Source organism: Actinomadura sp. WAC 06369 (genome assembly GCF_003947565.1).
GTDB classification, from domain to species: Bacteria; Actinomycetota; Actinomycetes; order Streptosporangiales; family Streptosporangiaceae; genus Spirillospora; species Spirillospora rifamycini.
The window spans coordinates 1-52,778 of the sequence record NZ_QHJN01000033.1; the positions used below are offsets into that span (position 1 = coordinate 1).

The window sequence follows — 52,778 nt, forward strand, 5'->3', positions numbered from 1 at the left end:
GGGCGTGGGGGCGCAGGCTCACGTGGGGTTCGATCGACAGGACGCCGTCGTAGCCGTGGTCGAACAGGATGCGGAGGCACTCGGCGACGCCGGCGTCGCCCTCGCCGGGCGGGACGTAGGCGACGTCGCCGTCCGGGCCTCGCGTCGCGTCCTTCACGTGGACGTGCGCGACGTGCGGGACGATCGCGCGCAGCAGCGGCGGCGCGGGGTAGCCGTGCGGGACGCCGTTGCCGGTGTCGAACAGGAGGCGCAGGGCGGGGCTGCCGATGCCGGTGACGAGGTCGAGCATGCGGTCGGCGCGGGCGCCCGCCCAGCCGGCGCAGTTCTCGTGGGCGAGGACGAGGCCGCGGTCCTCGGCGCGGCGCGCGAGCTCGCGGAGCCGGGCGCGGACGCGGCGGCCCCATTCGGGCGCGTCCAGCCCGCCGGACGGGTACGACATGATCCGCACGAGCCGGGTGTCCAGGAGGGCGCACCGGACGGCGAGGGCGTCGAGTTCGCGGGTGTCGAGGGAGAAGTCGCCCGTGACCGGCCGCGACCAGTCGCCGATCTTGGAGGCGACGCCGGCGACCGCGACGCCGGCGGCCCGCAGCCGGTCGGCGGCGCGGCGGACGCCGTCCTCGGGGAGCCGGGCGAGGGGGACGCCGTCGAGGGTCCGCAGCTCCAGGCGGCGCCAGCCGAGGCCGGCGACGGCGGCGAGCTGGCCGCCGAGGCCGGGGGCGGCCTCGTCGCCGATGCCGGCGAGCCGGGCGTCAGCCGACACCGCGCACCTCCGGCACGGCGGTGCAGCGGCGCTTGGCCTCGGTGAGCAGCCGGACGGCGTCGACCTGGAGCGGCAGGGTCCCGTGCGGAGTCGCGGACGCGAAGCGCTCGTAGGCGGTGCGCAGGAAGGCGGGGAAGGCGTCGTCGTCGAAGGCGGTCCAGGACGTCTCGCCGCCGGGGCGCACGGTGCGGAGCTGGGCGGTGTGGTCGGCGTCGCTGCACGGGTAGTGGCCGACGAGGACGCCCGCGTCGAACTCGAGGGTGATGCGGCGTTCGCGGACGGGCGACATGAGGTCGGAGTCGATCTCGGTGCGGACGCCCGAGCGGTGCTCCAGCCGGAGCCGGGCGCGGCCGAGGCGGGGGACGCGGCGGTCGCCGATGACGAGGTCGTCCAGCGCGGCGCCGGCGACGCGGGCGCCGCCGGCGAGGTCGAGCGCGACGGCGAGGGCGTGCGGGACCTCGACGTCGAACGCGGTCGGGTGGGCGCGGGGGCCGCCGCCGGGGGCGAACCGCGGCTTGTTCTGCACGATGCGGACGCGGCGCAGGGCGCCGAACCGCCCGCCGGCGACGGCGGCGCGGAGCCGGCGGGTGAGGGCGCTGTCGAGCCAGTGGGTGGCGACGGTGATGTCGAGGTCGCGGCGGCGCCGGACGCGGGCGATCGCGGCGAGCCCGATCAGGTCCACGGCCAGGGGTTTCTCCACGATGATCGTGCGGTAGCCGAGGCCGGCGAGCCGGTCGAGCATCGCCGCCCGGACGTGCGGGGGCGTGCAGAGGTGCACGACCGTCCGCGCCGGGGGGTGCCGCCGGGCGGCTTCCTCCAGGGTGGCGGCGGTCACCGCGCGGTCGGCGCCCACCGGCGGACGGAACGGGTCGAACGCGACGATCGGCGCCGGGGCCAGCAGTCCGGGCGCGGCGGCGCGGACCTTGTCCAGCGACGGCAGGTGCAACCGGTGCCCGGCCCGGCCCATTCCGATGATGAGCGTGTGCAACATTGCAGGTCAGTGCCCTTTCCGGTGCGTTCGGGGGTCGCCTGAAGGGCGGTGGAAGGACGTGCGTCCCGGCACCGGGGCACAAGCTAATTCACGGACTGTAAACAGTCAACGACTCTTTGTTAAAGCCTGTAGACGATCAACGGTTCACCCTCTGACCTGCGATTGTTACGACAAGTGACAAAACAATTGCCAGGTGCCATGAATCGGGCGGCCCGGGGCATCACCATCGCCGTTCCCTCCGACCACGACAAAGGAGCACCATGCCCCGACCCGCACGCGCCGCCGCCGCCACCGCCCTGGCGGCCGGTCTGCTCACCGCGGCGCCCCCCGCGAGCGCCGCCCCCGCACAGCCCGAGGGGACGGTCGTCGTCTTCGTCACCGAGGGCGCGGAAATCTCATGGGCGGGCACTGAACTGCGGGAATACCCCGCGTCGTCCTCGTGCCGAGCGTTCCCGGCGGGCGCGCACGTCGTCGCCAATCACAGTGACGGGCGGCTGCTGTTCTTCACCGACCCGTGGTGCGCGGCGCCCGTCCCGCCGCCGTTCAATTTCATTCCGCCAGGTCACGGGGCCCATGTGTCCCCGACCGGCAGTTTCCGGGTCGGCTGATCCCGGGCCGGAACGCGCGGCCCCGCCCGTTCCCGGGCGGGGCCGCTCCGCGGCGTGCCCCGCGATGAGTTCGGCGGGCGCCCCCGGTCGGTACCTGGAGCCGACCGAGGAGGAACCGATGATCGACCTGACGCCCGCCGTCCGCGAGCTGGCCGCGCTCCTGGACCGCGTCCCCGACGACCGGCTCGCCGCCCCGACGCCCTGCGCGGGCTTCGACGTCGCCGCCCTCATCGACCACGTCGACGAGGCCGCGCGCGGCTTCACCGCGATGGCGGGGCGGGAGCCCGCGGCGACGGGCGGCGCCGACCGGCGGAAGGCGGCCGCGGAGCACCTGCGGGACCTCGCCGAAGCCTGGGCCGACCCGGCGGCCTGGCGGGGGGACGGCGACGCGGGCGGCGGCCTGGTGCTGCCGAACGAGACCTGGGGTCTGGTGGCGCTGACCGAGGCGGTCGTCCACGGGTGGGATCTCGCCACGGCGCTCGGCGAACCGTTCGACCTGCCCGGCGAGACGCTGCGGGCCTGCTTCGCGCACGTGGCGGCGTTCGTCCCGAACGCTCCCCTGCCGGAGCTGTGGGGCCCCGCCGTGGAGGTGCCCGAGGACGCCCCGCTGATCGACCGGATCGTCGCCGTCACCGGCCGCACGCCCTGAGGCGCGCCGTCCGCCCGAGGGGGCGGGGAACCGTGTCAGCGATCTTGCCGTCTGTTCGGTGACACGGAAAATCTGCGGGAAGGTGGGCATGAGCGTGTGGACGGCGATCCGCGCCGGCGCCGCCGCGGCGGCGGCCGCGGCGGTCCTGGTCGGCTGCGGTGCGTGGGGAGCGATGGAGACGGGCGACGCCGCCCCGGACGGCCGGAAGATCATTGTGGACGTGCCGGACGGCGGCTTCGCCGAGCCGGCGCGGTGGCCGGAGGCGTGCTCCCTGCTCACCGAGGAGGAGCTGCGCGGCATCCTGCCGGATCTGAAGCGCGTCGCCATCCGGTCGGAAGCGGGCGTGGCGGACGTCCCCGCGGCGGCCGCGGGCGGCAGCACGCTGGACGGCCGGACGGTTCCGCGGGCCAAGTGCACCTACGACATGGTGCTTCCGCTCGGGGTGGAGGGGGCCCGCACGCGGCGGGAGCCGGACAACGGGACGGGCTCGTTCTCGATCCGGCTCCTCGCGGTCGGCGCTCCCGGCCGCATGGCGAACGTCTACGAGGCCGGCCGGGACCGGGACATCCGGCCCCTCCAGGGGGTTTCCGTGGACGACTGCTACCAGACCGGCGCGCTGATCGGCGCCAAGCACCTCATCTGCCACCGGGGGCCGCTGGTGTTCGAGGTGAAGGGCGGCGACTTCGACTATGTCCGGATCGACGGCGTGAGCCACCACGAGCAGGAGTTCCCCGAGGCGGTCCGGGACCACATCCTCATCCCCGTCGTCGAGACCATCGGCGCGGACGTCTGAGCGGGCCGGGCGCTCGCCGGACGTGCGACGGCCCCGTCCCTGCGGGGTGGGACGGGGCCGCGTGCCGCGCGAACCGGGCGACGGATGGCCGCGCGGGGTCCTCTAGTCCTGCGACGCCTGCTCGGCGCCCGCGCCGGTCAGGGAGCGGACCTCGATCTCGGCGTACTTCTCCGCGTTGTGCTCCTTGCTGAGGATGGTGCCGAGCCAGCCGCAGAAGAAGCCGATCGGGATGGAGACCAGGCCCGGGTTCTCCAGCGGGAACCAGTCGAAGTCGGCGCCGGTGAACAGGGCCTTCTCCGAGCCCGACACGACCGGCGAGAAGAACACCAGGAACAGCGCCGCCCCGAGCCCGCCGTAGATCGCGGAGACGGCGCCGGCGGTGTTGAACCGCTTCCAGAACAGGCTGTACAGGATCGCGGGGAGGTTGCCGGACGCGGCGACCGCGAAGGCGAGGGCGACGAGGAACGCGACGTTGAGGCGCTGGGCGAAGATCCCGAGGACGATCGCGACGGCGCCGATGACGAACGCGGAGATGCGGGCGACGCGGACCTCGTCCCGCTCGGTGGCCTTGCCCCGCTTGAACACGTGGGCGTACAGGTCGTGGGCGAAGGACGAGGACGACGCCAGCGTGAGGCCCGCGACGACGGCGAGGATCGTCGCGAACGCGACGGCCGCGATCACCGCGAGCAGGATGGTGCCGCCGACGTCCCCGAAGACGAGTTCGCCGACGCGTTCGGCGAGCTGGGGCGCGGCCGTGTTGCCGGCCGGGTTGGCGGCGCGGATCTCGTCGCTGCCGACGAGGGCGGCGGCGCCGAAGCCGAGGACGAGGGTGATCAGGTAGAACGCGCCGATGATGCCGATGCCCCACAGGACGGACTTGCGGGCGTCGCGGGACGTCGGGACGGTGTAGAAGCGGATCAGGATGTGCGGCAGCCCGGCGGTGCCGAGGACGAGCGCGAGGCCGAGGCTGACGAGGTCGAGCTTGCCGGCGAGGCCCTGCTCCTCGGTGCCGTAGCGCAGGCCGGGCTCGAGGAACGCCTCGCTCTTGCCGCTCTGGTCGGCGGCGTCCTGCATGAGGCCGAGCACGTTGAACCCGAACTCGCCGAGCACGAGCAGCGTGACGAGGGTGGCGCCGGTCATCAGCAGGACGGCCTTGACGATCTGCACCCAGGTGGTGCCCTTCATCCCGCCGAACACGACGTAGACGATCATCAGGACGCCGACGAGCGCGATCGTCGCGCCCTTGGCGAACTCGCTGGTGAAGCCGAACAGCAGCGCGACGAGGGCGCCCGCGCCGACCATCTGCGCGAGCAGGTAGAAGATCGACACGACGATGGTGGAGACGCCGGCGGCGGTGCGGACGGGCCGGGGGCTCATCCGGAACGCGAGGACGTCGGCCATCGTGAAGCGGCCCGAGTTGCGCAGCAGCTCGGCGACGAGCAGCAGCGCGACGAGCCAGGCGACGAGGAAGCCGATCGAGTAGAGGAAGCCGTCGTAGCCGTAGAGGGCGATGAGCCCGGCGATGCCGAGGAACGACGCGGCGGACATGTAGTCGCCGCCGATGGCGAGGCCGTTCTGGACGCCGGAGAAGGAGCGGCCGCCCGCGTAGTAGTCGGTGGCGTCCTTGGTGTTGCGGCTGGCCCAGACGGTGATCGCGAGGGTGGCGGCGACGAACGTCAGGAACAGCAGGATGGACAGGGTCTCGTGGCTCATCGGGCGTCCTCCGCCTTCCCGAGGTCGTCGTCGCGGCGCGCGGCGGTCGCCTCGGCCTCGACGCCGCCGCGCACCTTGTCGGCGAGCGGGTCGAGTTTGCGTTCGGCGTGCCGCGCGTAGAACCACGCGATCGCGAACGTCGAGACGAACTGCAGCAGGCCGAAGATCAGGGCGATGTTGGCGGAGCTGAACAGCTTGACGCCCATGAAGTCGCGCGCCCAGCCGGACAGCACGACGTACAGCAGGTACCAGGCGAGGAACGCGGCGGTCATGGGGAACGCGAAGCGGCGGAATCTGCGCTTCAGTTCCTGGAACTCGTCGCTGGCCTGGAACCGTTCATAGACGGTCCCGGTGGCGCGTTTTTCGTCGGACACGACCGCCCCTCCTGTGTTGTGACGCCGGTCACGCGCAGCGTAGGGAGCGTCCCGGCCGGGTGCGAGGGGGTGCGGGGCGGGGTGCGGCGGGGTGCCGCCCGTCCGCGACGATCTACATGCGCCGTCGGTGAGCGGACGGTTTCGCGCGACGAACGGTCGGGGGCCGCGGCGGGCGGTGACCGCAGGCGGCCACGGCGGCTTCTTGATTCCAGGCGTGATACGTAATTAATTACTTACATGACCCGGCCGGCCAGGTCGGGTCTCTTCGGGGGCCGCGTGTCGGGCGCGCCGGCCGGCCAGTGATCACTTCGGGGCGCCCGGGACCGCGCGGACCGCTCACCCCACCCCTCCGGAGGGATCATGAAGCCCCTCGCCCGGATCGGCGTCCCGCTGATCGCCGCCACCGCGACCGTCGGCCTGCTGGCCACCTCCGCATCCGCCGCGACCACCACCGTCCGCCGCGACGACTCCACCGGGGCCCCCTTCTCGGGCTCCTACCAGATCACCAACGTCGGCGCCCTGACCTTCACCGGCTCCGGCTTCACCGCCTCCTGCTCCAGCGCCGACCTGCGCGGGACGATCCAGTCGGGCGGCACCGGGACCCTCGACAGCGCCGCCGTGAGCGGCTGCACCAGCAGCCTCGGCAGCGCGACCGTGTCGTTCCTCAACCTGCCCTACGACGACGGCCGGCTCACCTACGGCCCCTCGGGCGGCTACGACGGTGCGCTCGTGTTCTCCGACACCGACCTGGCCATCCGGGCGTCCTTCGGGTTCGTCAGCTGCACGTACGGGCTGGACTCGGCCCACCCGGACCTCACCTTCGACGCGCGCAACCCCGACAACGCGAACAACGTCACCGGCGAGTTCGAGGGGGTCATGGACGGCGCCTCGCTCGGCCTGAAGTCCGGCAGCTTCCTCTGCCCGAGCGACGTCACGGCCGACGGCCTGGCGAAGGCCCTGGGCAAGGTCGCCGAGACCGACACCGCCTACACCCAGACCCTGTACGTCACGTCCTGACGCACAGGCCGATCCAGCGGTCCGGGCCGTCCTCGGGCGGCCCGGACCGTCCCGCCCATCCCACCCCCGCAGAAACGGCGACACTCCGTGAACACCTCCACGATCAAGGCGCTGGCGGCGACCGCCGCGGCGACCCTCGGACTGGCCCTGCTCGCCGCCGCGCCCGCCGCGTCGGCGGCGCCCGCGGCCCCCGCCGCGCCCGCGGCGGCGCCCGTCCCCGAGTTCGACCTGCGGAACGAGTGCCCGCCGCTGCCGCCCGAGGGCGACCCCGCCACCTGGAGCTGCATGGTGATGGCGGTGGCCGGCGGCTCGATGCGGCTCGGCGGCCTCACCCAGGAGATCACCGCGCCGATGAAGATCATCGCGCAGACCGGGCCGCCCGCGGACGGCGGTCCGCACGAGCTCAAGCAGGTGACGATGGCCGCCCCGCCGATGAAGGTCCCGGGCGGGGTGCTCGGGCTGGTGGGCCTGCCGACCGTCCCGTTCCTGGAGGACGTCCCGGGCTTCAAGGTCGAGGTCGAGGCGCGGTACGCGGGCGGGTTCGCGTTCGACCTGCCGAACGCGAGCGTCCACATGCGGGTCCGCGTCATCAACCTGCTGCTCGGCGACCGGTGCTTCCTCGGCGCCGAGGACGACCCGATCGAGTTCGACATGGTCGCCGACATGTCGACGCTCCGGCTGGTGGCGCCCGGCGACCCGGCCGACCCGCTCGGCAGCCCGATGATCATCGGGGTGAGCGCCGCGGACGACGCGTTCGCGGTGCCCGCGTCCGACTGCGGCCTCTGGTCGCCGCTCATCGACTGGCAGGCCGGACTGCCGTCGCCCTCGGGCGCGAACCGCGCCGAGTTCGAGACGTACATGGCGCTCGGCACCTACAGCGGCGGGCCCGGGGCCGCCGCGGGCCTCCAGCGGCTGCGCGGGCTCGCCGGCTGACCGGCGGGCGGCCCCCGTCCCGGGCGTCCGGGGACGGGGGCCGCCGCACGCCCGCCGCGGGCGCCTCACACCCGCTTCGGACGCCACGTGCCCCGGTCGACGTTCAGCGACTCGGGCGTGTGCAGCCGCACCATCATCCGCGCGGTCCCTGGCGGCACCCGCCGCGGCGTGCACCACGACACGACGATCATCACGGCGAACGCGATCGGGACGGTCCACGCGGCGGGCTCGGCGAGCAGCGCGCCCGCGAGTCCGGCCGGCGGGGCGGTGATCGTCCAGGCGACGGCCGCGCCGGCGAGCGTCCCGCCGGTGACGAGCCCCGCGAGGGCGCCGGGGACGGTGAGCCGCCGCCACCAGACGCCGAGGACGAGCAGCGGGCAGAACGTCGACGCGGCGACGGCGAACGCGAGCCCGACGACGTCGGCGACCGACAGCGAGCGCGCCGCGAACGCGAGCGCGAGCGGGACGGTGAGCGCGAGCAGCGTCCCGGCGCGGAACGAGCGGACGCCGCCCCGCAGGATGTCCTGCGCGAGGACCCCGGCGACCGACACGGTGATGCCCGACGACGTCGACAGGAACGCGGCGACCGCGCCGCCGGTGACCAGGGCGCCGAGGAGGTCGCCGCCGAGCCCGCCGACGAGCCGTCCGGGGAGGGTGAGGACGACCGCGTCGGTGCGGCCGGTCATGAGCAGTTCGGGCGTGTAGAGGCGGCCGAGCGCCCCGTACAGGGCGGGGAACAGGTAGAACGCGCCGAGGAGCGACAGCACCATGACGGTCGTGCGGCGCGCGGCGCGCCCGTCCGGGTTGGTGTAGAAGCGGACCAGGACGTGCGGTAGCCCCATCGTTCCGAGGAACGTCGCCAAGATGAGCGAGTACGTCGCGTAAAGGGAATGGTCGCCGCCCAGGGGGATCGACCATTCGCGGTCCGTCTTCACCGGGTCGCCCTGGACGTGCGGGACGCTCGCGCCGCCGGGGAACGTCACGCTCGTCCCCTGGTCGATGCGGTGCGGGCCCGGGGCGAGGTCGAGGGCCGCGCCGTCGACCGTCCGGCCGTCGACGCGCCCGTCCGCGGTCACCCGGACGGGCTCGGTGACGTCCACGGTGACGGCCAGGCCGACGGACACGGTGGTGCGCTCGGGGAACCGCGGCGGGAGGTTCGAGGACAGGCCGGGCGCGCCGTCGTACCGCCACGCCAGCAGCAGGAACACGATCGGCACGGCGAGCGCGGTCAGCTTCAGCCAGTACTGGAACGCCTGGACGAGCGTGATGCTCCGCATGCCGCCGACCAGCACGTTCACCGCGACGACGACGGCGATGAGGACGCCGCCCGTCCACACCGGCGCGCCCGCGACCGTGCGCAGCACGAGCCCGGCGCTCTGGAACTGCGGCAGCAGGTACAGCCAGCTGATCAGCACGACGAGGACGGACGCGGCGCGGCGCACCGCCATCGACTCCAGCCGCGCCTCGGCGAAGTCGGGCAGCGTGTAGGCGCCGGAGCGGCGCAGCGGCGCCGACACCAGGACGAGCAGGACGAGGTACCCGCCGGTCCAGCCGACGGGGAGCCACAGCATGTCGGCGCCGTGCGCGAGGATCAGCCCGGCGATGCCGAGGAACGACGCGGCCGACAGGTACTCGCCGCCGATCGCGGACGCGTTCCGCAGCGGCGTCACCGTCCGGGACGCGACGTAGAAGTCGGACGTCGTGCGGGAGATCCGCACCCCGAGCGTCCCGATCAGCACGGTGGCGAGCACCACCACGACGACCCCGGCGAGCCCGTACGCGGTGCTCATGCCGGGTGCGCGGGCGGACCGGGCGGGCCGGGCGTGCCGGACGGGCCGGGCGTGCCGGACGGGCCGGGCGTGCCGGACGGGCGGGGCGTGCCGGACGGGTCGGTGGCGAGCGGGTCGCGGGTGGCGGGGTCGCGGTCGACGAGCTCGGCGAAGTCGTCCTCGTTGCGCTCGGCGAGCCGGACGTACAGCCGGCCGAGGACGACGAAGCACGGGTAGATCGCCCCGGCGAGCACGACCCACGGCAGCGGCAGCCCGAGGACCTGCTGCTCGCGCGCCTGCGGGACCAGCGCGAACAGGGCGGGCAGGCCGAACACGACGATCGCGAGGACGGCGCACAGCCGGGCCGCGAGCCGGAACTGGGCGCGCACCAGCGAGCGCATGTACGCCTCGCCGAGCCCGGTCTGCTCGTCGATCTCGCGCGTCACCGGGTACCGGGGGCGGCGCGCGGCCCGGGCCCGCGACCCGGTCACCAGCACCCGCCCCGGCGCGGGCGGCGGGCCGCCCGACGGGCCGTCCGGCGGGCCGTCCGGCGGGGGGCCGCCGGGGGTCACGGCGCCCGCCTCGCCCGCCGGACGAGCAGGTCGCGCAGCTCGCGGACGTGCCGGCGGCTCACCGGCAGCTCGGCGTCGCCGACCATGACCGTGCAGCGCCCCGAGTCGAGCCGCAGCTCCTTGATCGCCGACAGCGACACGAGGTGGCTGCGGTGCACGCGGACGAACCCGGCGCCGCGCCAGCGCTCTTTCAGCGCGGCGAGCGGGATGCGGACGAGGTGGCTGCCGCCCTGCGTGTGCAGGCGCGCGTAGTCGCCCTGGGCCTCGACGTACAGCACCTCGCCCGGGGTGACGAACCGGGTCACGCCGCCCAGTTCGACCGGCATCGGCTCGGGCTCGCCGGGGTCCGCCGCGACGTCCTCGACGCCGTCCGCGCCCTCGCTGCCCTCGATGACCCGCCGGATCGCCTCGCGCAGCCGCTCGGGCCGGACCGGCTTCAGGATGTAGTCGGTCGCCTTGATCTCGAACGCGTCCACGGCGTGGTCGTCGTAGGCGGTGACGTAGACGATGTGCGGCGCCCGCGCGAACTGCGCGAGGACGCGGCCGAGGACGGTGCCGTCCAGTCCGGGCATGCGGATGTCGAGGAACACGGCCGCGATCGGCCGGTTCTCGGCGAGCGACCGGTCGAGCCGCCGCAGCGCGGCGGCGCCGTCCCGCGCGGTGTGGATCTCACCGATCCGCGGGTCGGAGCTGAGCAGGTGCACGAGGTCGTCCAGTGCCGGACCCTCGTCGTCCACCGCCAGGACACGCAGGCCCACAACACCGTCCCTTCCTGTGCCGTGCGCCACATTCCAGTCAAAGGACGTCCGCAAGTCAAGCGCACGGCGACGTCCGGCTCGCGGCGCCCCGCCCTCCACGACACCACATGTCAGGACGTGGACGCCGTCACGCCCGGCTTGTACTTGGGCACCCGGACGGTCACCTTCGTCCCGGCGCCCGGGCCGGTCTCGACGGCGAGGCCGTACTCGTCCCCGTACACCTGGCGGAGCCGGTCGTCGACGTTGGCGAGCCCGATCCCGGCGGCCTCGTCGGCGACGGGGCGGTCGCCGCCGGACAGCAGCTGCCGCACGTCCTCGGGGTCCATGCCGATGCCGTCGTCCTCGACGCTGATGACGCAGTCGGCGCCCGCGTCCTCGGCGACGATCGTGATGAGGCCGGGCTCGGAGCGGTCCTGGAGGCCGTGCCGGACGGCGTTCTCGACGAGCGGCTGGAGGCACAGGAACGGGACGGCGACGGGCAGCACCTCCGGCGCTATCCGGAGCCGGACGCGCAGGTGGTCCCCGAACCTGGCGCGCTGCAGCAGGAGGTACTGGTCGATGGAGTGCAGCTCCTCGGCGAGGGTGGTGAAGTCGCCGTGCCGCCGGAACGAGTACCGGGTGAAGTCGGCGAACTCCAGGAGCAGTTCCCGCGCGCGCTCCGGGTCGCTGCGGACGAACGACGCGATCGTCGTCAGCGAGTTGTAGATGAAGTGCGGGGAGATCTGGGCCCGCAGCGCCCGCATCTCCGCCTCCATCAGCCGCGTGCGGGAGCGGTCGAGCTCGGCGAGTTCGAGCTGGGCGTCCACCCACTGCGCGACCTCCTCGGCGGCGCGGATGAGCCCCGCCGGGACGTCCTCCCCGTACGCGGCGAGCGTCCCGATCACCCGGTCGTCGGTGGCGAGCGGCACGACGACCACGCGGCGGATCAGGCAGTCGAGCCGCTCGCAGGCGACGTCGTGCACCTGCGTGCGCCCGTTCCCGAGCGTCACCTCGGCGTGCCCGACGACCTCGCCCGCGTGGTGGTCGGGCTCGCCGTCCCACGCGAGCAGCCGCTCCCCGTCGGTGATCGCGAGCCCGGGGCAGCCGAGCAGCGCCCGCAGGTGCCGCGCGGCCTTCTGCGCGCCCTGCTCGGTGAGGCCCGCCCGGAACGCGGGCGCGGCCCGCGACGCGGTGTGCAGCGTCTCGAACGTCGCGCGCCGCGCGGGCCCGCCGAGGTCGCCGCCCGTCCCGCGGCGGCGCCGCCACAGCAGCGCCGGCACCCACGTCAGCAGCAGGGTCGCGACCATCGCGATGACCACGCTCATGGCGCCAACCTACGCCGCGAGCCCGCCGCGCGGGGCCCGTCGCGGTCAGCCGACGTCCGCCGCCGTGTCGGGCACGGCGGGCTCCGGCTCCGGTTCGCGGGCGGGCAGGACGCCCTCGTAGACGTCCATGACGCGGTGGACGAGCCGGTCCCACGTGCGGTCGTCGACGCGGCGCCGCGCCGCCACGGTGACGGCCCGCGCCAGCGCCCGCGACTCCAGCAGCTCGCGGAGCGCGGCGGCCAGCTCGTGCGGGTTCTCCGGGGAGACGAGCAGGCCGCCGCGGCGGTGCTCGACGAGCTCGGGGACGCCGCCCGTCCGGGTCGCCACGACCGGGACGCGCGCGTGCATCGCCTCCGGCAGCACCGACCCGGTCTCCTCGCGGCGGGACGGCAGCGCCAGGACGGTCAGCTCGCGCAGCACGCGCGGGACGTAGTCGTGCGGGACGAAGCCGAGGAAGTGGGTGCGGCCGTCGATGCCCAGCCGGGACGCGAGGCGCTGGAGCCTGGACCGCTCCGGGCCGTCGCCGACGATGACGAGGTGCGCGTCCGTCGCGTCCCGCAGCAGCGCGAACGCCCGCAGCAGCACGTCCACGCCCTTGCGGCGGGTCAGCCGCCCGACGTACCCGATGCGCGGCGTGGGGATCCGTTCGGGCATGACCGGTTCGCCCAGTTCGGGGGTGCCCAGTCCGGTGCGGAACTCGGCGCCGATGCCGGACGGCACGACGTGCAGGCGCTCGTCCGGGACGCCGTCGGCCGCGAGCGCGTCCCGGGTGCTCTCGGTCAGCGCGATCACCGCGTCCGCGCGGCCGAGCCCGTGCCGTTCGAGCCGGGTGCCGAGGGCGCGGAGCGGCCCGCCGTGCGCCCGGGCGTGGACGGTCACGACGAGCGGCGCCCCCGCGTGCGCGGCGACGTGCCGCGCGACCGGCAGGACCGCCGGGTCCTCGCCGAGGTGCACGTGCACGAGGTCGGTGCCGTCCCCCAGGCCCGGGGCGCGCAGCCACGCCGCCGCCGCGTACCCCTGCCGCAGCGCCGCGACGGGGAGGCCGAGCCGGACGACGCGTCCGTGCCGGCCGAGCCGGGCGAGCGCGGGCGCGTCCGGCGGCCGGGTGGTCACGACGGTCTGCCGCACGCCGAGGCCGTCCAGGGCCCGGCTCAGTTGCGCCGCGTGGTTCTGCATGCCTCCGATGGGGTCGAACCGGACGCCGCGCCCGAGCAGGGCGGAGGGCGGGGGTTCGAACACCGAGCACAGCCGCAGGACGTGCATGGCCACCTTCCCCTTCCGGTCTTCGCAGGTCAGCCGCCCGTGACCTTCCACCGGCTCCGCCCCTGAAACCCTCGCCCGCCCCGTCCGCCCGCCGCGGCGCCGTGTTCACGGGCGGCGGCAGCGGGCAACCCGTGGCTCATGGGCGGAACGATCGAAGCCGCACTGTGGGGGTTCGTCTCCGGTTCGGCGCTGCTGCTCGGCGCGCTGGTCGGTTACGGCGTCCGGGTGCCGCGATGGGGCGTCGCGTCGGTCATGGCCTTCGGCGCCGGCGTGCTGGTCTCGGCGGTGTCGTTCGAGCTGATGGCGGAGGCTTACGACCAAGGCGGGCTGCCACCGGCGGCGATCGGGGCGGCGGCGGGCGCCGCCGCGTACACGGCGGGGAACGTGCTGCTGGCGCGCCGGGGCGCCCGGCACCGCAAGCGGTCCGGGTACGTGCGGGAGCAGCCGTCCGAGCCTCAGGTGGCGGGGTCCGGCATGGCGCTGGCGCTGGGGGCGCTGCTGGACGGCGTCCCGGAGTCGGCCGTCATCGGGGTGAGCCTGCTGGACGGCGGCTCGGTGAGCATGGTGACGGTCGTGGCCGTGTTCATCAGCAACCTCCCGGAGGGGCTGTCCAGCTCGGCCGGGATGCGGCGCGCCGGGCGCGGGAAGGGCTACGTCTTCGGCGTGTGGGGGGCCATCGCCGCCGCGAGCACCGTGTCGGCCGTCCTCGGCTACACCGTGGTCGGCGGCCTCCCCGACGGGGTGGTCGCCGCGGTGACGGCCGTCGCCGCCGGGGCGATCCTGGCGATGATCGCCGACACCATGATCCCCGAGGCGGTCGAGCGGGCGCATCTGGCCATCGGCCTCATCCTGGTCGGCGGGTTCCTGGTGTCGTTCGCCCTGTCCAACGCCTGACCGGGCGCCGGCACGGTCAGCAGGCGCCGGCGGGCGCGTCGGCGGGCGCGTCGGCGGGCGCGTCGGCGGGCGGCGGCACCGTGGCCTGCCCGGACGGCGGCACGGTGGCGGGCCGCTCGCACGGCGGGCGGACCGACAGCATCACCACGGCCAGCAGCAGCACCGCGACGGCGAGCGCGACGGACAGGACGACGACCGCCGCACCGGCGGGCCGGCCCGCCGCCGCGGGCACCGCGCGGCCCCCCGCGTCCCCCGGGTCCCCGGCGTCCTCGGCGTCCTCGCAGGTGAACGCCGTGAGCCGGCGGGCCAGGGCCGGGTCGTCCCGGGCCAGGTCCGCGTCGATGCGCCGCAGCAGCAGTTCCTCCCGCCGGGACAGTTCCATGCCCGCACCCCCGCTCCCGCTCAGCGCTCGGACGGCGTCGGGGGCGGCGTCGCGGACGGTGACGGTGGCGGGGTGGCGAGTTCGGCTTCCTGCGGCGGTTCCTTTGGCGGGTAGTGCAGGTCGAAGGCGGGGCGCATGGAGCGGATGCGGGGCATCGACGTGAAGTTGTGGCGGGGCGGCGGGCAGGACGTCGCCCACTCCAGCGAGTTGCCGTGGCCCCACGGGTCGTCCACCCCGACGCGAGGCGCGCGCCGCCACGTCCGCCAGACGTTCCACAGGAACGCGAACGTGGACGCGCCGAGGACGAACGAGCCGATGGACGACACCGTGTTCAGCGTCGTGAACTCGTCGGCGTACGTCGCGTACCGGCGCGGGAGGCCCGCGGCGCCGAGCCAGTGCTGGACGAGGAACGTGGTGTGGAAGCCGAGGAACAGCGTCCAGAAGTGGATCTTCCCCCAGGTCTCGTCGAGGACCCGCCCGGTCATCTTCGGCCACCAGAAGTAGAAGCCGCCGAACATCGCGAAGACGACCGTGCCGAACAGCACGTAGTGCAGGTGCCCGACGACGAAGTAGCCGTCGGTGAGGTGGAAGTCCATCGGCGGGGACGCGAGGATCACCCCGGTCAGGCCGCCGAACAGGAACGTCGCGAGGAAGCCGAGCGCCCACAGCATCGGCGCCTCGAACGACAGCTGCCCCTTCCAGATCGTCCCGATCCAGTTGAAGAACTTGATCCCGGTCGGCACGGCGATCATGAAGGAGGTGATGGAGAAGAACGGCAGCAGGACGCCGCCGGTGGCGAACATGTGGTGCGCCCACACCGTCATGGACAGCCCGGTGATCGCGATCGTCGCCGCCACCATGCCCAGGTACGCGAACAGCGGCTTGCGCGCGAACACCGGGAGGATCTCGGTGACGATGCCGAAGAACGGCAGCGCCACGATGTAGACCTCGGGGTGCCCGAAGAACCAGAACAGGTGCTGCCACAGCAGCGCGCCGCCGTGCGACGGGTCGTAGACGTGCGTGCCGAGCTTGCGGTCGGCGAGCATCGCGAACAGCGCGGCCGTCAGCACCGGGAACGCGATCAGCACCATGACGCTGGTGAGCAGGACGTTCCAGGTGAAGATCGGCATGCGGAACATCACCATGCCGGGCGCCCGCATCGCGATGATCGTCGTGATGAGGTTGACCGACGTCAGGACCGTCCCGGCCCCGGACAGGATGAGCCCGGCGACCCACAGGTCGCCGCCCATGCCGGGCGAGTAGGAGTTGTCGGACAGCGGCTGGTAGGAGAACCACCCGAAGGGCGCGGGGCCGTTCGGCACGATGAAGCCGCCGAGGACGATCAGCGCGCCGAACAGGAACATGTAGTACGTGAGCGCGTTCAGCCTCGGGAACGCGACGTCCGGCGCGCCGATCTGCAGCGGCACCAGCACGTTCGCGAACCCGGCGAACAGCGGCGTCGCGAACAGCAGCATCATGATGGTGCCGTGCATGGTGAACAGCTGGTTGTAGCCCTGGCTGGTCACCAGCTGCATGCCGGGCCGGAGGAGTTCCGCGCGCATCAGCATCGCGAGGACGCCGGCGATGAGGAACATCGCGAACGACGTCCCGAGGTAGAGGTAGCCGACCATCTTGTGGTCGGTCGTCGCGAGGATGTGGCCGATCCTGGTGCCCATCCGGTGGGACGCCAGCGCCTCCTCGGTGCTCGCGTCCGCCCGGCCCTCGACGGCCGCCATCCGCTCCCCTCCTCCCGGCCCCCGATCCGACGCTCCCCGAGTGGGCAGTAACCCGGGGATCACCCTTCAAACGCGGGGAGGCCGAAGGATGGAACGTCCATGATCGAAGCCGGGAGGTGGGGCGGGTCAGCCGTTGTCGAGGACGACGGGGACGTTCCTCGTCTTGCCGACCGCCCACAGGGCCGGTGAGCCGGGGACGTTCGTCGCGGCGGTGATCTGGCCGTCGTCCGGCACGGGAACCTCGACCTCGGTCCAGGCGTCGCCGTCGAAGCGGTGCACGCCGCCCCAGTAGCCCTCGACGGCCCACATCGTCCCGTCCCCGGTGCGGATCAGCTCCCCGTCGGCGGGCGTCGCGGGACCCTCGCTCCAGGACTCGCCGTCCCAGCGGTAGAGGACGCGCTCGCGGTAGCCGGACCCGCCGGGCGCGGTGCCGGCCGCCCACACCTCGTCGTCCGAGACGGCCGTGACCCGGTACCAGTGGACGTCCTGGGGCAGTTCGGCGATCTCGCTCCACGCCCGCCCGTCCCAGCGGACGAGCCCCCAGGTCGTCGCGGCCCAGGCGGGGCCGCCGGGCAGGGCGGAGATCTCGGTGACGCCGATGCAGCAGCCGTCGTGCCCGCCCGCGTCGTACCGGGTCCACTCGCCGTCCTGCCACCGGAGGACGGTCTTCCCGCAGGAGAGCCAGGCGCCGGTGGCGTCGGCCTCGGGGTCCAGCGGGGCGCATCCGCCCGGGAGCGGGACGTTGTGCCAGCGGGAGCCGTCCCAGCGGGCGACGAACGGCTCGTGCTTCATGATGTCCTGGAACGCGTGCAGGGCCCCGACGGCCCAGACGTTCGTGGGCGAGCCGGCGTCGATGTCGGTGACCACGGCGTCCCCGCCGGTGCCGGGGATGTCGTAGTTCTGCCAGAACATCCCGTTCCAGCGGGTCACGACGGCCTTCGGCGGCAGCACGTCGATCGTCCCCGCGCCGAGCATGGGGATCGACCAGTCGATGCCCTGGTAGCCCTGGTACCCGGCCGCCCACACGTCGTTCGGGCCGGTGGCCGACACGGTCTCCAGCCCGCTGCGCGGCCACAGCAGCGGGGTCGGGGACGCGTGCAGCGGCGGCGGTCCGGCCGCCGCCGCGGGCGCGGCGAGCAGCCCGGCGGAGGCGAGGACGGCGGCGACCGCGGCCGCGAGGGTACGTGCGGGACGGACACGGGACGATCGCATCGGCCGGTTCCCTTCGCGTTCGGTAAGGATCTCGCCCGCGATTCAACCAAGCCAGTGAATACTGGCACAATAGCGCGTCCGCTTCGGGCCTCCGCCGCACGCCGCCCGCGAGCGCGCGCGGCGGCGCGCGGCGGCGGCCGAGACCGGTTCCGGACCTTGCGCCGGTTTTAGAACTGCCTTCTACTTTTTGGCGGAGTCGTCGGGGGGCCGCAGCATCCTTCGGAAGGAGCCCGATGAGGGACACAGGCACCGCACCGCCCGCACCAGCACCGCCCGCATCAGCACCGCCCGCACCCGCCCTGCTCGCGTCCGCGCTCGCCGCGTCCGCGCTCGTCACGGCCGGGCTGCTCGTCGCCGCCCCGGCCGCGAGCGCCGCGCCGTCCCGCCCGTCCGGTCCGGCGGACGTCGTCCGGACCGACGCGGGGGCGGTGCGCGGCGAGGTCCGCGACGGCCACCGGACGTTCGAGGGGATCCCGTTCGCGCAGCCGCCGACCGGCGACCTGCGCTGGCGGGCGCCGCGCCCCGCGAAGCCGTGGAAGGGCGTGTACGACGCGACGTTCCCGCGCGGCCAGTGCGCGCAGACCGCGCCCCCCTACGGCGGCGAGACCACCTACGAGGAAGACTGCCTGTACCTCAACGTCACCGCTCCGACCGGGAAGCCGCGCAAGAAGCTGCCGGTCATGGTGTGGGTGCACGGCGGCGGCAACACGACCGGGAACTCCGCGATGTACGACGCGTCGAAGCTGGCCGTGCGCGGCGACGTCGTCGTGGTGACCGTCAACTACCGGCTCGGCCCGCTGGGCTGGCTCGCGCACCCCGCCCTGGACGGACGGGGCCTCCAGTCGGGCAACTACGGGCTGCTCGACCAGCAGGCGGCGCTCCGCTGGGTGCAGCGCAACATCCGCGGGTTCGGCGGCGACCCGGGCAACGTGACGCTGTTCGGCGAGTCGGCCGGCGCGGCGGACACGTGCGCGAACCTCGCGTCGCCGACGGCCGCCGGGCTGTTCGACAAGGCCATCGCGCAGAGCTTCGGCTGCACCGCGACCGTCCACTCGGAGGAGAGCGCCGAGCAGGCGGGACGGACGTTCGCGGCGGCGCTCGGCTGCGCGGACGGCGGCGCGGCGGCCCGGTGCCTGCGGGACGTCCCGGCGCGGACGCTGCTGGAGGCGTTCGCCGAGCGGGAGTTCGACGTCGGGCCGGTCGCGGGCGGGGACCGGGTGCTGCCGCTGGCACCGGCCGAGGCCGTCGAGCGGGGCCGCGTCCACCGGGTGCCGGTCATGCACGGCAACACGATCGACGAGATGCGGCTGTACGTGGCCCTCGCCCACCCCCAGCCGATCACGCGGGAGCGGTTCGAGGCGATCGTCCGGTCGTCCTACGGGGCCGCGGCGGACGCCGTCCTCGCGCGGTACCCGGTGGACGACGACCCGAGGCTGACGCTCGCGCGGATCCAGACCGACTTCGGGGGCCCGCTGTCGACGTGCCTGCACCAGGACGCGTTCGCGGGCCTGCGGGACGCGCGCGTCCCCGTGTACGCGTACCAGTTCGCCGACCGGACGGCCCCGCCGCTGATCGACTTCCCGGGGTTCGAGGAGGGCGCCGGGCACGCGACCGAGCTGCCGTACCTGTTCCCGGGCGTGTTCGGCGGCGGGCTGGACCCGGCGCAGCGGGGGCTGTCGGACGCGATGGTCGGCTACTGGACGTCGTTCGCGCACCACGGGCGCCCGCGGGCGCACGGGGCGCCGCACTGGCCGCGGTTCCGCGGCGCCGGGGACGTCCTGTCGCTGGCTCCGGGCCCGGGCGGGATCCGGCCGGTCGACACGGCGGAGGCGAGCAACTGCGCGTTCTGGGCGTCGTTCTGACCCCCCAAATCCGGACGATCAGGGAGATCTTGCTGTGATCTTGACCTAGTCTGTCGAAATGCTCCCGTCTGTGGGTGAACCCCCCGCAACGACCAGACTGGGGTGGCTGGACGCGCTGCGCGGGCTGGCCGCCCTCGCGGTCGCGCTGCACCACGCGGGCTACGTCTACTTCCCGGACGTGCACGCGCGGATGGCCGGCTGGTTCGACCCCGGCACCTTCGGCGTCCTGGTGTTCTTCCTCGTCAGCGGCTACATCGTGCCCGCGTCGCTGGAGCGCCGGGGCAGCGTGCGCGGGTTCTGGATCGGCCGGTTCTTCCGCATCTACCCGCTGCTGGCCGTCGGGGGGCTGCTCGCCGTCACCCCGTTCCTGCTCGGGAGCCGGGGCCTGCGCGCGGGACTGGAGCAGTACGACCCCGTGACGGCCGTCGTGGCGCACGCGACGATGCTGCAGGACGTCCTGGGCGTCCCGAACGCGATCAACGTGCTGTGGACGCTGTCCTACGAGATGGTGTTCTACCTGCTGATCGTCGCGCTGTTCGTGACGGGCGGGCACCGCCGGTCGGCGCCCGTCGCGGCGGGCCTCGCCGCCGCCGCGCTGCTCGCGGGCGGGCTGCTGCCGACGACGCTGCTGTCGCGGTCGGCCGGGACGGGCCCGGTCGCCGCGGCGGCCGCGCTCGCGCTGCTCGCGGCGCTCGCGGCGGCGATGTCCGACCGGCGCGTGCCGCGGATCGCGGGCGGCGTCCTCGGCGGGGCCGTCGCCGCGCTGCTGGTCGTCCTGAACGGGCGGGTCGGGCCGTGGGAGGGCCTCGCGATGCTCGCCGTCATGTTCACCGGGACGGTCGTGTACCGGGCGGAGCACGGGCAGATCCGGCGCGGGACGGCCGCCGCCGCGGCGGCCGCCGTGTGCCTCGGCACGCTCGCCGCGGGGGCGCTGCACACCGGGCCGGGCTCGGGCCGCGACCAGTTCCTCTGGTCCGGGTCGGTGGTGTCGGCGGCGCTGACGTTCGCGGCGGCGTGGCTGCTGCGGGACCGGGCGTTCCCGCGCTGGGCGACGGGCCTCGGCACCGTCAGCTACTCGCTGTACCTGCTGCACCCGCTCCTGCTGATGGCGGCCGTCCAGTTCCTCGGGTTCGGCGGCCGCGGCGACGACCTGCCCGGCCTGCTGCTGTTCCTGGCCGTGCTGGTGGCCGTGAGCTGGGCGTCGCAGCGGTGGATCGAGGCGCCCGCGCAGCGGCTCGGCCGCCGGCTGACCCGCCGGGTCGTCCCCCGCCCTACCGGAGCAGCGCGGCCAGAACCGCGGCCTGACTGCGCTCGGCATCCTTCGTCGCCGTCAGCAGCGTGACCGTGCCGCGCCCGGCGAGGTCGCGGATCCGGTCGAGCGCCTCCGCGCGCTCCGGTTCGTCCAGCTCGGCCCGGTAGCGGCGCTCGAACTCGGGGAACCGGTCCGGCTCGTGGCCGTACCATTTCCGCAGTTCCGTGGACGGCGCGACGTCCTTCGCCCACGCGTCGAGCCGCGCCTCGTCCTTCGACAGGCCCCGGGGCCACACCCGGTCCACCAGGACCCGCTTGCCGTCCTCCTCGGCGGCCGGTTCGTAGATCCGGCGCACCCGCACCTCACGTCCCATGCCCCCTGCTTAACACGGACGGTTCCGGCGCCGCCCCGGCGGGTTCTGATTCACGCGTCCGGGCCGGGCCGGACGCGGTCCGCCGCCCGGTGGTATTCGGCGGCGGTCCGGCGGGCGAACTCGCCCGCGAGAGCACGGCCGAGGACATCGTCGTCCGGACGATTCCTTTCCAGGTATTCGAGCGCCTCCGCCAGTTCCCTCGTGGTGAGCTGACGCAACGGTTTCACGGCCCATCCCGGCCGGCTGGTCATGTCGGAAGCCCTTCATTTACGTTTCGCCCGCGCGGCGAGATGTACTCGGGTAAGTGCCCGTCAATAAGGTGAGCGGGTGCATTGGTGGAGCCAGCAGGCGTGTGACGCGGCGGCGGAGGCGCAGGCGGCGGACCCCTCCCCGACGAACCTCATGGCGGCCGCCCAGGTGCAGGCGCTCGTGTCGATGGCCGAGGCGCTGCACCGCATCGCGTCCGCCCTGGAGGAGCGCGACGGCGCCGAGAGCGCCCCGCCCCTGGCCGTCCGGCCGAAGTAGCCCCGGGGAGGGCGATGCCGGTGCACCCGACCGCGGGCGCACCGGCATCTCCGCGGCGCTTCAGACGTCGCTGAACGACTTGCGCTCCGCCCGTCCGCCCGCGCTCGACGCGAGCCGGGACGTCTTGGCCGGGGCGGGCTTGGACGGCGGGCGGATCTGCCCGGCGCCCGCCGGCTCCATCGCGTAGTCGTGCTCGGGCGCGGGGGCGGCGGCGCGCTCCGGTTCGGCGGGGGCCGGGCGCGGCTCCTCGCGGGGCCGGTCCCGGAGCCGCCGGGCGGCCTGGCGGAGGGCGCGCTCGCCGACCAGCCGGGTCAGCTCCAGGCCCCAGCAGTCGAGCTTGTCGGCGTCGGTGAGGTCGTCGCGGTGGCTCAGCTCGGCGGCGAGCCCGCCGAGGCGCTGCGCCTCGGCCAGGTCGAACTCGCGCATCAGGTGGCAGCACAGCTCGGCGAGGGCGGCGTGGTCGCGCTCGAACGACAGCCCCGACAGGTCGTTGTGCGACAGCCGGCTGAGCGCCCGCTTGCGCTCCAGCTCGCCGTCGGCGAGCCGCAGGATGCCGTTCAGGACAGCGATGGGGCCGGTGCCGCCGGCCCTGCTCTGGGCCGGGGAGACCGACATGCGCAGGACCGCCGCGGAGCCGAGCCCCGCCGCCATCACCCGCACGACGATGAGCGTCGACTCGGGCATCGTGGCGGGCAGCCCGAACGTCCAGCCCGCCGCCGTGACCATGATGAGCGCGACGACGGACGCGCTGACGTTGACGAAGACGAACAGCAGTCCGCCGGGGGACAGGAGGGCCGCGAAGGGCTTGTCGCGGTACCGCGCGACCAGTTCGGCGATTCCGATGGCGCCGCCGATCAGCGCGGCGAGAAGCATCTCGATGATCATTTCTTTCCGCTCTATGCGCTGCGTGCGGTGATGCGGCCGAAGGCGGGCTCCTCGGCCCTGCCCCGGCGGGAGAGGAGGGTCGCGGGCCGCTGCTGCTGCCGGCCGGCCAGTTCGGCGCTCTCCACCTCCAGGAAGACCATCAGCCATTCCGCCGGGCCCGCCGCCGTTCCGGTGTGGGTGCGCAGTCCCCGCTCGCGTGCGCCGAGAAAGGTGAGCAGCCATCCGGTGGGCCCGGACGCCCTGCTGCCGCGAATTCGTGAATCCATGGGGGAGACCATTTCGCAGGCCGCCGGTGAAGTCGACTTCCGCCGGGTCAAGTTTTCCGGGGCGGCGCCGTCCGGGCCCAACGGAAAGGGGCATCACCGCTACTTGGGGCAGACGGCGGAAAACACCCCAAGCGCGCTACAGATCTCCACGAGGTTGGTCGATTACCCGCACCGTTTGGACGCCTGCGGCAATTCCTTTACGAAGAATTCCGGTTGCGGTACCGAGTGAAGATCGACCTTCACCGGCGGACGGCCCGCGCCGCGTCGAGCACCCGCACCGACCGGACGTCCGAGCGGCGCGGCGACCGGACACCCGGGGGCACACGGCGTGTCGCCGTATGTCGCGGTCGATATCCCCCATCCCGGCCCCTCGTCGGGCGCGCGGCGCCCCGGCGCCGCCCGCAGGCAGGCGCCGGGTCGCGGTGGGTGTGGGGTCGCGGCGCGGCCCGCAGGCAGGCGCCGGGCCGCGGTGGCGCGGTGGGTGCTGGGCGGGCGGCCGGGTCGACTTCCGGGGCGGGTGTCGCGGGTCTCGGAGATGTGCCGGTCGGCGGTCGGCGCCGGGTTGAGGAAGGGCGCGTAGCGGGTGTCGTCGGCCGGGTACCGGTTCGTCCGCGCGGTCGTGTACTTCGCGCGGGCGCTGAACGTCCCTGGCCGCGGTTCTTCGGCACGTCGATCGTTCCCTTGGCGACGGGAACGCGGTGCCGGAAACGGGACGGAGGGGCCACTCCCCCCGAAGTGACCCCTCTCCCCCCGTTCCGCCGCGTCGGCCTGGTGCTCTCTGGGGCTCGCCGCTCCCCCCGAAGCGGCTCGCACCGGCGCGCGGCGGATGAGATGAAAGTAGCCACCCGGTCCAGCGAAGTTCGAGGGTTCGCGGCTCCATGTCGACGAGCGGGCCACTCTCTGCGACGAGCGGACTACATGTTGCGTTCGCCGCACGTCGCAACCACGGGGCGTACCGCTACGAAGCGGGACGGTCCGGTCGGCCGGGTCCGCCGCGCCAGACGGGCAGCGTGAGCGCCGACGGGCGGGACGCGTCGCGGAACACCGCGAAGGACGTGCGGCGCATCGCCACCGCCCGTCCGATCGGCTCCCCGGTGCCCGGATTGCGGGCGAACCGGGGGAACGCCCCGCCCGCGAGGACGAGGCGGAGCCGGTGCCCGCGCCGGAACCGGTACCCGGTCGGGTGCATCTCGACGTCGAGGCGGACGGTCCCCGGCTCGGTGATCCGCACGATGCCGTCGGTGACGTTCCGGGACACGCCGTCCGGGCCGACGTCGCAGAGCCGCACGAACAGGTCGCCGTGGCCGGTGCTCGTCCGGACGTGGACGGTCGCCGACACCGGGCCGATCAGGTCGAGGTCGCGGTCGAGCGGCGCGCCGGTCAGGACCGCGACGTCCCCGCGCCGCTCCATCGCCGCGTTGTCGCGCTGCCGTCCTTTGCCCGGTGACAGGAGCGGCCCGCCGATGTTCGGCGTGGGATCGAACGGGTCGTAAACGAACGTGGCCGGATCGTCCGTCCCCGTCGGTTCGTCCCACGTGAGGCCCTGGGACAGGTAGAGCGGGGTGGGCTCGGTCTCCGGGGGCGGCCAGGTGTCGAAGTCGAGCCAGCGCCCGGCCCCTTGCAGGTACAGCCGGACGGGCGCGCGCCGCAGCTCGGCGGCGTCCCCCTGGAGGTGCGCGCGGAGCCACGACACCTGGTCCGCGAGGACGGCCCGCAGCGCCCGCGCGTCGTGCCCCCACGGGCCGATCGTGATGCGGGGGCCGCGCCCGGCGGCGTCCAGCGCGGCGAAGTCGCGGAGCTGCCCGCGCAGGAACAGGTCCCACCAGCCCGTCACCATGCTCGCGGGCGCGGTGGTCGCGGCGACGGCCGCGCTGTGGTCGGTCGCGGCCCAGAAGCCGTCGCCGGGCTCGGTGTGCGCGGCGACCTCCCGCAGGAACGGCTCCGGGCGGCCGATCGCCGCGAGGTCCGCCTCCCCGACCGGCAGGTGCCGCAGCGCCCGCCGGACGCGCCGCGCGTGCAGCGGCGAGCGCCGCTCGTCCCGCGTGCCCATCGACGCCGACCACACGAGCGTGTTGAACAGCGCCATCGCCCCGCCCGGGTAGAACGAGCCCGCGAACTCCGACGCCGTCACGCCGAGGCCGAGCGCCGCGAGCGGCGGGTCCGCGTACGGCGCGACCGCCCACTGCGTGAACCCGAGGTAGCTGGCCCCGGCCATCGCGACCCGCCCGTCGCACCACGGCTGCGCCCGCAGCCAGGCCAGCGTCGCGAGCCCGTCGTCCCGCTCGTGGTGGAACGCGCGGAACTCGCCGTCCGAGCCGCCGATGCCCCGCACGTCCTGCACGACGACCTGGAACCCGCGCCGCGCCAGCACCCCCGCGAACAGCCGGACGAGCCGCTGCGCCTTCCCGTACGGGGTGCGGACCAGGACGGCCGGGAGCGGGCCCGCGCCGCGCGGCCGGTGCAGGTCGGCGCGCAGGACCGCGCCGTCCGGCATCGGGACGCGCAGGTCGCGGGCCGTCTCGACCGCCGGCGTCGTCTCCGCGGGCAGCCCGAGGAGGCGGTCAGCGATTCTCATGGCGTCGCCTCCGGCGGCACGGGGCCGGGAAAGGTCCGATGTCGCCGCGACCGTACATCACCCGGCGGGCGCGGACCGAACGCTACTCGGGGATGTCCGCCAGGTAGGGCGGGGCGGGCTCGTACTGGATGTACGTGCGCACCGCGCGCGCGTGGTCGCGGCCGTGGAGGCGTCCCACGAGCCAGAGCGCCATGTCGATCCCGGCGGACACCCCCTGGCTGGTCACGAGGTTCCCGTCGACGACGTACCGGGCGTCCCGCACCACGGTGACGTCGCCCCGCCGCTCCAGCTCGTCCTCCCACGCCCGGTGCGTGGCGACGCGGCGGCCCCGCGCCGGGCCCGCCGCGTGCAGCAGGAACGCGCCCGTGCACACGCTCGCCGTCCACGCGGCCCGTTCGGCGGTCTTCGCGATCCAGCCGGTGACGGCCGGGTTCTCCGGCTGCGCCACCCGCGCCCCGCGCCCGCCCGGGACCAGCAGGACGTCCAGGTCCGGGTGGTCGCCGATCGTCCGGTCGGGCACGACCCGCATCCCCTTCCCGCAGCGGACGGGCTCGGCGCGCTCGCCGATCAGCACCGTCGCGTCGCCCGCGCCGCGCAGCATCGCCGAGACCGCGAACACCTCCCACGGCCCCGCGAAGTCCAGCTCCTCGGCGTCCTCGAACACCAGCAGCCCGTACGTCGTCATGCGTGCTCCCTCGTCATGTGCGCTCCCTCGTCATGCGTGCTCCCTCGTGCCTCGGAATCGGTTCCGGTAGTCGGCCGGGGCGACGCCCAGCCGCCGGTGGAACACCCGGCGGAGGGTCTCGCCCGTGCCGAAGCCGAGCCGGCGCGCGAGCGCCTCGACCGGCTCGTCGCCTTCCGCGAGCGCCCGCCGCGCCGCCTCCACCCGCACCCGCTCGACGTAGGCGGCGGGCGGGACGCCCAGCTCGGCGGCGAACCGGCGCTGCAGGTGCCGGGGGCTGAGCCCGGCGCGGTCCGCCAGGTCGCCGATCGCGTGCCGCGCCCCCGGGTCGGCCTGGACCGCCGCGACCGCCGCCCGGATCGGGTCGCTCTCCGGCTGCCGCGACCACAGCGGGACGCTGAACTGCGACTGGCTCCCCGGGCGGCGCAGGAACATCACCAGCTCCCGCGCCGCCGCGTGCGCGGCGTCGCGGCCGCGGTCGTCCTCCACGAGGGCGAGCGCCAGGTCGATCCCGGCCGTCACCCCGGCGGACGTCCACAGGCGCCCGTCCCGCACGAAGATCGGGTCGCAGTCGACGGCCGCCTCCGGGTGCTCGCGGCGGAGCTGCTCCTCGCGCGCCCAGTGCGTGGTGACGCGGCGGCCGTCCAGGAGGCCGGCGGCGCCCAGCAGGAACACGCCGCTGCACACCGATGCCACCCGCCGCGCGTGCCGCGCCGCGTCCGCGACCCACCCGGCGAGCGCCGCGTCCCGGCGCGCCGCGTCCACGCCCGTGCCGCCCGCGACGACGAGCGTGTCGACGCCGTCCGGCGGCAGGTCCGCGACGCCGTGCGCGGCGTGCACCGGCAGCCCGCCGCTCGACCGGACGGGCCCGGCCGCGGGCGCGACCGTCCGCAGGTCGTAGCCGCCCGCGTAGCCGAACACCTCGTGGGGGCCGGTCAGGTCGAGCACCTGGAAGTCCTCGTAGATCACGAACGCGACGCGCATGCCTCCAGGCTCGGGGCCGCCGGGCGATGGCGTCAACGACACGTGCCCCACACATCGCGCCATCGGCTCCCCCCGGAAAGGGCCGCGCACAATTATCGGAAATAGCGGTTGACACCGCCGGAGCCATGTGGCTTACTTCTAACCATGCTGCTTTGATGCTTCTCCGGTTGAGCCGCCCGCGACGTCGTGTCGCCGGCCCCGCTCCCGAATCCCTCGGCGTCCCGGACGCGCTCCGTACCCGCTGCTCGCACGCGTGCGAGCGGTGCCGTCGGCGTGCCGTCCCGGCCTCGCGCCGCCCGCTCACCCTTTTTCACGGCCATTCTTTTCGGCCGAATTCGAGCCTGCCCGGAGGTGGTTCATTCATGCGTGCCATTAACCAGGAGAACATCCCCTTCCCGAACGCCAAGAAGAAGAACAAGCGCAAGGGGCCCGACGTGAAGTCGGCGGCGTTCGCGAACCACAACCGGCGGAACGCCCGGCAGCTGCCGACCCGGCAGCTCAACCGGGGCCGCTGACCGCCCCCGGCCCCGGGTCCGCCCGGGGCCGGGAGCCCTCCACCGGTGCCCTCCGCCGGTGCCCGCCACCCCGATCGCCTACCCTGAGTAGTCAAGGATCACCGTCGGCGACGCTCGGGGGCTCGGCCGTGACGAGGCGAGATCGGTTCCAGCACTGGAGCCGCCGCATGTTCCTGTCCGTGCGCGGCCGCGCGACCGTGCTCACCATGACGGTGTCCGGACTGTTCCTCGCGCTCGTGTTCGTCCTCGTCCTCCTCCTCGCCCGCGACGCGCTCATGAACCGGACGGAGGGCACCGCGCAGCGGACCGCCGAACGCGTCGCCTACGACCTGCTCCACGGCGCGTCCTACGCCGACGCCCTCGTCCCGCGGGCCGACGAGGCGCCGCTGATGCAGGTCATCGACGCGGACGGCCGCATCGTCGCCGCCGATCCCCCCGCCACGGGGCGGCCGCCGCTCGGCCGGAACGCCATCGAGCGCGGCGAGCTGCTCGTCAGCGGCCGGAGCTGCCTGCCGGACGGCAGCCGCTGCGTGCGCTACTTCGGCGTGCGGCTCCCCGGTGCGGGGCCCCGCGGCGGGATCACGGTCATCGCCGCCGAGCCCGTCCCGCTGCTCGGGCAGATCTGGCCGCTGCCGCTCGCCCTCGCGGCGCTCCTGGCCGTGCTACTCGGGCTGATCGGCTGGTGGACGTGGCGCACGATCGGGCAGGCGTTCGTCCCCGTCGACCGCATCCGCGCCGGGATGGCCGAGTTCACCGTCCGCGGCCTCGCGCACCGGGTGCCCGTCCCCCGCACCGGCGGCGAGATCCAGCGCCTCGCCGAGACCGTCAACCGGACCCTCGAACGGCTCGACGAGGCGATGAGCCGCGAGCGCCGCTTCATCTCCGACGCGTCCCACGACCTGCGCAACCCCATCACCGGGCTCCGCACCCGCCTGGAGTTCGCCCTCGACGAGGACGACCCGGAGGAGTACCGCGAGACGGTCCGGGCCGCTCTCCGCGACACCGAGCGGCTCAACGACATCGTCGTCGACCTGCTCGAACTGTCCCGGCTCGACTCCCGCGCGCCCGTCCCCGCCGAGCGCGTCGACCTGGCCGACCTGGCGCGCCGCGAGGTGCGGCGCCGCACGTCCGGCCCGCCCGTCGCCACGCGCCTGGAACCCGGCGCGGTCGTCGAGGCGAACCCGGTCCGGCTCGCCCGGGTCGTCGGGAACCTCCTCGGCAACGCCGAGCGGCACGCCGGGTCCCGCATCGAGGTGACCGTCGCCCGCGACGGCGGCGAGGCCGTCCTGCGGGTCGCCGACGACGGCGCGGGCGTCCCCGCGGACGCCCGCGAGCGCATCTTCGAGCGGTTCGCCCGCCTCACCGACTCCCGCCGCCGCGACCCCCAGGGCACCGGCCTCGGCCTGCCCATCGCCCGCGAGATCGCCGAGATCTACGGCGGCACCCTCCGCCTCGTCGACGCCCCCGCGGGCGGCCTGCCCGGCGCCCACTTCGAGATGCGCCTGCCCCTCGCCCCGCCGCCCGAGGCCCCCTGACCCCGTGCGGCGGGCGCGGCGGGCGGGGCGTCAGGCGCCCTTGCGGACCACCTCGATGACGCTGCCGAGGCCGTCGGCGCCGTGGCCGGCGTTGACGGTGCGCCAGAACAGGTCGCGGAGCGCGCGGGGGCCCATGGTGTCGATGCCGGCCGCCTCCGCGGCCTCGACCATGTGGTCGGCGCCGACGGCCATCATGAGCATGCTGTTCTCCCCGCCGGGGCTGTGGCCCGCGTCGGCCTCCTCGGCGAGGATCCGCAGGAAGCCCATCGGCCCGTCGACGCCGAGCGACGTCACGGTCTCGGTCGCGAACGGGCGGAACTGCTCGGCGGACACGCCCGCCGACTGGAGCATCGCGATCGAGTGCAGGTAGGCCGTGAGCGTGGACCAGAACAGGTAGAGCTGCGCCTGGTAGTACAGGTTGGACAGCCCGACGTCGGCGCCGACGTAGGTGGTGTCGCCGAGCACGCGCAGCGTTTCCCTGTGCCGGTCCAGAAGCGCCTCCGGGCCGCTGTACATGATGTACGCGCCGGGCTGCCCGATGCCCGGGGGCGGCACCATGACGCCTCCCGTGAGCAGCTCGGCGCCCTTGCCCGCGGCCCATTCGGCCGCGCGGCGCAGCTCGTCCGGGCTGCCGGAGCTGAGGTTCACCAGGACGCGGCCCTTCATCTCGGCGCCGTCCAGCGAGTCGTACATCGCCTTGTAGTCGGTCTGGCTGATGACCACGAATTCGGACGCGGCGAGCGCGTCGTCCGGGGTCGCGGCCAGGGTCGCGCCCTGCTCGACCAGGGGCGCGGCCTTGGACGCGGTGCGGTTCCACACGGTGGTCGGGTGGCCGTTCTTCAGGAACGTTTCCGCCATCGCCTTGCCCATCGGGCCGAGGCCGACGACCGTCACCGGAGCCTTCATCATTCCTCCCATAGCGGTGCGCTTTTCGTGATGGCTCCACGGTCGCCGGGGGCGCTTCGGATGTCCTACGGGTCCGTCCGTAGCGGGATATACGGTGACGAAATGCGCTTCGGTGTGTTGGGGCCGCTCGCGGTGTGGACGGACGACGGGACGGCCCTGCGGGTCCCGGAGACGAAGGTCCGCGCGGTCCTCGCGGCGCTGCTGGCCGAGCCCGGCCGGACGGTGCCCGCCGACCGGCTGGTCGACGCGCTGTGGGGCGACCGGCCGCCCCGCAACCCCGCCGGAACGCTCCAGGCGCGGGTGTCGCAGCTCCGGAAGGTGCTGGACGACGCCGAACCGGGCGCGCGGGCCCTGATCGCGACGCGTCCGTCCGGGTACGTGCTGCTGGCCGAGCCGGACGCGGTCGACGCGGGGCGGTTCGCGGCGCTGCTCGTCCGGGCCCGGGACACGGCGGACGCGCTCGCCCGGGCGCGGCTGCTCGGGGACGCGCTGGCGCTGTGGCGCGGCCCCGCGTTCGCCGACTTCGCGGACGCCGCGTTCGTCCGGGAGGCGGCCGCCGGGCTGGAGGAGCGGCGGCTCGCGGCCCTGGAGGAGCACGCCGAGGCGCGGCTCGACCTTGGCGAGCACGCGGCGCTGGCGGCGGAGCTGGCCGGGCCGGTGGCGCGGGCGCCGCTGCGGGAGCGGCTGCGGGCGGCGCACCTGCGGGCCCTGCACCGGGCCGGGCGGCGAGGCGAGGCCCTCACCGGCTACCACGACCTGCGCGAACGGCTCGCGGAGGAACTGGGCGTCGACCCGAGTCCCGAACTGTCGGAGCTGTTCCAGGAGATCCTGGAGGACCGTCCCGCCGAGCCGGTGCGGCCGCGGCCGGCCGCCCGGCTGCCGGTGCCGCTGGACGAGCTGATCGGGCGGGACGCGGCGGTCGAGCGGGCCCGCGCGCTGCTGCGCGAGCACCGGCTCGTGACGATGACCGGCCCGGGCGGGGTCGGTAAGACGCGGCTGGCGCTGGAGACGGCCGGGCGGTCGGCCGCCGACCACCCGGACGGCGCCTGGTTCGTCGAGCTGGCGCCGGAGCGGCCGCGCACGGCGGCGGACGCCGCCGAGCTGGTCGCGCGCACGCTGGGGCTGCGGGACGAACCGGCCGATCCGGGCGCGGGGATCGCGGCGCGGCTCGCCGACGCGCTGCGCGGGCGCCGCGCCCTGCTCGTCCTGGACAACTGCGAGCACGTCGCCGAACCGGCCGCCGAGCTGGCCGGACGCCTGCTGGCCGAGGCGCCGGGCCTGCGGATCCTCGCGACGTCGCGGGAGCCGCTCGGGGTGCCGGGCGAGCGGCTCCAGATCGTCCCGCCGCTGGACCTGCCGGGCCGCACCGATCCCGGCGACCTGTGGCGGTCCGGGGCGGTCCGGCTGTTCGTCGCGCGGGCGTCGGCGGCGGCGCCCGGGTTCGCGCTGGACGCGGCGGCGGCGCCGTGGGTCGCGTCGATCTGCCGGCGGCTCGACGGCGTCCCGCTGGCGCTGGAGCTGGCGGCGACGCGCGTCCGGGCGCTGGGGGTGCGGGAGCTCGCGGCGGCGCTGGACGACCGGTTCCGGGTGCTGGGCGGCGCCCGGCGCGGGCCGGAGCGGCAGCGGACGCTGCGCGCGACGATCGACTGGAGCTGGGGGCTGCTCGGCGGGGACGAGCGGGCGGCGCTGCGGCGGCTCGCGGTGCACGCGGGCGGCTGCACGGCGGACGCGGCGGCGGAGGTGTCCGGCGCGGACCTCGACGTCCTCGCCCGGCTGGTGGACCGCTCCCTCGTCGTGCGGGGCGCGGACGGCCGGTACCGGCTGCTGGAGTCGATCGCCGCGTACGGGCTGGAGCGGCTGCGGGAGGCGGGCGAGGAGGACGGGCTGCGGCTGCGGCACGCCCGGTACCTGGTGGGGCTCGCGGAGCGGGCGGCGGGCGGGCTGCGCGGGCCGGAGCAGGCGCGGTGGCTCGGCCGGCTGGACGCGGAGGCCGCCGGGTTCCGCGCGGCGCTGGAGCACGCGCCGCCGGGCCTCGCGCTGCGGCTCGTGAACGCGCTGGCCTGGCACTGGTACCTGCGCGGCCGGTTCGGCGAGGCCCGCGGCGCGTTCGCGGACGTCCTGGCATCGGCGGCCGGGGATTCCGGGGGCGCTGAGCGGCGGGAGGCGGAGACGTGGCTCGCGGTGATGACGATGGCGTCCGGGGAGAGCTCGGACTCCGACGAGCTCCGCCGCGCCGCCCTGGAGCGGTACCAGGACGCCGACCCGTTCGACAGAGCGAAGGCGCAGTGGCTCCTGAGTCACGTGCACTGGGCCTACGGCGACTTGCAGGCGGGCCATGACCGGGTGAACGAGGCCCTGGCCGTCTTCCGCGCGCGCGCCGACCGCTGGTACACGGCCGCCGCTCTCGCCACCCGCGCCATGCTCTCCGTGGGGCGCGGCGACGTGGCGTCCATGCGGGCGGACGCCGCCGAGAGCCTGGAGCTGTTCGACGGTCTCGGCGATCCGTGGGGGCGCCTGGAGGCGACGAGCGTCCTGTCCCAGCACGCCGAGATCACCGGCGACTACGCGGCGGCGGCGGACCGGCTGCGCGCCGGGCTGCGGCTCGCCGAGGAGCTGGGGATGTGGCCGGAGGCGTCGTTCCGGCTGTCGGGGCTGGGCCGGATCGCGCTGCTCCGCGGCGCCCTCGACGAGGCCCACGACCTGCACGACCGCGCGCTCTGCACGGCGGCGCGGCACGCGTCGAAGTCGGCCGAGGAGTTCGCCGAGGTGGGGCTCGGGCTGGTCGCGCGGGCGCGCGGCGACCTCGACGCCGCCGAGGCACACCTGCGCGCCCCGCTGGGCTGGCTGCGCGCCATCGGCGGGACGGCCGGAGTGGCGTTCGTGCTCGCGCAGCTCGGCTTCGTCGCCGAGGAGCGCGGCGACGCGGAAGCGGCGGCCGCCCTGCACGCCGAGAGCCTGGCGGCCGCCCGCGCGACGGGCGACCCGCGCGCGGTCGCGCTGGCGCTGGAGGGGCTCGCGGGCGCCCGGTCCCTCGCGGGCCTGCACGGGGAGGCCGTCCGGCTGCTGCGCGAGGCGGCGGAGCTGCGGGCGTCGGCCGGGGCGCCGCTGCCGCCGGGCGAGCGGCGCGAAGTCGACCGGATCGGCGGGAGGATCACCGATGCTCTCGGCGTTTCCCCTTTTGACGGAAATATCCCCGAGAGGACGTCCCGATGACCACGGCAGACACGGCACCGGCCCCCGCGGCGGGCCCGGTGGAAGACCCCGGAGCGGACCGCGCGGAAGACCTCGGCTTCGGCTGGCGCGGCGACGCGGTCGACCTGCCCGCCTACCTGGAGCGCGTCGGCCTCGACGCCGGGCTCCCGCCGACGGAGGCCGCGCTGCGCGCCCTGCACCGCGCGCACGTCACGTCCATCCCGTTCGAGAACCTGGAGATCATGCTGGGCCGGCCGATCGAGACCGGCCTGGAGGCCGTGCAGGACAAGCTGGTCCGGCGGCCGCGCGGCGGCTACTGCTTCGAGCACAGCGCCCTGTTCGCGGCGGTGCTGGAGCGGCTCGGCTTCCAGGTGACCGGCCTGCTCGGGCGCGTGATGATGGGCGCGCGGAAGCTGCGCCCGCCGACGCACGGCATCCTGCACGTCCGCCTCCCGGACCGGCCGGCGGACGAGCCGGGCTGGCTCTGCGACGTCGGGTTCGGCGGCGGGCCGCTGGAGCCGCTGCGGTTCGCCGGCGGCGCGGCGGTCGAGCAGGACGGCTGGGCCTACCGCCTGCGGCGGGACCCGGCGGGGCCGGGGCCGCTCGGCTCGGCCGACCGCTGGGAGCTGCACCAGCGCGACCCCGGCGGCTGGATCCGGCGGCACGTCTTCACGATGGACGAGGCGTACCGGATCGACTTCGAGGCGCTCAACTTCTACGTGTACGCGCATCCGCGCTCGCCGTTCACGACGCGCCCGTTCGTCCAGCGGTTCCTGGCCGAGGAGCACCGCGTGCTGGACGGGACGACCGCCACCGTCACGCGTCCGGACGGCTCCGTCGAGACGCGCGAGCACGCGCCCGCCGCGCTCCCGGACGTCCTGGCCTCGGAGTTCGCGATCACGCTGGAGGGCGACGACCCGGCCCGGCTCGTCGCGTGGCTCGAAGCGCGCGCGTGACCGGGGTGGCGCGCACCAACCTGGACTTGTAGTATCCCGGTTATGCGGATGAGCGAGGGAGTCGAGTGGGCGGCGCACTGCTGCCTCCTGCTCGACTGGCTCGGCGAGGACGGCCCGGTGCCGACCGCGCGGATCGCCGCGGGCTACGACCTGCCCCGCCCGTACCTGAACAAGCAGCTCCAGGCCCTCGTCCGGGCCGGCATCGCCACCTCGACGCCGGGCGCGCGCGGCGGATTCCGGCTCGCGCGCCCGCTGTCGGAGATCACGATGATGGACGTCGTCGCCGCGATCGAGGGCACGGAACCGGCGTTCCAGTGCACCGAGATCCGGCGGCGCGGCGTCGGCTCCGAGGCGCCCGAGTCGCTCTTCCGCGGGTCCTGCGCCGTCAACACCGCCATGCAGAAGGCCGAGCTGGCCTGGCGCAAGGCGCTGGCGGAGCAGACCCTCGCCGACGTCGGCGCGGCGGCGACGCGCGGCAACCCGGACCTCCCGGGCCACGTCCGCGCCTGGTACGCCCGCACCTGACCCCCCCGTCCGATCCCACCCGACCCGACCCGGCTCCGGCCACAACCTGGATATTCCCCATCTTGAAAGGGACAAAATGGAACCGCGGATGAGCAACATGCCCGCCATCGCCGCCGGCGGCTTCAAGGCCATGCTGAACCTGGAGGGATTCGTCGCGCGGAGCCGCGTCCCCGCCGCCACTCTCGAACTGGTCCGGATCCGGGTCAGCCAGATCAACGGGTGCGGCTTCTGCGTCGACATGCACGCCCGCGACGCCAAGAAGGCCGGCGAGACGGACGAGCGGCTCTGGTCGGTCGCCGCCTGGCGCGAGGCGCCGTACTTCACCGACGAGGAGCGCGCCGCGCTCGCGCTCGCCGAGGCCGCCACCCGCATCGCCGACAACCCGGCGGGCGTCCCCGACGACGTGTGGGACGACGCCGCCGACGCCTTCGACGAGGAGAGCCTCGCCGCCCTCCTCTTCGCCATCGCGGCGATCAACGCCTGGAACCGCCTCAACGTCACCACCCGGCAGGTCGCGGGCACCCCCATCGGCTGACCCGGCCGCCGTCCGGGGCACGACCGGTCACCTGACGGATGCCCGGCCGCGGCCGCCCTCCCTAGCGTCGTCGGTACCGAAAGGAGCACCGATGACCAGCGAGAAGACCGCGCGGCAAGCCGGGCGGAACCCCGTCGCCGACTGGATCGCCGCCGCCGCGCGGCCCGTCCGCGCCGACACCGCGGACGGGCCGCTCACCGACCTCGAACCCCTCCGGGACGCGGCCCGCGACACCGCCGCCGTCGCCCTGGCGACCGCCACCCGCGGCGCGCACGAACTGTTCGTCCTGCACGACCGCGTCACCCGGTTCCTCGTCGAGGAGCTGGGCTTCCGCACCGTCGCACTCGAAGAGGACCGGTCGACCGGCCTGCGGCTCGACGCGTACGCCCGCACCGGCCGCGACGACCCCGCCGCGGCGCTCCGCGACGCGTGGCTCCCCTGGCAGACGGCCGAAATACTGGACGCGCTCCGGTGGATCCGGTCGTTCAACGAGCGGCACCCGGACGACCCCGTCCGGATCATCGGGCTCGACTTCCACGCGACCCGCGCGCCCGTCTACGACGCCGTCGAGGAGGAGGTGCGGCGCGCCGCGCCCGGCAGCCTGCCGGAACTCCGCGCGCACCTCGGGCCGCTGCGCCCGGACGGCCCCATCGACGAGCACGTCGCCCGGTACCGGGCGCTCGCCGACAAGGGGCCGCGCATCGAGCGGGCCGAGCGGGCGCTCGCGCTCGTCCGGTCGCTGCCGGTCGACCCGCTCGCCGTCCGGCACGCGCAGGCCATCGCCGACTTCCACCACCTGCACGCGCGGCCCGTCCTCGACATCGAACGCGTCGAGACCCGGTTCGCGGAGAACATCCTGTGGTGGCACGAGCACACCGGTTCCAAGGTCGTCTACTGGGGCGGCACCGCGCACGCGTCCGCCGGGGAGGCGCTGGTGAACGGCGGGCGGGCGCGGGCGGACACCGCACCGCCCGGCGGCCTCGGCCCCGCCCGGACGAACACCGGCGGCCGCCTGCGGCGGCGGCTCGGCGAGCGCTTCCTCGCGGTCGGGCTGACCTTCGACCGCGGCGCGGTGCACGGCGGCGTGCGCGTCCCGTCCCCGCCCGCCGCGTACGGCGACGCGGTGCTCGGCACCGCCGGCCCGCCGCACTACCTGCTCGACCTGCGCGGCGCCCGGACCCGGACGGACGCGGTCGGCGCGTGGCTCGGCACGCCCGCGCCCGTCCGGGTGACCGGCCCCGGCTACCGGCCCGGCGACGACCCCGACCACCACGTGCGGGGCGGCGCGCCCGGCACGCTGTTCGACGTCGTCGTCCACAGCCGGGAGGTCACGCCCGCCCGGCCGCTCCCCTAACCCAGCGGCAGCCGGGCCAGCTCGCCGCGCGACGCCACCCCGAGCTTCGGGTACGCCTTGTACAGGTGGTAGCCGACGGTGCGGGGGCTGAGGAAGAGCTGCGCGCCGATCTCCCGGTTGCTCATCCCCGTCGCCGCCATCCGGACGACCTGGAGTTCCTGCGGCGTGAGCCGCGCGGCCAGATCGTCCGGGGCGGGGCCGGCGGCGAGGCTCTCCCCGGCGGCCCGCAGTTCCGTGCGGGCCCGCTCCGCCCACGGTGCGGCGCCGAGCCGCTCGAACCGCTCCAGCGCCGCGTGCAGCACCGCCCGCGCGTCGTTCCGCCGCCGGGCCCGGCGCAGCCACTCCCCGTACAGCAGCTCGGTGCGGGCGCGCTCGAACGGGATCTTGCTGTCGCGATGCAGGTCCAGCGCGCGCGTGTACGTCTCCTCTGCCCGCTCGTCCGGTCCGAGGAGGGCTTCGCAGCGGAGCGCGACCGCCTCGGCCCACGGCTGCCGCACCTGCGCCGCCCACTCCGCGTACCAGGCCGCCGCGTCCCGGCCGTCGTCCGGGCGCCCGGACCGCACCGCCGCCTCCACCAGGTCGGGCAGGCTCGCGATCGACCCCTGCCGGTGCGGGCCCGCGACCACGTCCGCCAGCCGCCGCAGCGCCTCCTCGTGCCGCCCGAGCCCGAGGTCCAGCAGGCTGCGCGCCGCCGCCGCGTGGACGTCGCTCGGCGGGACGCCCCGCGCGAGGGCCTCCGCGGTCAGCTCGGCGCACCGCGCCTCGTCGCCCTCGATCGCCGCGAGCTGCGCCAGGACCGTCTCCAGGTAGACGCGGATGCGGTGCCGCCCGGTGTCCTCGGCGATCCGCAGGCCCTCCGTCGCGGCCGTCAGCGCCTCCCGGTGCCGCCCGAGGAACACCAGCGTCCGGGACCGCAGCATCAGCACGGCCGGCAGCAGCCCGATCGCGCCCTCGTCGCGGAACCGCCGCTCCAGCAGCGCCGCGTGCTCCTCGGCGCCCGCCACGTCCCCGATCAGCAGGTGCCACATGCCGGCGCGCACCCGGTCGCGGGCGCCGAAGCAGTGCGTCATCCCGTCGATCAGCTCGCGCAGCGCCGCCACGCCGTCCGCGCTCCCCGACTCCCCCAACGGGTTCTGGCCGGGGAACACGCGGGCGAGGGCCGCCAGGTGGTGCCCGTTCGGCAGTCCCGCACCGCGCTCCGCGATGCCCTGCACCGCCGCGAAGTCGCCCGCGTTCGCCGCGGCCGACGCCGCCTGGAAGAACAGGTACCCGGCCGTCATCGGGTCGGTGCCCGCCACGTCCGCCGCGGTGTCGGCGAACAGCCGGTACGCCTCCTTCGTCCGGTCCTGCTCGTCGGCGAGCGTCGCCCGGATCAGCGTCAGCGACGCCCGCGCCACCGGGTCCGCCAGGTCGGGCTCCGCCCGCGCCGCGAGCTCCACCGCCCGCTCCGCCAGTCCCGCGTCCGCCGCGGCCCGCGCCGCCGCCGCCAGCCGCCGCCCCCGCTCCGCCCGGTCGGGGCTGAGGTCCGCGGCGGTCTCGTACATCGCCGCCACCGACGCGAACCCGCCCGCGCTCCGCTCCGTCTCCGCCGCGTCCTCCAGGACCCGCGCGACCTCCTCGTCGGGTCCCGTCACCGAACGCGCCAGGTGGAACGCCCGGTGGCAGCCGTCGGCCCGCTCCCCGTACGCCGCGGCGAGCGCCCGGTGCGCCTCCAGCCTGCGCCGCAGCGGCTCGTCCCCGTACGCCGCCGACCGGATCAGCGGATGCCGCACCTCGATCCGCCCCTCCGCGGTGGTGCGCAGCAGCCCGGCGCGCTCCGCCGGTTCGAGGTCCGCGACGGACGCGCCGAGCCGCGCCGCCGCGTCCGCCACGACCCCGACGTCCCCGAGGTCGTCCGCCGCGACCAGCAGCACGAACAGCCGCGACGGCTCCGGCAGCGCCGCGAGCTGCACGCCGAACGACCGCCGGATCCGCTCGTACGCGGACGAGCCGCCCGCCGTCCCGGGGAACTCCAGCAGCGCGAGCGGGTTGCCCATCGCCTCCGTGAGGACCTCGTGGTGGACGTGCCGCGGCAGTTCGGGCGCGCGGGCGGCCAGCAGCCGCGCCGCCGCGTCCGCGCCGAGCCCGGCCAGCCGCAGCTCCGGCAGCCCCGCCGCCCGGAAGTCCCCCGGCTCCCGCGCCGCCAGCAGCACCGCGATCCGCTCCGCCCCGAGCCGCCGCCCCGCGAACAGCAGCGCCTCCGCCGACGGCCCGTCCAGCCACTGCGCGTCGTCCACCAGCACCACCAGCGGGCGCTCCTCCGCCAGGTCGGCCAGCAGCGTCAGCACCGCCAGGCCCACCAGGAACCGGTCGCCGCCCTCGCCGCCCATCCCGAGCGCCGCGCGCAGCGCCCGCGCCTGCGGGTCCGGCAGCGCGCCGAGACCGTCCAGGTGCCGGCCGAGCATCATGTGCAGGCCCGCGTACGGCATCCCGCTCTCGTACTCGACGCCCGTCGCCCGCAGCACCCGCGCGTCCGCCGCCCGCTCCGCCGCGTACTCCAGCAGCGCGGTCTTGCCGATGCCCGCCTCGCCCCGCAGGACGAGCACCCCGCTGCGCCCGTCCCGGGCCCCGCTGAGCAGCCGGTCGATCACGGCCTGTTCGTCTTCTCGCCCGTACAGCACGATCGCCAGGCTAAGCGCTCGGGGCGCGCCCGGTCGGCCCGGCGGGCGCGCAGGCCCGGCGGGCGCGTCCGAATCGAACGCCGCCCACCGGGTAGCGGTCCCACCATGGACCAGGAGAAGCGCGACCAGGACAAGCCGCTCGCCGACCGGCGCGACGACCCCGGCGAGCCCGAACCCGACTTCGCGGAGGAGCACACGCCCGGCCCCACCGACCCGCCCAACGCCGAGGCCGAGACGCCCGGCGGCGAGGACCAGGGCTACACGCCGCAGACCCGTATCTAGACCGCGTTCACAGCCGCGGAAGGCCCGCTGTCACGGGTGCTCCGCCGGGCCGTTCAGTTCGGCGAGCCGCAGATGGGCCTGTTTGAGCAGTTTCCGCACGCTCAGGGTCTTGCGTGTGCGTGCTTCGTGCGCGAATCGCCGATAGCAGTCGGCCGCTCGCTCGGCGCGGCCCGCGGCCTCGTGGCATGCCGCCTCCCAGAAGTGCGCGGCGACCGCGCTCGGGTCGAGGCGTGCGGCCTTGCGCGCCGCGGCGACCCCGCGCGCCAGGTCGCCCGAGCCGAGTTTCCTGCCGTGCTCGGCCATCGCGGCGGCGAACTCCACCAGTGCGTCGACGTCGTCGGGGTTCTCTCGGACGCCGTCCGCCGCGCGAGCGAGCCGCCGCCCGATCGCGCGGGCCGTCCGCCGTTCCCGCCTGCAGTCAGGGCACAGCGCGGGCGGCTTGCCCGCCACGGACAGTTGCAGGACCTCGTACCAGTGGCGCTGCTGTTCCGCGGGCCAACTGAACGTCGTGCCGCAATTCCGGCAGCGGAGTTCTTGGTCCACGTAGAAGTACTTGGGCGGCCGGCAATGCGGGCAGAACTTCACCTGCCGTGACGGGTCACCGCGTATCGCGCCGGGAGGCAGGTTGGGCCGGAATGCCGGATCGTAGCCGATCGGCGAGCGCCGATAGGGAATCGGCCCGTAGAGCGGATGCTCCTCCCACTGGACGCCGCCGCCGCGCCCACCAGCGGCATCGCCTTGGCGACCGGTGCCGTGCCTCCTCGACCCTCGCGCCATGTGATGGCCCTACCGCAATTCACCCGAATGCGAAATTTGACGCCAAGACGGTAGCACGGCCTTCAAAGAGACGATCGTTATCTGCGGTCGCTCCGCGGCCGTCCGGTCCGGGATCCGCGTGGCGGGCCGCCAGCCGTTAGGCTGATCATGAGCGGCCGTCCCCCCGTTCCGGCCGCCGGTCCCGGAGGTGACGGCCCATGGTCAGCGAGCATGCCCGGACGCGCGACGGCCGGGAGCTCCACCTCGAACGGCACGGCGCGGGCACGCCCGTCGTCGTGTTCGAGTCCGGCGCGGGCGCGTCCCGCAACATGTGGGGCACGGTCGTCCCCGCGATCTCCGGCCGGACCACCGCCGTCGTGTACGACCGCAGCGGCCTCGGCCGCAGCCCAGCCGACCCCGAGCCCCGCCCCCTCGCGCGCCTCGCCGCCGACCTGCGGGACGTCCTCGACCACCTCGGCGACGGCCCGTTCATCCTCGTCGGCCACGACTGGGGCGGCCCGATCGTCCGGACCGTCACCGCCGAGGACCCCGGCCGCGTCACCGGGATCCTCCTCGTCGACCAGGACGACGAGGACAGCGACCACTACTTCATGCCGGGCACCAAGCGCCGGATGCGGCTCAGCGCGCTCACCGACCCGACCGCCGCGCGCCTCGGGCTGTTCCGGTTCGGCATCGGCCGGCTCGCCGCCAAGCTCCCCGAACCGTCCGCGACCGCCCTCCGCGAGGAGGACGGCACCCTCGAAGCCACCCGCGTGCAGATGGCCGAACTCGCCTGCATGATCGACGACCTGCGGCGGCTCCGCGACGACCCGCCGAAGCTCCCGGACGTCCCGGTCACGCTGATCTCCGGCCGCCGCTCCGGCGGCCTCGGCGGCGGGAGCCGGGCCTCCCTCAACACCGCGCACCGCGCCCGCGCCGCGGCCCTCCCGCAGGGGCGCCACGTCGTCGCGGAGAAGTCCGGCTACCTCGTCCCGTTCACCGAGCCGGGCCTGCTCGTCCGCGAGATCTTCCGCATCCTGGACGTCACGCGCTGACGCGCCGGGGCCCGCGGGCCCCGGCGCGTGCGGCGTCAGTCGGGGTGCGGCGGCCGCTGGTCCGGCGGCGTCCCGCCGCCCTCGCCGCCGCCCTTGCTCCCCTTGTCCGTGCCGTGCGCGTGGCCCTTCCCCCGGGTCGTCTTCGGGTCCGTGGCCTCCGGCGCCGGCTCGTTCGTCACGGAGGTCCGCTCGGTACGGCGCATCTCCGGTTGCTGCGGGTTCGGCATGTCATCCCCCTATGCGCTGGACGGCTCGGGACGCAGCGGGTCGTGCCCCACGCTCATCAGCTCGTGCCGCCACCGCTCGTCCCCCGCCTCGTCGGGCGGCGGGTGGTCCAGGTGCTCCTCCACGTAGTCGACGACCTCCTGCATCACCTCGGCGTCCCCGTCGGTCAGGTCCACCTTCCGCTTCCGCAGGATGTCCACGACCCGGGCACCGAGCTCCGACACCCCGGGCCCCTCGCCCGCCTCGGGGAAGGCGTCCTCCCCCGACGCGTCCGTGAGCAGCCAGGTGCGCAGCTCGTCCGAGGTCATGTTGACGAGCCGGTGAAAGTCCTCCCAGGCGATCTCCGCCTCGGCCGATATCCGTTCGCTCATCGGCACCTCCCGTGGACGGTCAAGTCTCCGCCCTACCCGCCCCACCCCGTCCCATTCACCCCTACACGGTAAACGTTCGACCAGTGTCGCGCGTCTTAATCACGTGAACGACTCTGCATATGAGAGCACGACCGGATCGCATGCGCGCCGTAAAAAATTTGGTGCCGTGCCTATGGTTGCTGCGGTCGCCATGGCCGTCACAGTAGTCTGGATCCTCGGACCGGGCGCAAAGTGGTGGCTAGTTAACATTGACGGGGTAGACGTCGAGGGAAAGTCTGCCTTGGCGGGCAAGGATTTGGCAGCCGCACTGGACGCCGTCCGAGGACGGGTTCTCACAGTCATTACGGGGATAGCCGCCGTGGTGGCGATCTATTACACAGCCCTCAACGCCGCATCAGCGCGGCAGTCGGCACACGCAGCGATCAAAGGCGTCAAGGCCACCGAAGAATCACAACTGCGCATGCACGCGCTCACCGCGCAAGGACAGCGCTACGATCGCTTCACCGCGGCTGTCGAACATCTCGGCAACCCCACTCCAGCAATACGACTTGGCGGTGTTCATGCTCTTGCTCGCCTCGCTGACGACTCACCTGAGTTGCGCCAAACCTGCATTGACATCTTGTGCGCCTATCTGCGCCTACCTTACGAACCCAATCCAGATCATAGCCTCTTCGTTGAACAGGACCCGACCCAGCTTGCCGTAGCACGTGCTGATTATCAGGCGCATCGCGAGGTCCGCCACACAATCATCCGCATCATCGCCAGCCGCCTACGAGATGACGCCGTCGTGTCATGGCAGGGCCACGACCTCGACTTCACCAATGTTGTTTTCGACGGCGGCAACTTCCAAGGAGCTACCTTCTCCGGCCAGACTTTTTTTACTGGGGCAACATTCTATTCCGGCCACATAGATTTCGATTACGCATGTTTCACTGACGGCGTAACAGATTTCAGCGAAGCGAAATTTGAAGCCGGCGACATAACATTTTGGAAGGTCCACTTCAAAGGCGCCAACGTTAGATTTTGGCACGCAGAATTTCAGGGGAGTACCGTGCTATTCACAGATGCAATTTTTCATAGCGGCGTAGTCGATTTCACCAACGCGTCATTTAAGCGAGGCGTGGTCAGCTTCCGCGACGCACACTTCGGGGAGGCAACACTGAAATTCGAAGGTGCTTCAGGGAAGCGGCCCAGTGGTCTTCCTGACGACATCGCCTCCGAGTGGCCTTAACATCCGCCTTTTAAAACCCGACCTGCTCAACACGACCCTCACTTTCAAGCGTGCCACGACCGCTCCCAGGCGATCTCCGCCTCGGCCGATATCCGTTCGCTCATCGGCACCTCCCGTGGACGGTCAAGTCTCCGCCCTACCCGCCCCACCCCGTCCCATTCACCGTGACTCGTCCATCTCGTCCGGGTTCGGGAAGAACCAGCCGACGACCTCGGTCGCATCGGGATCCAGCGTGACCATGACGCGGCCGTCGTGGGTGAAGGCCGCGAGAAGGAGGGGCGCGTCGTCCATGTACCGCTCCCACAGGACGCGGCCCTCGGCGTCCACCACCGCGGCGCGGTCGTCGTCGGCGGCCAGCACGCGCAGCCCGCGCGCGGACCAGGCCACGGCCAGGCACGTCCCCGTGATCGGGATGCCGCGCGAGGCCCCGGTCGCCGTCCGGATCACCTCCGCCGCGCCGTCGCCGCCGACCGCGACCGCGCCGCCGTCGTCGGAGAAGGCGAGCAGCCGGGCGCCCGGCACCCCGCTGCGGTGCTCGGCCACGACCTCGCCCGAGGACACGTCCCGGATCACGACCCGGCCGTCCGCCCCGAGGTACGCCAGGCGCTCCCCCCGGTGGTCCAGGTCGGCGCCGCCCCGGACCCGGACGGTCTCCGCGAACACGACCGCGCCCGTCCCGGCCTCGGCCACGACGACGCGCGCGGGGACGGCCTCGTCCGGCTCGGGCTCCCACGGCCGCCCGCTCACCGCGACGACCCGGCGCCCGTCCCCGCTGAAGCGGACACCGGTGAACAGCGTGCCGTCGCCCCAGGCGGGGTCCGCCCCGGCGGACCAGGCCACGGTCATGCCGTCCGTCCGCCAGACGACCACCTTCAGGTCGGTCGACGCCGCGACCGCGACCAGCGAGCCGTCCGGGGAGAACGCGATCTCGTGGCCGTCGCCGACGAAGCGGCGCTCCTCCTCCAGGTCGCGCCAGTACCGCGTTCCGGTCTCGGTCTCGAAGAGGGTGAACCGGCCGCTCTCGGTGTTCCCCTGGGACGCCGTGGTCATCGCCACCCGCTCCAGGTCCGGGGACGCCGCGACGGCCACGATGCCCGAGGAGAAGTCCGGACGCTCGTCGGGTTCGTCCACCGGCCCCTCGTAGGAATCCGGATCCTCCGACCACTCGGGGTCCGCGTAGAGCGGTCGCCGGCGGTCCGACGCGTCGTCGGCCATGATCCTCCCGGTGTCGCTAGGGCTTAGGCTCGGACCACCATGTCGGACCTGCTCGGAATCAACCACCTGACGCTCCCCACGACCGACCTCGACCGGCTCGTCGCCTTCTACACGGGCCTGCTCGGCGCGACGCTCGCCTTCGAGCGCGCCGCGACCGCCGGCGCCCCGCGGATCGCCGCCCTCGACGTCGGCGGCGCCGACCACCTGATGGCCGTCGAGACCGCCGACGCCCCCGGCACCGGCCTCGACCCGCTCCAGGGCGCGGGCTGGGGCCTGCGCGTCCCCGACCACGCGCACCTCCGCGACCTGCGCGACCGCCTCCGCGCCGCCGGGCACCCGGTCGGCGAGATCGAGACCCTGCCCGCGCAGTGGACGATGACGGCCCGCGACCCCGACGGCCGCCCCGTCGACATCCGCGCCCACCGCCCCCGCCCCTGACCGCGCGCCGCGGGACGCCGAGCCGAACGGCCCGGAGTCGTTGAGGCAGTAGGTGCAGTTCAGTGGGCGGGCCACTCCTCGGCCAGGAGCGCGTACGAGAGACCGTCGAGCCATCCCTTGGTGCGGTGGAGCGAGTCTTTCACCGTGTGCTGTTCGCGGCGCATCCCGACCCGCTCCATCAGCCGCCACGAGGCTTCGTTGTCGTAGAAGCAGTCCGCGTGCAGACGGCGCAGGCCGAGATTCTTGAAACAGATGTCGATGAGGGCGCGTACCGCTTCGGTCGCGTACCCCTTGCCGCCGTAGGCGGGGTCGAGCGTCCACCCGAGCTCTCCCTGGACGCCTTTCGCCTGGTCAGCAACCTCTGCCTGGGCCCACGCGTCCTCGACCCCCAGTGTCAGGTCGCCGATCACCCGGCCGTCCAGTTCGATGACGAGCAGGTTCGCGAGCCGCTCCTCGTCAAGGAAACGCTCACGGTAGACGTCGTAGGTCTCTACTGCGGCCGTGACCCATTCGCTGGTCTCCGGAAGCTGCCGGAAAACCCAGGTCGCGTCCAGATCTTCGGGGGCGGCCCGACGCAACAGCAGTCGGTCGGTGACAATCGGCCAGTCCAGTTTGTCGAGGGGATGGCGCATGGCCTCATGCTGGCAGCGGGCTGTGGCGACGCACAAACGAAAATCCACCTCGTCGGTATGGCCCCTCGCCCCCGACCGCTCTACGGCGCGCACTTCGCCCAGACGAGCTTCCCGCCCTCCACCAGCGGACGGATGCCCCACGTGTCGGTGAGCTGAGCGACCATGAACACGCCCCGCCCGCACGTCGCCGCGTGGTCCTCCGGCAGGACGACCGGACGCCCGCCGCCCCCGTCCCACACCTCGATCACCGGCCGCCCGTCCCGCTCGTCCCGGAACACCCGCACCACGATCGGCCCGTCCCCGTGCTGCCACGCGTTCGTGACGAGCTCGGACACGATCAGCCGCGCCGTGTGGTCGTCCCCGATCCCCCACTCCCGGAACCGCTCGGCGACGAACCGCCGCGCCGCCCCCGGCGCCCGCTCCGACGGCTCCAGCACCACCGTCGGCACCTCGTCCGCCCGCATCGTCGCCGCCATCCCACGCCTCCCTTGACCGCCTTGTCGAATTCCAATGACAGTCAGGCACGAGAGAAGTACTCTGCGTAACAAATCGCAGACCTCAAGAGGCAAGTCGCGACAGCCGTCCCGGATTCAGTTGGGTGTTGGTTGGGCGCGGTTTGCAAGGGAGGATGGGGACATGGCGCCACAGCGCAAGCGCGGGACCGTCTCACCCACGCTGCTCGCCTTCGGCCGCAGGTTCCGGCGGCTCCGCGAGGCGAAAGGCTGGACGCAGGAGTCCGTGGGGCGCCGCGCGAACGGCGGCCAAGGAGTGAAACCCCAGTACATCGGAGCGGTCGAGAACGGCCGCACGCGCTGCACACGCGAGTTCGCCGAGACGATGGACCGCGCCCTGGAGGCGGACGGCGAACTCCTCGACCTCTACGACGACCTGGTCAAGGACGCCACGTTCCCCACCTGGTTCGACTGGCACACCGTCGAACCCGAGGCCGTCATGCTCCAATCGTACCAACCGCTGCTCATTCACGGCCTGCTCCAAACGGCCGATTACGCGTCCGCCCTCCTCAAGGGCAACAAGGAGGCCGTGGAGGCCCGCCTCAACCGCCAGAGCATCCTCACCAGAGAAGACCCGCCTCCGCCGAACTTCTCCGTTCTGCAAGATGAAGTCTCCCTGCATCGCCTCGTCGGCAGTCCGGAGGTCATGAAGGAGCAACTTGAGCAGGTCATCTACCAGGCCGAACGAGGTGTCGTCACAGTCCAAGTCGTCCCGAGCCGAGGAGAACACCTCGGAAACGTCGGCGCGTTCAGCCTCGCTACCCTGGCCGACAGAAGCGAAATCGCGTATGCGGATATGGCCGCACGCGGCCTGACCCTCAGCGACCCCGACGACATCGCAACGATCAGCAGCACGCTGATATCCATCCGGGCGTTGGCACTCCCCTCGGACCAGTCGCTCGATGTAATTCGTAAGGTGGTGCAAGAAAAATGGACCTGACCAAGGCCGCTTGGCGTAAGAGCAGCTACACCGGCCCCAACGGCGGCGACTGTGTTGAGCTGGCTTCATTCGCCGAGACGGTCGCCGTCCGGGACAGCAAGGACCCGGACGGGCCCATGCTCGCGGTAGACCGACGGGCCTTCGCCGAGCTTCTCACCAGCATCAAGGCGCAGTCGTGAGCGCTGGCGCCCTTACCTGGCGCAAGGCCAGCCGCAGTACCAACAATGGCGGAAACTGCGTGGAGTTGGCTTCGTTCGCTGAGACGGTCGCCGTCCGGGACAGCAAGGATCCGGAGGGGGCTCGGCTGCTTGTGGAGCGGGCGGCGTTCGCTGCGCTGCTGGTCGAGGTCAAGTCCGGGACGACGGGCTGAGACGGCGGAAGCCCCGCCGGGACCTTGGGTGGTCGGAGGTCCCGGCGGGGCTGGTCCGGCGTGCGGGCGCTCGGCTGCCAGGCGCCGTCCTGCCGCTCCGTCAGCGCGTGTCGGCCTGCGCCGCGGGCGCCCCCAGCACGCCGAGCACCGTGAACGCCCTGACCAGCGCCGTGGCCAGGCCCCCGATGCGGCGCCGCGCGTTCCCCCGTCGGCCGCCGTTCTCGTCACCGCGCATGGTCGGTCGCGATCCTCCTCGCGCTGGGAGCGCCCGAGCGGGCACGCGATCCATTGATCACGGTCGGCCAGTCTGCCGCGCGGTGGCGGCGAAGCCAATAGATCATTGATCGACGTCAGAGGCGGATTGATCGGGCCTTCCAGATCAATCGGGCGGGGCCGTTGGTACAGTGCCGCGGATGGTGACCGGGGGGAGGTCGTCGGCGGGCCTGCAGAACGCGCCGGGCGCGCATCAGCTCCAGTTGTTCCTAGTGCTGGCGGAGGAGCTGCACTTTCGGCGGTCGGCGCAGCGCGTGTTCATGTCGCAGTCGGCGTTCTCCCAGCAGATCAGCGCCCTGGAGCGGCGGCTCGGGCTCGACCTGGTGGAGCGGACGACCCGGCGGGTGGCGCTCACGCCCGCGGGGGCCGCGCTGGTCCCGTACGCCCGTGCTGTCGTGGACGCGACGGCCGAACTGCAGGCGGCGGTCGCGGCGCTGGAGCGTCCGCCGGAGCGGCTCGTCGTCGGCGCGTTCGAGGCGATCACGGCCGTCGAGCCGGTGCCCACGATGATCAACGAGCTGCGGGCCCGGCACCCCCTGGTCGAGGTCGAGTTCGTCCGGACCGGGTTCGCGGACACCGTCCGGACGCTCCTGGACGGCGAGGTGGACGCGGCGCTCCTGGCGCTGCCCGTCCCCGAGGGGATCCAGACGCTGCCGCTGGCGAGCGGCCCGCGGTGCGCGGTCATGGCCGAGGCCGATCCCCTCGCCGGCAAGGGGCCGCTGACCGTGGCCGACCTGGCGGACCGCCCGTTCATCGGCTTCTCCCCCGACATCCCGAAGGTGTTCCGCGACTTCTGGTCGGTCGACCCGCGTCCGGACGGCTCGCCGATCCGGTACACGTCCCACGAGGTCGCCGACTACGAGTCGGCGCTGTCGGCGATCGCGCTGGGCGAGGGGATCGAGTTCGTCCCCGAGGTGGCCCGGTACCTGTATCCGCGTCCGGGCGTCGCGTACGTCGAGGTCACGGACCTGGAGCCGTGGACGATCGCGCTCGCGTGGCGTCCCGAGGACCGGGACGCGCCGGGCGTCGCCGCGTTCCGCCGCGCCGCCCGCACCGCGCTGGAGGACCGAGCATCATGGGGCGGGTGAACGACGTCGATCACGAGCTGGTGCGGGCGGCCGGGGAGGTGGCGGCGGCCCATGAGCGGGACGACGACCACACGGTGGCGGCGGCCGCGCGGGCCGGGGACGGCCGGATCGTCACCGGGATGAACGTGTACCACTTCACCGGCGGGCCGTGCGCGGAGCTGGTCGTGATCGGCGCGGCGGCCGGGCAGGGCGTCCGGGACCTGCGGACGATCGTCGCCGTGGGCGACGGCGGGCGCGGGGTGCTGCCGCCGTGCGGCCGGTGCCGGCAGGTGCTGCTCGACTACTTCCCGGCGATCGGCGTGATCGTCGGCGCCCCGGGCGCGCTGCGGACGGTGCCGATCCGCGACCTGCTGCCCGAAAGCTACGTCCACGCCGACCACCAGGGCTGACGGCCCGCTCCCGGTTCAGTCGGACGGGACGGGTAGGGGCCCGGGGTCGCCCTTGGCCGGGGCGACCAGGAGGCCGACCGAGTTCGAACTGCGCATCCACGCTCCGGTGACGCGGCGGTCGGCGGCGGGGCGCCACAGCTGCGGCGGCTCCCACATGGAGCCGGAGCCGTCGGGGTTGAACGCGCCGATGGTGAAGGCGGCGCCGAGTCCGCGGCGGCGCAGGTCCGCGAGGGCCTCCCCGACGGTCCGGCCGGTGAGGTCGAGGCTCGCGGGACGGTCGCCCGCGGCCGGGTAGGCGTCCGTGTACACCTCGCCGGGGCGGGCCGCGCGGCCGATGAGGATGTCGGCCCCGTGCCGGCGGTACAGCTCGCCGCCGAGCCCGACCTTCAGCGCGCAGACGTCCTGGCCGGGCGTGCACTCCAGCTCGGTGCTGTGGGTGCCCGTCACGCCGCCCGGCGGCGGCTCGCCCACGGGCTCCGCGCGCAGGGCCCGCACCTGGACGAAGTCGCGTTGGCGGCGCGGCGACACGGGGACGACGCGCAGCCGGACGTCGAGGCCGAACCGGGCGAACGCCTCGCGGAACTCGCGCTGGTCGGCGTGGGCGTCCTTGACCCGCACCTCGAACATCTCGCCCTCGACGTCGATCGCGACCGCGGCGTTGGCGTAGCTGCGCAGCGGCTCGGACTCCCAGCCGGTCAGGCCGGCGACGAGCGCGGCCGCGACCGCGGTGACGGTGACGGCGCCGGCCGCGAGCCGGAGGGCGAGGCGGCGCCGCCGGGGCGGCGCGGGCTCGCCGGACAGGACGGCGGCCAGCAGCTCGCGGCCCGCGGGCCCGGTCGGCTCGCCGGTGACCTCGTCGTCTCGCACCGGGGCCAGGCCCGCCACGAGTTCGTCGATCCGGGACGTCATGTCAGTTCACTCCTCGAAGAACGGGCCGGGTGGGCGGCGGCGCGGGGCCGGGCGGCGGCCGACGGGTCGTCGACGCCGGCGGCGCGCAGGGCGCGGGCGAACCGCCCGCGGGCGCGGTGCAGGCGGATGCCCACCGCGTTGCGGGAGCACCCCAGCACCGTGGCGATCTCCGCGTGGGACAGGCCCTCCCAGGCGACGAGCGCGAGCAGTTCGCGGTCGCGGTCCGGCAGCGCGCGGAACACGTCGGCGACGGCCGGGCCGTCGCCGCCGGGCGCGGGGCGCGGCGGCGTCCCGGCCGACAGTTCCGCGCGCAGCGCCGCGGCCTTGATCGTGTTGCGGCGCGCGCCGCGCCGCTGGTTCGCCAGGACGCGGTGCGCGACCCCGTACAGCCACAGGCGGGCCTGGTCGCCCGCGGGCATCTCGGCGGCGCGCCGCCAGGCGATGGCGAACGTCTCGGCGACGACGTCGGCGGCGTCCTCGGGGGAGTCGCAGCGGCGCAGGGCGTAGCCGAGCAGGGGTCGGTAGGTGGCGGCGTAGACCGCCGTGAACTCGTCCTCACCCATCGGTGGTCTTCGGCATGTCGGCTCCTCGGTCGGGGATCGCCCGTACATGTCCGGACCTCCGCCGATCTTTCACGGCGGCGGACGGGGACGGGCGGTCGCCGGCGCCGGTCAGCCGACGATGCGGCGGATCAGCGCCTCCCAGCCGTCGCAGAGCAGGCGCCCGGCGTCCGGTTCCAGGGGCGTGAGGTGCTCGGACGCCGACAGGGTCAGCAGCAGCGGCCCTTCGAGCGCGGCGGTGAGCTGCACCGCGACGCCGTCCATGGCGGGCATCCGCACCCCGGCCTGGTCGAGCAGGACGCGGAGGTGGAGCCGGGTGCCGTCCGCGGCGACGGCGACCGGGCGGTCGCGGTCGTGGGCGGCGCGGGCGATGTCCAGGTGGTCGAGGAGGAAGGCGACGCGGGCGCGGCCGTAGGCGACGAGGCGGTCGACCGGGTCGGCGCCGGGGCCGAGCGGCGGCGGGCCCGCCAGGACGCGTTCCTGGAAGCGCCGCTCGTCCGCGTCCATCAGCGCCCGGAAGATGCCCGCGCGGGAGCCGAAGCGGCGGAAGACGGTGCCCTTGCCCAGGCAGGCGCGCTCGGCGAGGCCGTCCATGGTCACTTTCGCCACGCCGTGCTCCGCGATCATCTCGCGGGCCGTCGCCAGCAGGTGCTCGCGGTTGCGGGCCGCGTCGGCGCGTTCGCCGCGCGGCTTCCCGAAGGGGACGACGGACGGGGCCACGCGGACAATCTACCGCCGGGAATGAAAGCGGGGTAAAGTCCGCTTAGTGTCCGAAAGGCCGCGGCGCAGCGCCGCGTCCCGCTATCGAGGAGTGCCATGAACCTGTTCCGCCTGGACGCCAGCATCACCCCGGGGGCGTCCGCGTCCGCCGAACTCGCCGACATCGCCGAGGCCGAGTGGACCGCCGCGCACCCGGACGCCGCGGTGACCCGCCGCCACCTCGGCACCGACGCGCTGCCCGCCGACGCCTGGACGCTCGCCGTCACCGCCGGATTCGTGCCCGAGCAGGAGCGCACCCCCGCCCAGCTCGAAGCCCTCGCGCTGGGCGCGTCCCTGGCGGCGGAACTGCGCGACGCGGACGCCGCGATCATCGCCGTCCCGCAGTACAACTACGGCGTTTCGCAGCACTTCAAGACCTGGGTGGACCTTGTGATCGCGGGCTGCTCCCCCACCGAGCCGCTGCTCGAGAACACCCCCACCGCGCTGGTCACCACGCTCGGCGGCGGCTACGGCCCCGGCGCCCCGCGCGAGGGCTGGGACCACTCCACCCCCTACCTGGAGCGCGTCCTCGGCGACATCTGGCAGGCCGACCTCACGGTGATCAAGCGGGAGCTGACCCTCGCCGCCACCACCCCCGGCATGGAGGAGCTGCGCGGCATCGCGCGGGAGCACCACGCCGCCGCCGTCGCCGGCGCCCGCGGCTTCGGCGCCCGCGCGCTCGCCGCCTGACGCCCCGCGCGCGGGACGAACCGCGCCGTTCGTCCCGCGTGCGACCGGGGTAAACTTCGCGGGCGCCTGGAGGTGGCCGGACGCTCCTCAGCGGACGCCGACGCCCGGCGGGCGCCCGCACACCGCACCGCGAGCTGAGGAGCGTCGATGGAACTCGTCCACTCGGGCAAGGTCAGGGACGTCTACGCCGACGGGGACGAACTGATCCTCGTCGCGTCCGACCGGGTCAGCGTGTACGACGTGGTGCTGCCGACGACCGTCCCCGACAAGGGCAAGATCCTCACGCAGCTGTCGCTGTGGTGGTTCGAGCAGCTCGGCGACATCATCCCGAACCACGTCGTGTCCGCGACGGACGTGCCGGACGAGTGGGAGGGCCGGGCGATCCGGTGCCGCCGGCTGTCGATGCTGCCCGTCGAGTGGATCGCCCGCGGCTACCTCACCGGCCTCGGGCTGAAGCAGTACGAGAAGGACGGCGCGGTGTCCGGCATCGCGCTGCCGGACGGCCTCGTCGAGGCGTCGAAGCTCCCCGAGCCGATCTTCACCCCGACGACGAAGGCCGTCGAGGGGCACGACGAGTTCATCACGTTCGACGACGTCGTCGCGGAGATCGGCGCCGACACCGCCGAGCGGCTCCGCGACGTGACGCTCGCCGTCTACCGGCGCGGCGCCGAACTGGCGCGGGAGCGCGGCATCATCATCGCCGACACCAAGCTCGAGTTCGGCCGCGCCGCCGACGGGACGCTCGTCCTCGGCGACGAGGTCCTCACGCCCGA

The 52,778-nt window shown here is 74.3% G+C and carries 58 protein-coding genes (1 of these 58 running past the window's edge); 27 read left to right on the plus strand and 31 right to left on the minus strand.

Annotated elements, in window-relative coordinates; translation table 11 throughout:
• Together DMH08_RS11645 and DMH08_RS11650 are read right to left on the minus strand one after the other, a co-directional pair.
• The coding region (locus DMH08_RS11645; RefSeq protein ID WP_148108587.1) for a sugar phosphate isomerase/epimerase family protein at window positions 1–760 on the minus strand (760 nt) is incomplete at its 3' end.
• On the minus strand, window positions 750–1,751 hold the full coding sequence (locus DMH08_RS11650; protein ID WP_125613612.1) for an oxidoreductase: 1,002 nt from the start codon (window positions 1,749–1,751) through the stop codon (window positions 750–752). The genes DMH08_RS11645 and DMH08_RS11650, both read right to left, overlap by 11 nt.
• Before the next feature lie 260 nt (window positions 1,752–2,011).
• Here DMH08_RS11650 and DMH08_RS11655 point away from each other — a divergent pair, with 260 nt between their 5' ends.
• The 3 genes from DMH08_RS11655 (at window position 2,012) to DMH08_RS11665 (ending at window position 3,801) form a co-directional block, all read left to right on the plus strand.
• Window positions 2,012–2,359: a hypothetical protein gene (locus tag DMH08_RS11655; protein WP_125613615.1), complete on the plus strand. Its 348-nt coding sequence runs from the start codon at window positions 2,012–2,014 to the stop codon at window positions 2,357–2,359.
• A 118-nt stretch (window positions 2,360–2,477) separates the two neighbouring features.
• The gene (locus DMH08_RS11660; protein ID WP_125613618.1) at window positions 2,478–3,008 is read left to right on the plus strand and encodes a TIGR03086 family metal-binding protein; all 531 of its coding nucleotides are present in this window, start codon (window positions 2,478–2,480) and stop codon (window positions 3,006–3,008) included.
• 88 nt (window positions 3,009–3,096) lie between these two features.
• Window positions 3,097–3,801 (plus strand): hypothetical protein, encoded by a 705-nt coding sequence (locus tag DMH08_RS11665; RefSeq protein WP_125613621.1) that lies wholly within the window; start codon window positions 3,097–3,099, stop codon window positions 3,799–3,801.
• 102 nt (window positions 3,802–3,903) lie between these two features.
• Here DMH08_RS11665 and DMH08_RS11670 read toward each other — a convergent pair whose 3' ends face one another.
• Together DMH08_RS11670 and DMH08_RS11675 are read right to left on the minus strand one after the other, a co-directional pair.
• The gene (locus DMH08_RS11670) at window positions 3,904–5,514 is read right to left on the minus strand and encodes a solute symporter family protein (RefSeq protein ID WP_125613624.1); all 1,611 of its coding nucleotides are present in this window, start codon (window positions 5,512–5,514) and stop codon (window positions 3,904–3,906) included.
• The gene (locus DMH08_RS11675) at window positions 5,511–5,888 is read right to left on the minus strand and encodes a DUF485 domain-containing protein (protein WP_051300840.1); all 378 of its coding nucleotides are present in this window, start codon (window positions 5,886–5,888) and stop codon (window positions 5,511–5,513) included. The genes DMH08_RS11670 and DMH08_RS11675 overlap by 4 nt, the downstream gene beginning before the upstream one ends.
• A 360-nt stretch (window positions 5,889–6,248) precedes the next feature.
• On the opposite strand from DMH08_RS11675, the gene DMH08_RS11680 reads away from it, so the two are divergent.
• Together DMH08_RS11680 and DMH08_RS11685 are read left to right on the plus strand one after the other, a co-directional pair.
• Entirely contained in the window at window positions 6,249–6,905 is a 657-nt protein-coding gene (locus DMH08_RS11680) for a hypothetical protein (protein WP_125613627.1), read from the plus strand.
• An 87-nt stretch (window positions 6,906–6,992) separates the two neighbouring features.
• Window positions 6,993–7,838: a hypothetical protein gene (locus DMH08_RS11685; RefSeq protein WP_125613630.1), complete on the plus strand. Its 846-nt coding sequence runs from the start codon at window positions 6,993–6,995 to the stop codon at window positions 7,836–7,838.
• Between the two features lie 65 nt (window positions 7,839–7,903).
• On the opposite strand, the gene DMH08_RS11690 is transcribed toward DMH08_RS11685, so the two are convergent.
• The 5 genes from DMH08_RS11690 to DMH08_RS11715 all read right to left on the minus strand — a co-directional run bounded on the left by DMH08_RS11690 (window position 7,904) and on the right by DMH08_RS11715 (window position 13,504).
• On the minus strand, window positions 7,904–9,628 hold the full coding sequence (locus DMH08_RS11690; RefSeq protein ID WP_026403144.1) for a sodium/solute symporter: 1,725 nt from the start codon (window positions 9,626–9,628) through the stop codon (window positions 7,904–7,906).
• A complete protein-coding gene (locus DMH08_RS11700; protein WP_199747746.1) occupies window positions 9,625–10,179 on the minus strand; it encodes a hypothetical protein in 555 nt (184 codons plus the stop codon). Before DMH08_RS11700 ends, DMH08_RS11690 begins: the two co-directional genes overlap by 4 nt.
• Entirely contained in the window at window positions 10,176–10,937 is a 762-nt protein-coding gene (locus DMH08_RS11705) for a LytR/AlgR family response regulator transcription factor (RefSeq protein WP_026403145.1), read from the minus strand. Before DMH08_RS11705 ends, DMH08_RS11700 begins: the two co-directional genes overlap by 4 nt.
• A gap of 110 nt (window positions 10,938–11,047) precedes the next feature.
• Complete coding sequence (locus DMH08_RS11710; RefSeq protein ID WP_125613633.1) at window positions 11,048–12,241, minus strand: sensor histidine kinase; 1,194 nt, start codon at window positions 12,239–12,241, stop codon at window positions 11,048–11,050.
• A gap of 45 nt (window positions 12,242–12,286) precedes the next feature.
• Complete coding sequence (locus DMH08_RS11715; protein WP_125613738.1) at window positions 12,287–13,504, minus strand: glycosyltransferase family 4 protein; 1,218 nt, start codon at window positions 13,502–13,504, stop codon at window positions 12,287–12,289.
• Window positions 13,505–13,642: 138 nt separating this feature from the next.
• On the opposite strand from DMH08_RS11715, the gene DMH08_RS11720 reads away from it, so the two are divergent.
• The gene (locus DMH08_RS11720) at window positions 13,643–14,398 is read left to right on the plus strand and encodes a ZIP family metal transporter (protein WP_125613635.1); all 756 of its coding nucleotides are present in this window, start codon (window positions 13,643–13,645) and stop codon (window positions 14,396–14,398) included.
• Between the two features lie 16 nt (window positions 14,399–14,414).
• Here the strand turns inward: DMH08_RS11720 and DMH08_RS11725 are convergent, their stop codons facing one another.
• From DMH08_RS11725 to DMH08_RS11735, 3 genes are all read right to left on the minus strand, one after another.
• Window positions 14,415–14,780, minus strand: coding sequence for a DUF3040 domain-containing protein (locus tag DMH08_RS11725; RefSeq protein WP_125613638.1), 366 nt, complete (start codon window positions 14,778–14,780; stop codon window positions 14,415–14,417).
• A 20-nt stretch (window positions 14,781–14,800) separates the two neighbouring features.
• Window positions 14,801–16,456: an aa3-type cytochrome oxidase subunit I gene (ctaD, locus tag DMH08_RS11730; RefSeq protein ID WP_233617539.1), complete on the minus strand. Its 1,656-nt coding sequence runs from the start codon at window positions 16,454–16,456 to the stop codon at window positions 14,801–14,803.
• A gap of 186 nt (window positions 16,457–16,642) precedes the next feature.
• The gene (locus DMH08_RS11735) at window positions 16,643–17,728 is read right to left on the minus strand and encodes a hypothetical protein (RefSeq protein ID WP_125613644.1); all 1,086 of its coding nucleotides are present in this window, start codon (window positions 17,726–17,728) and stop codon (window positions 16,643–16,645) included.
• A 233-nt stretch (window positions 17,729–17,961) separates the two neighbouring features.
• Here DMH08_RS11735 and DMH08_RS11740 point away from each other — a divergent pair, with 233 nt between their 5' ends.
• Both DMH08_RS11740 and DMH08_RS11745 read left to right on the plus strand, forming a co-directional pair.
• Window positions 17,962–19,590: a carboxylesterase/lipase family protein gene (locus DMH08_RS11740; protein ID WP_125613647.1), complete on the plus strand. Its 1,629-nt coding sequence runs from the start codon at window positions 17,962–17,964 to the stop codon at window positions 19,588–19,590.
• A gap of 70 nt (window positions 19,591–19,660) precedes the next feature.
• Window positions 19,661–20,932 (plus strand): acyltransferase family protein, encoded by a 1,272-nt coding sequence (locus DMH08_RS11745; RefSeq protein ID WP_199747749.1) that lies wholly within the window; start codon window positions 19,661–19,663, stop codon window positions 20,930–20,932.
• Here the strand turns inward: DMH08_RS11745 and DMH08_RS11750 are convergent.
• Both DMH08_RS11750 and DMH08_RS40070 read right to left on the minus strand, forming a co-directional pair.
• Complete coding sequence (locus tag DMH08_RS11750) at window positions 20,862–21,215, minus strand: DUF488 domain-containing protein (RefSeq protein WP_026403152.1); 354 nt, start codon at window positions 21,213–21,215, stop codon at window positions 20,862–20,864. The genes DMH08_RS11745 and DMH08_RS11750 overlap by 71 nt on opposite strands.
• A gap of 50 nt (window positions 21,216–21,265) precedes the next feature.
• Window positions 21,266–21,442, minus strand: a complete 177-nt coding sequence (locus DMH08_RS40070; RefSeq protein WP_157433046.1) for a hypothetical protein — start codon at window positions 21,440–21,442, stop codon at window positions 21,266–21,268.
• A gap of 100 nt (window positions 21,443–21,542) precedes the next feature.
• On the opposite strand from DMH08_RS40070, the gene DMH08_RS11755 reads away from it, so the two are divergent.
• Entirely contained in the window at window positions 21,543–21,740 is a 198-nt protein-coding gene (locus tag DMH08_RS11755) for a hypothetical protein (protein ID WP_125613650.1), read from the plus strand.
• Window positions 21,741–21,800: 60 nt separating this feature from the next.
• Here the strand turns inward: DMH08_RS11755 and DMH08_RS11760 are convergent, their stop codons facing one another.
• From DMH08_RS11760 to DMH08_RS11780, 5 genes are all read right to left on the minus strand, one after another.
• Entirely contained in the window at window positions 21,801–22,625 is an 825-nt protein-coding gene (locus DMH08_RS11760) for a hypothetical protein (protein ID WP_026403153.1), read from the minus strand.
• An 11-nt stretch (window positions 22,626–22,636) separates the two neighbouring features.
• Entirely contained in the window at window positions 22,637–22,891 is a 255-nt protein-coding gene (locus tag DMH08_RS11765) for a hypothetical protein (protein WP_125613653.1), read from the minus strand.
• Window positions 22,892–23,849: 958 nt separating this feature from the next.
• Window positions 23,850–25,466, minus strand: a complete 1,617-nt coding sequence (locus tag DMH08_RS11770; protein WP_125613656.1) for a CocE/NonD family hydrolase — start codon at window positions 25,464–25,466, stop codon at window positions 23,850–23,852.
• An 82-nt stretch (window positions 25,467–25,548) separates the two neighbouring features.
• Entirely contained in the window at window positions 25,549–26,151 is a 603-nt protein-coding gene (locus tag DMH08_RS11775; protein ID WP_125613659.1) for a DJ-1/PfpI family protein, read from the minus strand.
• A gap of 30 nt (window positions 26,152–26,181) precedes the next feature.
• Window positions 26,182–27,132, minus strand: a complete 951-nt coding sequence (locus DMH08_RS11780) for a GlxA family transcriptional regulator (RefSeq protein ID WP_125613662.1) — start codon at window positions 27,130–27,132, stop codon at window positions 26,182–26,184.
• A gap of 362 nt (window positions 27,133–27,494) precedes the next feature.
• Here DMH08_RS11780 and DMH08_RS40075 point away from each other — a divergent pair, with 362 nt between their 5' ends.
• Together DMH08_RS40075 and DMH08_RS11785 are read left to right on the plus strand one after the other, a co-directional pair.
• Window positions 27,495–27,647, plus strand: a complete 153-nt coding sequence (locus DMH08_RS40075; RefSeq protein WP_157433047.1) for a hypothetical protein — start codon at window positions 27,495–27,497, stop codon at window positions 27,645–27,647.
• A 128-nt stretch (window positions 27,648–27,775) separates the two neighbouring features.
• On the plus strand, window positions 27,776–29,182 hold the full coding sequence (locus DMH08_RS11785; RefSeq protein WP_233617538.1) for a sensor histidine kinase: 1,407 nt from the start codon (window positions 27,776–27,778) through the stop codon (window positions 29,180–29,182).
• 30 nt (window positions 29,183–29,212) lie between these two features.
• On the opposite strand, the gene DMH08_RS11790 is transcribed toward DMH08_RS11785, so the two are convergent.
• Complete coding sequence (locus DMH08_RS11790) at window positions 29,213–30,088, minus strand: NAD(P)-dependent oxidoreductase (RefSeq protein WP_199747750.1); 876 nt, start codon at window positions 30,086–30,088, stop codon at window positions 29,213–29,215.
• A 102-nt stretch (window positions 30,089–30,190) separates the two neighbouring features.
• Between DMH08_RS11790 and DMH08_RS11795 the strand changes: the two genes are divergently transcribed.
• The 5 genes from DMH08_RS11795 to DMH08_RS11815 all read left to right on the plus strand — a co-directional run bounded on the left by DMH08_RS11795 (window position 30,191) and on the right by DMH08_RS11815 (window position 36,650).
• On the plus strand, window positions 30,191–33,301 hold the full coding sequence (locus tag DMH08_RS11795; RefSeq protein ID WP_199747751.1) for a BTAD domain-containing putative transcriptional regulator: 3,111 nt from the start codon (window positions 30,191–30,193) through the stop codon (window positions 33,299–33,301).
• Window positions 33,298–34,236, plus strand: coding sequence for an arylamine N-acetyltransferase family protein (locus tag DMH08_RS11800; protein WP_125613671.1), 939 nt, complete (start codon window positions 33,298–33,300; stop codon window positions 34,234–34,236). The genes DMH08_RS11795 and DMH08_RS11800 overlap by 4 nt, the downstream gene beginning before the upstream one ends.
• Window positions 34,237–34,284: 48 nt before the next feature.
• The gene (locus tag DMH08_RS11805) at window positions 34,285–34,761 is read left to right on the plus strand and encodes an RrF2 family transcriptional regulator (protein WP_199747752.1); all 477 of its coding nucleotides are present in this window, start codon (window positions 34,285–34,287) and stop codon (window positions 34,759–34,761) included.
• An 88-nt stretch (window positions 34,762–34,849) separates the two neighbouring features.
• Window positions 34,850–35,296: a carboxymuconolactone decarboxylase family protein gene (locus DMH08_RS11810; RefSeq protein ID WP_325052920.1), complete on the plus strand. Its 447-nt coding sequence runs from the start codon at window positions 34,850–34,852 to the stop codon at window positions 35,294–35,296.
• A 91-nt stretch (window positions 35,297–35,387) separates the two neighbouring features.
• Window positions 35,388–36,650, plus strand: coding sequence for an erythromycin esterase family protein (locus tag DMH08_RS11815; RefSeq protein ID WP_125613678.1), 1,263 nt, complete (start codon window positions 35,388–35,390; stop codon window positions 36,648–36,650).
• On the opposite strand, the gene DMH08_RS42350 is transcribed toward DMH08_RS11815, so the two are convergent.
• A complete protein-coding gene (locus DMH08_RS42350) occupies window positions 36,647–39,310 on the minus strand; it encodes a helix-turn-helix transcriptional regulator (protein ID WP_199747753.1) in 2,664 nt (887 codons plus the stop codon). The genes DMH08_RS11815 and DMH08_RS42350 overlap by 4 nt on opposite strands.
• Before the next feature lie 105 nt (window positions 39,311–39,415).
• Between DMH08_RS42350 and DMH08_RS40955 the strand changes: the two genes are divergently transcribed.
• Entirely contained in the window at window positions 39,416–39,592 is a 177-nt protein-coding gene (locus tag DMH08_RS40955) for a hypothetical protein (protein ID WP_199747754.1), read from the plus strand.
• Between the two features lie 30 nt (window positions 39,593–39,622).
• Here the strand turns inward: DMH08_RS40955 and DMH08_RS11825 are convergent, their stop codons facing one another.
• Window positions 39,623–40,369 carry a zinc-ribbon domain containing protein gene (locus DMH08_RS11825; RefSeq protein WP_125613681.1) on the minus strand — a complete coding sequence of 249 codons (747 nt, stop codon included), beginning with the start codon at window positions 40,367–40,369 and terminating at the stop codon, window positions 39,623–39,625.
• 197 nt (window positions 40,370–40,566) lie between these two features.
• On the opposite strand from DMH08_RS11825, the gene DMH08_RS11830 reads away from it, so the two are divergent.
• Entirely contained in the window at window positions 40,567–41,403 is an 837-nt protein-coding gene (locus DMH08_RS11830) for an alpha/beta fold hydrolase (RefSeq protein WP_125613685.1), read from the plus strand.
• 35 nt (window positions 41,404–41,438) lie between these two features.
• On the opposite strand, the gene DMH08_RS11835 is transcribed toward DMH08_RS11830, so the two are convergent.
• Both DMH08_RS11835 and DMH08_RS11840 read right to left on the minus strand, forming a co-directional pair.
• Window positions 41,439–41,582, minus strand: coding sequence for a hypothetical protein (locus DMH08_RS11835; protein WP_199747755.1), 144 nt, complete (start codon window positions 41,580–41,582; stop codon window positions 41,439–41,441).
• Window positions 41,583–41,639: 57 nt separating this feature from the next.
• Complete coding sequence (locus DMH08_RS11840) at window positions 41,640–41,999, minus strand: DUF3140 domain-containing protein (protein ID WP_026403163.1); 360 nt, start codon at window positions 41,997–41,999, stop codon at window positions 41,640–41,642.
• 103 nt (window positions 42,000–42,102) lie between these two features.
• Between DMH08_RS11840 and DMH08_RS11845 the strand changes: the two genes are divergently transcribed.
• Complete coding sequence (locus DMH08_RS11845; protein WP_125613687.1) at window positions 42,103–43,230, plus strand: pentapeptide repeat-containing protein; 1,128 nt, start codon at window positions 42,103–42,105, stop codon at window positions 43,228–43,230.
• Window positions 43,231–43,389: 159 nt separating this feature from the next.
• On the opposite strand, the gene DMH08_RS11850 is transcribed toward DMH08_RS11845, so the two are convergent.
• Complete coding sequence (locus DMH08_RS11850; protein WP_125613690.1) at window positions 43,390–44,445, minus strand: WD40 repeat domain-containing protein; 1,056 nt, start codon at window positions 44,443–44,445, stop codon at window positions 43,390–43,392.
• Between the two features lie 39 nt (window positions 44,446–44,484).
• On the opposite strand from DMH08_RS11850, the gene DMH08_RS11855 reads away from it, so the two are divergent.
• Window positions 44,485–44,883, plus strand: coding sequence for a VOC family protein (locus DMH08_RS11855; RefSeq protein ID WP_125613693.1), 399 nt, complete (start codon window positions 44,485–44,487; stop codon window positions 44,881–44,883).
• A 59-nt stretch (window positions 44,884–44,942) separates the two neighbouring features.
• Here the strand turns inward: DMH08_RS11855 and DMH08_RS11860 are convergent, their stop codons facing one another.
• Window positions 44,943–45,515 (minus strand): GNAT family N-acetyltransferase, encoded by a 573-nt coding sequence (locus tag DMH08_RS11860; protein WP_125613695.1) that lies wholly within the window; start codon window positions 45,513–45,515, stop codon window positions 44,943–44,945.
• A gap of 80 nt (window positions 45,516–45,595) precedes the next feature.
• The gene (locus DMH08_RS11865) at window positions 45,596–45,991 is read right to left on the minus strand and encodes an ATP-binding protein (protein WP_026403167.1); all 396 of its coding nucleotides are present in this window, start codon (window positions 45,989–45,991) and stop codon (window positions 45,596–45,598) included.
• Window positions 45,992–46,151: 160 nt separating this feature from the next.
• On the opposite strand from DMH08_RS11865, the gene DMH08_RS11870 reads away from it, so the two are divergent.
• Genes DMH08_RS11870 through DMH08_RS11880 form a run of 3 tightly spaced genes read left to right on the plus strand, consistent with a single transcriptional unit; the run spans window position 46,152 to window position 47,337 of the window.
• Window positions 46,152–46,967, plus strand: coding sequence for a helix-turn-helix domain-containing protein (locus DMH08_RS11870; protein WP_125613698.1), 816 nt, complete (start codon window positions 46,152–46,154; stop codon window positions 46,965–46,967).
• Window positions 46,958–47,146: a DUF397 domain-containing protein gene (locus DMH08_RS11875; RefSeq protein ID WP_125613701.1), complete on the plus strand. Its 189-nt coding sequence runs from the start codon at window positions 46,958–46,960 to the stop codon at window positions 47,144–47,146. The genes DMH08_RS11870 and DMH08_RS11875 overlap by 10 nt, the downstream gene beginning before the upstream one ends.
• Window positions 47,143–47,337: a DUF397 domain-containing protein gene (locus tag DMH08_RS11880; protein ID WP_125613704.1), complete on the plus strand. Its 195-nt coding sequence runs from the start codon at window positions 47,143–47,145 to the stop codon at window positions 47,335–47,337. Before DMH08_RS11875 ends, DMH08_RS11880 begins: the two co-directional genes overlap by 4 nt.
• Window positions 47,338–47,437: 100 nt before the next feature.
• On the opposite strand, the gene DMH08_RS42355 is transcribed toward DMH08_RS11880, so the two are convergent.
• Window positions 47,438–47,572 (minus strand): hypothetical protein, encoded by a 135-nt coding sequence (locus DMH08_RS42355; protein ID WP_267898537.1) that lies wholly within the window; start codon window positions 47,570–47,572, stop codon window positions 47,438–47,440.
• A 178-nt stretch (window positions 47,573–47,750) separates the two neighbouring features.
• On the opposite strand from DMH08_RS42355, the gene DMH08_RS11885 reads away from it, so the two are divergent.
• Window positions 47,751–48,698, plus strand: coding sequence for a LysR family transcriptional regulator (locus tag DMH08_RS11885; RefSeq protein ID WP_125613707.1), 948 nt, complete (start codon window positions 47,751–47,753; stop codon window positions 48,696–48,698).
• Window positions 48,695–49,087 (plus strand): cytidine deaminase family protein, encoded by a 393-nt coding sequence (locus tag DMH08_RS11890; protein WP_199747756.1) that lies wholly within the window; start codon window positions 48,695–48,697, stop codon window positions 49,085–49,087. Before DMH08_RS11885 ends, DMH08_RS11890 begins: the two co-directional genes overlap by 4 nt.
• A 15-nt stretch (window positions 49,088–49,102) precedes the next feature.
• On the opposite strand, the gene DMH08_RS11895 is transcribed toward DMH08_RS11890, so the two are convergent.
• From DMH08_RS11895 to DMH08_RS11905, 3 genes are all read right to left on the minus strand, one after another.
• Window positions 49,103–49,996, minus strand: a complete 894-nt coding sequence (locus DMH08_RS11895; RefSeq protein ID WP_125613710.1) for a hypothetical protein — start codon at window positions 49,994–49,996, stop codon at window positions 49,103–49,105.
• Entirely contained in the window at window positions 49,993–50,559 is a 567-nt protein-coding gene (locus tag DMH08_RS11900) for an RNA polymerase sigma factor (RefSeq protein ID WP_125613713.1), read from the minus strand. The genes DMH08_RS11895 and DMH08_RS11900 overlap by 4 nt, the downstream gene beginning before the upstream one ends.
• A gap of 108 nt (window positions 50,560–50,667) precedes the next feature.
• Window positions 50,668–51,276 carry a TetR/AcrR family transcriptional regulator gene (locus DMH08_RS11905; protein ID WP_051300847.1) on the minus strand — a complete coding sequence of 203 codons (609 nt, stop codon included), beginning with the start codon at window positions 51,274–51,276 and terminating at the stop codon, window positions 50,668–50,670.
• 96 nt (window positions 51,277–51,372) lie between these two features.
• On the opposite strand from DMH08_RS11905, the gene DMH08_RS11910 reads away from it, so the two are divergent.
• Both DMH08_RS11910 and DMH08_RS11915 read left to right on the plus strand, forming a co-directional pair.
• Window positions 51,373–52,005, plus strand: a complete 633-nt coding sequence (locus tag DMH08_RS11910) for an NAD(P)H-dependent oxidoreductase (RefSeq protein WP_125613716.1) — start codon at window positions 51,373–51,375, stop codon at window positions 52,003–52,005.
• Between the two features lie 147 nt (window positions 52,006–52,152).
• A protein-coding gene (locus DMH08_RS11915) for a phosphoribosylaminoimidazolesuccinocarboxamide synthase (protein ID WP_026403175.1) crosses the window boundary here: on the plus strand, window positions 52,153–52,778 show its 5' portion. It continues 211 nt past the right edge of the window; 626 of the gene's 837 nt are visible here — the first part of the coding sequence; the start codon lies at window positions 52,153–52,155; its stop codon lies beyond the right edge, outside the window.

What these genes read in the sequence shown, in the direction of transcription:
- DMH08_RS11650 (WP_125613612.1), bottom strand. Translation starts at nt 1,751, where the DNA reads ATGTTGCACACGCTCATCATCGGAATGGGCCGGGCCGGGCACCGGTTG.
- DMH08_RS11655 (WP_125613615.1), top strand. Translation starts at nt 2,012, where the DNA reads ATGCCCCGACCCGCACGCGCCGCCGCCGCCACCGCCCTGGCGGCCGGT.
- DMH08_RS11660 (WP_125613618.1), top strand. Translation starts at nt 2,478, where the DNA reads ATGATCGACCTGACGCCCGCCGTCCGCGAGCTGGCCGCGCTCCTGGAC.
- DMH08_RS11665 (WP_125613621.1), top strand. Translation starts at nt 3,097, where the DNA reads ATGAGCGTGTGGACGGCGATCCGCGCCGGCGCCGCCGCGGCGGCGGCC.
- DMH08_RS11670 (WP_125613624.1), bottom strand. Translation starts at nt 5,514, where the DNA reads ATGAGCCACGAGACCCTGTCCATCCTGCTGTTCCTGACGTTCGTCGCC.
- DMH08_RS11680 (WP_125613627.1), top strand. Translation starts at nt 6,249, where the DNA reads ATGAAGCCCCTCGCCCGGATCGGCGTCCCGCTGATCGCCGCCACCGCG.
- DMH08_RS11690 (WP_026403144.1), bottom strand. Translation starts at nt 9,628, where the DNA reads ATGAGCACCGCGTACGGGCTCGCCGGGGTCGTCGTGGTGGTGCTCGCC.
- DMH08_RS11710 (WP_125613633.1), bottom strand. Translation starts at nt 12,241, where the DNA reads ATGAGCGTGGTCATCGCGATGGTCGCGACCCTGCTGCTGACGTGGGTG.
- DMH08_RS11715 (WP_125613738.1), bottom strand. Translation starts at nt 13,504, where the DNA reads ATGCACGTCCTGCGGCTGTGCTCGGTGTTCGAACCCCCGCCCTCCGCC.
- DMH08_RS11720 (WP_125613635.1), top strand. Translation starts at nt 13,643, where the DNA reads ATGGGCGGAACGATCGAAGCCGCACTGTGGGGGTTCGTCTCCGGTTCG.
- DMH08_RS11725 (WP_125613638.1), bottom strand. Translation starts at nt 14,780, where the DNA reads ATGGAACTGTCCCGGCGGGAGGAACTGCTGCTGCGGCGCATCGACGCG.
- ctaD (WP_233617539.1), bottom strand. Translation starts at nt 16,456, where the DNA reads ATGGGCACCAGGATCGGCCACATCCTCGCGACGACCGACCACAAGATG.
- DMH08_RS11735 (WP_125613644.1), bottom strand. Translation starts at nt 17,728, where the DNA reads ATGCGATCGTCCCGTGTCCGTCCCGCACGTACCCTCGCGGCCGCGGTC.
- DMH08_RS11740 (WP_125613647.1), top strand. Translation starts at nt 17,962, where the DNA reads ATGAGGGACACAGGCACCGCACCGCCCGCACCAGCACCGCCCGCATCA.
- DMH08_RS11750 (WP_026403152.1), bottom strand. Translation starts at nt 21,215, where the DNA reads ATGGGACGTGAGGTGCGGGTGCGCCGGATCTACGAACCGGCCGCCGAG.
- DMH08_RS11760 (WP_026403153.1), bottom strand. Translation starts at nt 22,625, where the DNA reads ATGATCATCGAGATGCTTCTCGCCGCGCTGATCGGCGGCGCCATCGGA.
- DMH08_RS11765 (WP_125613653.1), bottom strand. Translation starts at nt 22,891, where the DNA reads ATGGATTCACGAATTCGCGGCAGCAGGGCGTCCGGGCCCACCGGATGG.
- DMH08_RS11770 (WP_125613656.1), bottom strand. Translation starts at nt 25,466, where the DNA reads ATGAGAATCGCTGACCGCCTCCTCGGGCTGCCCGCGGAGACGACGCCG.
- DMH08_RS11775 (WP_125613659.1), bottom strand. Translation starts at nt 26,151, where the DNA reads ATGACGACGTACGGGCTGCTGGTGTTCGAGGACGCCGAGGAGCTGGAC.
- DMH08_RS11780 (WP_125613662.1), bottom strand. Translation starts at nt 27,132, where the DNA reads ATGCGCGTCGCGTTCGTGATCTACGAGGACTTCCAGGTGCTCGACCTG.
- DMH08_RS40075 (WP_157433047.1), top strand. Translation starts at nt 27,495, where the DNA reads ATGCGTGCCATTAACCAGGAGAACATCCCCTTCCCGAACGCCAAGAAG.
- DMH08_RS11790 (WP_199747750.1), bottom strand. Translation starts at nt 30,088, where the DNA reads ATGAAGGCTCCGGTGACGGTCGTCGGCCTCGGCCCGATGGGCAAGGCG.
- DMH08_RS11795 (WP_199747751.1), top strand. Translation starts at nt 30,191, where the DNA reads ATGCGCTTCGGTGTGTTGGGGCCGCTCGCGGTGTGGACGGACGACGGG.
- DMH08_RS11800 (WP_125613671.1), top strand. Translation starts at nt 33,298, where the DNA reads ATGACCACGGCAGACACGGCACCGGCCCCCGCGGCGGGCCCGGTGGAA.
- DMH08_RS11805 (WP_199747752.1), top strand. Translation starts at nt 34,285, where the DNA reads ATGAGCGAGGGAGTCGAGTGGGCGGCGCACTGCTGCCTCCTGCTCGAC.
- DMH08_RS11810 (WP_325052920.1), top strand. Translation starts at nt 34,850, where the DNA reads ATGAGCAACATGCCCGCCATCGCCGCCGGCGGCTTCAAGGCCATGCTG.
- DMH08_RS11815 (WP_125613678.1), top strand. Translation starts at nt 35,388, where the DNA reads ATGACCAGCGAGAAGACCGCGCGGCAAGCCGGGCGGAACCCCGTCGCC.
- DMH08_RS40955 (WP_199747754.1), top strand. Translation starts at nt 39,416, where the DNA reads ATGGACCAGGAGAAGCGCGACCAGGACAAGCCGCTCGCCGACCGGCGC.
- DMH08_RS11825 (WP_125613681.1), bottom strand. Translation starts at nt 40,369, where the DNA reads ATGGCGCGAGGGTCGAGGAGGCACGGCACCGGTCGCCAAGGCGATGCC.
- DMH08_RS11830 (WP_125613685.1), top strand. Translation starts at nt 40,567, where the DNA reads ATGGTCAGCGAGCATGCCCGGACGCGCGACGGCCGGGAGCTCCACCTC.
- DMH08_RS11840 (WP_026403163.1), bottom strand. Translation starts at nt 41,999, where the DNA reads ATGAGCGAACGGATATCGGCCGAGGCGGAGATCGCCTGGGAGGACTTT.
- DMH08_RS11850 (WP_125613690.1), bottom strand. Translation starts at nt 44,445, where the DNA reads ATGGCCGACGACGCGTCGGACCGCCGGCGACCGCTCTACGCGGACCCC.
- DMH08_RS11855 (WP_125613693.1), top strand. Translation starts at nt 44,485, where the DNA reads ATGTCGGACCTGCTCGGAATCAACCACCTGACGCTCCCCACGACCGAC.
- DMH08_RS11860 (WP_125613695.1), bottom strand. Translation starts at nt 45,515, where the DNA reads ATGCGCCATCCCCTCGACAAACTGGACTGGCCGATTGTCACCGACCGA.
- DMH08_RS11865 (WP_026403167.1), bottom strand. Translation starts at nt 45,991, where the DNA reads ATGGCGGCGACGATGCGGGCGGACGAGGTGCCGACGGTGGTGCTGGAG.
- DMH08_RS11870 (WP_125613698.1), top strand. Translation starts at nt 46,152, where the DNA reads ATGGCGCCACAGCGCAAGCGCGGGACCGTCTCACCCACGCTGCTCGCC.
- DMH08_RS11875 (WP_125613701.1), top strand. Translation starts at nt 46,958, where the DNA reads ATGGACCTGACCAAGGCCGCTTGGCGTAAGAGCAGCTACACCGGCCCC.
- DMH08_RS42355 (WP_267898537.1), bottom strand. Translation starts at nt 47,572, where the DNA reads ATGCGCGGTGACGAGAACGGCGGCCGACGGGGGAACGCGCGGCGCCGC.
- DMH08_RS11885 (WP_125613707.1), top strand. Translation starts at nt 47,751, where the DNA reads ATGGTGACCGGGGGGAGGTCGTCGGCGGGCCTGCAGAACGCGCCGGGC.
- DMH08_RS11895 (WP_125613710.1), bottom strand. Translation starts at nt 49,996, where the DNA reads ATGACGTCCCGGATCGACGAACTCGTGGCGGGCCTGGCCCCGGTGCGA.
- DMH08_RS11900 (WP_125613713.1), bottom strand. Translation starts at nt 50,559, where the DNA reads ATGGGTGAGGACGAGTTCACGGCGGTCTACGCCGCCACCTACCGACCC.
- DMH08_RS11910 (WP_125613716.1), top strand. Translation starts at nt 51,373, where the DNA reads ATGAACCTGTTCCGCCTGGACGCCAGCATCACCCCGGGGGCGTCCGCG.